This window comes from Cyclobacterium sp. L-R (genome assembly GCF_056859355.1).
In genome coordinates, this window is sequence record NZ_JBSXOH010000075.1 from 1 (window position 1) to 57,671 (window position 57,671).

General features: G+C 37.9%; 51 protein-coding genes and 1 tRNA gene (1 of these 52 running past the window's edge). 33 read left to right on the forward strand and 19 right to left on the reverse strand.

What is annotated here, in order from left to right:
- Positions 1-116: 116 nt before the first annotated feature.
- Positions 117-1,214: an AI-2E family transporter gene (locus AC13EX_RS13465; RefSeq protein ID WP_048640529.1), complete on the reverse strand. Its 1,098-nt coding sequence runs from the start codon at positions 1,212-1,214 to the stop codon at positions 117-119.
- Positions 1,215-1,760: 546 nt separating this feature from the next.
- On the opposite strand from AC13EX_RS13465, the gene AC13EX_RS13470 reads away from it, so the two are divergent.
- From AC13EX_RS13470 to AC13EX_RS13480, 3 genes are all read left to right on the forward strand, one after another.
- Positions 1,761-2,912 (forward strand): MBOAT family O-acyltransferase, encoded by a 1,152-nt coding sequence (locus tag AC13EX_RS13470; RefSeq protein WP_482893077.1) that lies wholly within the window; start codon positions 1,761-1,763, stop codon positions 2,910-2,912.
- Between the two features lie 4 nt (positions 2,913-2,916).
- Positions 2,917-3,876 carry a hypothetical protein gene (locus AC13EX_RS13475; RefSeq protein ID WP_482893078.1) on the forward strand — a complete coding sequence of 320 codons (960 nt, stop codon included), beginning with the start codon at positions 2,917-2,919 and terminating at the stop codon, positions 3,874-3,876.
- A 124-nt stretch (positions 3,877-4,000) separates the two neighbouring features.
- Positions 4,001-4,729, forward strand: coding sequence for a DUF4197 domain-containing protein (locus tag AC13EX_RS13480; RefSeq protein WP_482893079.1), 729 nt, complete (start codon positions 4,001-4,003; stop codon positions 4,727-4,729).
- Positions 4,730-4,864: 135 nt separating this feature from the next.
- Here AC13EX_RS13480 and AC13EX_RS13485 read toward each other — a convergent pair whose 3' ends face one another.
- Entirely contained in the window at positions 4,865-5,284 is a 420-nt protein-coding gene (locus tag AC13EX_RS13485) for a hypothetical protein (RefSeq protein WP_482893080.1), read from the reverse strand.
- A gap of 567 nt (positions 5,285-5,851) precedes the next feature.
- Here AC13EX_RS13485 and AC13EX_RS13490 point away from each other — a divergent pair.
- Positions 5,852-6,022 (forward strand): hypothetical protein, encoded by a 171-nt coding sequence (locus AC13EX_RS13490; protein WP_482893081.1) that lies wholly within the window; start codon positions 5,852-5,854, stop codon positions 6,020-6,022.
- A gap of 1 nt (position 6,023) precedes the next feature.
- A complete protein-coding gene (locus tag AC13EX_RS13495) occupies positions 6,024-6,311 on the forward strand; it encodes a hypothetical protein (RefSeq protein WP_482893082.1) in 288 nt (95 codons plus the stop codon).
- A 274-nt stretch (positions 6,312-6,585) separates the two neighbouring features.
- Here the strand turns inward: AC13EX_RS13495 and AC13EX_RS13500 are convergent.
- Together AC13EX_RS13500 and AC13EX_RS13505 are read right to left on the reverse strand one after the other, a co-directional pair.
- A tRNA-Leu gene (locus AC13EX_RS13500) sits at positions 6,586-6,667 on the reverse strand.
- 166 nt (positions 6,668-6,833) lie between these two features.
- On the reverse strand, positions 6,834-7,604 hold the full coding sequence (locus tag AC13EX_RS13505; RefSeq protein WP_048640524.1) for an SAM hydrolase/SAM-dependent halogenase family protein: 771 nt from the start codon (positions 7,602-7,604) through the stop codon (positions 6,834-6,836).
- A gap of 100 nt (positions 7,605-7,704) precedes the next feature.
- On the opposite strand from AC13EX_RS13505, the gene AC13EX_RS13510 reads away from it, so the two are divergent.
- The 16 genes from AC13EX_RS13510 to AC13EX_RS13585 all read left to right on the forward strand — a co-directional run bounded on the left by AC13EX_RS13510 (position 7,705) and on the right by AC13EX_RS13585 (position 25,196).
- Positions 7,705-8,667 (forward strand): PhoH family protein, encoded by a 963-nt coding sequence (locus AC13EX_RS13510; RefSeq protein ID WP_482893083.1) that lies wholly within the window; start codon positions 7,705-7,707, stop codon positions 8,665-8,667.
- Positions 8,664-9,104, forward strand: coding sequence for a GNAT family N-acetyltransferase (locus AC13EX_RS13515; RefSeq protein ID WP_482893084.1), 441 nt, complete (start codon positions 8,664-8,666; stop codon positions 9,102-9,104). The genes AC13EX_RS13510 and AC13EX_RS13515 overlap by 4 nt, the downstream gene beginning before the upstream one ends.
- 43 nt (positions 9,105-9,147) lie before the next feature.
- Positions 9,148-9,714 carry a DUF3575 domain-containing protein gene (locus AC13EX_RS13520; RefSeq protein WP_482893085.1) on the forward strand — a complete coding sequence of 189 codons (567 nt, stop codon included), beginning with the start codon at positions 9,148-9,150 and terminating at the stop codon, positions 9,712-9,714.
- A 348-nt stretch (positions 9,715-10,062) separates the two neighbouring features.
- Positions 10,063-12,039, forward strand: coding sequence for a ComEC/Rec2 family competence protein (locus AC13EX_RS13525; RefSeq protein ID WP_482893086.1), 1,977 nt, complete (start codon positions 10,063-10,065; stop codon positions 12,037-12,039).
- Between the two features lie 65 nt (positions 12,040-12,104).
- Positions 12,105-14,027, forward strand: a complete 1,923-nt coding sequence (locus AC13EX_RS13530; RefSeq protein WP_482893087.1) for a RecQ family ATP-dependent DNA helicase — start codon at positions 12,105-12,107, stop codon at positions 14,025-14,027.
- Positions 14,024-14,611 (forward strand): hypothetical protein, encoded by a 588-nt coding sequence (locus AC13EX_RS13535; protein ID WP_482893088.1) that lies wholly within the window; start codon positions 14,024-14,026, stop codon positions 14,609-14,611. The genes AC13EX_RS13530 and AC13EX_RS13535 overlap by 4 nt, the downstream gene beginning before the upstream one ends.
- 3 nt (positions 14,612-14,614) lie before the next feature.
- A complete protein-coding gene (locus AC13EX_RS13540; protein ID WP_482893089.1) occupies positions 14,615-15,166 on the forward strand; it encodes an NUDIX hydrolase in 552 nt (183 codons plus the stop codon).
- 83 nt (positions 15,167-15,249) lie between these two features.
- Entirely contained in the window at positions 15,250-15,963 is a 714-nt protein-coding gene (locus tag AC13EX_RS13545) for a tetratricopeptide repeat protein (RefSeq protein ID WP_482893090.1), read from the forward strand.
- Entirely contained in the window at positions 15,963-16,925 is a 963-nt protein-coding gene (locus tag AC13EX_RS13550; RefSeq protein WP_482893091.1) for an L-threonylcarbamoyladenylate synthase, read from the forward strand. The genes AC13EX_RS13545 and AC13EX_RS13550 overlap by 1 nt, the downstream gene beginning before the upstream one ends.
- A gap of 38 nt (positions 16,926-16,963) precedes the next feature.
- The gene (locus AC13EX_RS13555; RefSeq protein WP_482893092.1) at positions 16,964-18,163 is read left to right on the forward strand and encodes a phosphoglycerate kinase; all 1,200 of its coding nucleotides are present in this window, start codon (positions 16,964-16,966) and stop codon (positions 18,161-18,163) included.
- A 189-nt stretch (positions 18,164-18,352) separates the two neighbouring features.
- Positions 18,353-19,261 (forward strand): gliding motility-associated ABC transporter ATP-binding subunit GldA, encoded by a 909-nt coding sequence (gldA, locus tag AC13EX_RS13560; RefSeq protein ID WP_482893093.1) that lies wholly within the window; start codon positions 18,353-18,355, stop codon positions 19,259-19,261.
- A 4-nt stretch (positions 19,262-19,265) separates the two neighbouring features.
- Positions 19,266-19,988 carry a gliding motility-associated ABC transporter permease subunit GldF gene (gene gldF / locus AC13EX_RS13565; protein WP_048640513.1) on the forward strand — a complete coding sequence of 241 codons (723 nt, stop codon included), beginning with the start codon at positions 19,266-19,268 and terminating at the stop codon, positions 19,986-19,988.
- Entirely contained in the window at positions 19,981-21,663 is a 1,683-nt protein-coding gene (gene gldG, locus AC13EX_RS13570) for a gliding motility-associated ABC transporter substrate-binding protein GldG (RefSeq protein WP_482893094.1), read from the forward strand. The genes gldF and gldG overlap by 8 nt, the downstream gene beginning before the upstream one ends.
- Before the next feature lie 234 nt (positions 21,664-21,897).
- Positions 21,898-23,022 (forward strand): DNA polymerase III subunit beta, encoded by a 1,125-nt coding sequence (gene dnaN / locus AC13EX_RS13575; protein WP_048640511.1) that lies wholly within the window; start codon positions 21,898-21,900, stop codon positions 23,020-23,022.
- A 223-nt stretch (positions 23,023-23,245) separates the two neighbouring features.
- Positions 23,246-23,809 (forward strand): type 1 glutamine amidotransferase domain-containing protein, encoded by a 564-nt coding sequence (locus tag AC13EX_RS13580; protein ID WP_482893095.1) that lies wholly within the window; start codon positions 23,246-23,248, stop codon positions 23,807-23,809.
- Entirely contained in the window at positions 23,787-25,196 is a 1,410-nt protein-coding gene (locus AC13EX_RS13585) for a peptidoglycan DD-metalloendopeptidase family protein (protein ID WP_482893096.1), read from the forward strand. Before AC13EX_RS13580 ends, AC13EX_RS13585 begins: the two co-directional genes overlap by 23 nt.
- 68 nt (positions 25,197-25,264) lie before the next feature.
- On the opposite strand, the gene AC13EX_RS13590 is transcribed toward AC13EX_RS13585, so the two are convergent.
- The 4 genes from AC13EX_RS13590 to AC13EX_RS13605 form a co-directional block, all read right to left on the reverse strand.
- Positions 25,265-25,924 (reverse strand): hypothetical protein, encoded by a 660-nt coding sequence (locus AC13EX_RS13590; protein WP_482893097.1) that lies wholly within the window; start codon positions 25,922-25,924, stop codon positions 25,265-25,267.
- A 73-nt stretch (positions 25,925-25,997) separates the two neighbouring features.
- Complete coding sequence (gene dprA, locus AC13EX_RS13595; RefSeq protein WP_482893098.1) at positions 25,998-27,125, reverse strand: DNA-processing protein DprA; 1,128 nt, start codon at positions 27,123-27,125, stop codon at positions 25,998-26,000.
- Complete coding sequence (locus AC13EX_RS13600; protein ID WP_482893099.1) at positions 27,106-27,459, reverse strand: MerR family transcriptional regulator; 354 nt, start codon at positions 27,457-27,459, stop codon at positions 27,106-27,108. Before AC13EX_RS13600 ends, dprA begins: the two co-directional genes overlap by 20 nt.
- 330 nt (positions 27,460-27,789) lie before the next feature.
- Positions 27,790-28,767, reverse strand: coding sequence for a M23 family metallopeptidase (locus tag AC13EX_RS13605; protein WP_048640505.1), 978 nt, complete (start codon positions 28,765-28,767; stop codon positions 27,790-27,792).
- 155 nt (positions 28,768-28,922) lie between these two features.
- Between AC13EX_RS13605 and alaS the strand changes: the two genes are divergently transcribed.
- The 7 genes from alaS to AC13EX_RS13640 all read left to right on the forward strand — a co-directional run bounded on the left by alaS (position 28,923) and on the right by AC13EX_RS13640 (position 38,947).
- Positions 28,923-31,559 (forward strand): alanine--tRNA ligase, encoded by a 2,637-nt coding sequence (alaS, locus tag AC13EX_RS13610; RefSeq protein ID WP_482893100.1) that lies wholly within the window; start codon positions 28,923-28,925, stop codon positions 31,557-31,559.
- A gap of 71 nt (positions 31,560-31,630) precedes the next feature.
- Positions 31,631-33,115, forward strand: coding sequence for an Asp-tRNA(Asn)/Glu-tRNA(Gln) amidotransferase subunit GatB (gene gatB, locus AC13EX_RS13615; protein ID WP_482893101.1), 1,485 nt, complete (start codon positions 31,631-31,633; stop codon positions 33,113-33,115).
- Positions 33,116-33,119: 4 nt separating this feature from the next.
- Positions 33,120-34,238 (forward strand): redoxin domain-containing protein, encoded by a 1,119-nt coding sequence (locus AC13EX_RS13620; RefSeq protein WP_482893102.1) that lies wholly within the window; start codon positions 33,120-33,122, stop codon positions 34,236-34,238.
- 361 nt (positions 34,239-34,599) lie between these two features.
- Entirely contained in the window at positions 34,600-35,067 is a 468-nt protein-coding gene (locus AC13EX_RS13625) for a hypothetical protein (RefSeq protein ID WP_048640501.1), read from the forward strand.
- Between the two features lie 28 nt (positions 35,068-35,095).
- On the forward strand, positions 35,096-35,674 hold the full coding sequence (locus AC13EX_RS13630) for a hypothetical protein (protein WP_014018714.1): 579 nt from the start codon (positions 35,096-35,098) through the stop codon (positions 35,672-35,674).
- Positions 35,671-36,510 (forward strand): hypothetical protein, encoded by an 840-nt coding sequence (locus AC13EX_RS13635; RefSeq protein ID WP_482893103.1) that lies wholly within the window; start codon positions 35,671-35,673, stop codon positions 36,508-36,510. Before AC13EX_RS13630 ends, AC13EX_RS13635 begins: the two co-directional genes overlap by 4 nt.
- Positions 36,497-38,947: a leucine-rich repeat domain-containing protein gene (locus tag AC13EX_RS13640; protein ID WP_482893104.1), complete on the forward strand. Its 2,451-nt coding sequence runs from the start codon at positions 36,497-36,499 to the stop codon at positions 38,945-38,947. The genes AC13EX_RS13635 and AC13EX_RS13640 overlap by 14 nt, the downstream gene beginning before the upstream one ends.
- 143 nt (positions 38,948-39,090) lie before the next feature.
- Here the strand turns inward: AC13EX_RS13640 and AC13EX_RS13645 are convergent, their stop codons facing one another.
- The 6 genes from AC13EX_RS13645 to AC13EX_RS13670 all read right to left on the reverse strand — a co-directional run bounded on the left by AC13EX_RS13645 (position 39,091) and on the right by AC13EX_RS13670 (position 43,375).
- Positions 39,091-39,585, reverse strand: a complete 495-nt coding sequence (locus tag AC13EX_RS13645; RefSeq protein WP_339717885.1) for a Dps family protein — start codon at positions 39,583-39,585, stop codon at positions 39,091-39,093.
- Between the two features lie 612 nt (positions 39,586-40,197).
- On the reverse strand, positions 40,198-41,220 hold the full coding sequence (locus AC13EX_RS13650; RefSeq protein WP_482893105.1) for a hypothetical protein: 1,023 nt from the start codon (positions 41,218-41,220) through the stop codon (positions 40,198-40,200).
- Between the two features lie 25 nt (positions 41,221-41,245).
- On the reverse strand, positions 41,246-41,569 hold the full coding sequence (locus AC13EX_RS13655; RefSeq protein ID WP_048640495.1) for a DUF3817 domain-containing protein: 324 nt from the start codon (positions 41,567-41,569) through the stop codon (positions 41,246-41,248).
- Positions 41,570-41,573: 4 nt separating this feature from the next.
- Positions 41,574-42,128, reverse strand: coding sequence for a hypothetical protein (locus AC13EX_RS13660; protein WP_482893106.1), 555 nt, complete (start codon positions 42,126-42,128; stop codon positions 41,574-41,576).
- A 37-nt stretch (positions 42,129-42,165) separates the two neighbouring features.
- Positions 42,166-42,705, reverse strand: coding sequence for an acyl-CoA thioesterase (locus AC13EX_RS13665; protein WP_339717414.1), 540 nt, complete (start codon positions 42,703-42,705; stop codon positions 42,166-42,168).
- Positions 42,706-42,718: 13 nt separating this feature from the next.
- The gene (locus AC13EX_RS13670; RefSeq protein WP_482893107.1) at positions 42,719-43,375 is read right to left on the reverse strand and encodes a protein-L-isoaspartate(D-aspartate) O-methyltransferase; all 657 of its coding nucleotides are present in this window, start codon (positions 43,373-43,375) and stop codon (positions 42,719-42,721) included.
- 291 nt (positions 43,376-43,666) lie between these two features.
- On the opposite strand from AC13EX_RS13670, the gene AC13EX_RS13675 reads away from it, so the two are divergent.
- Entirely contained in the window at positions 43,667-44,254 is a 588-nt protein-coding gene (locus AC13EX_RS13675; RefSeq protein ID WP_482893108.1) for a riboflavin synthase, read from the forward strand.
- Between the two features lies 1 nt (position 44,255).
- On the opposite strand, the gene AC13EX_RS13680 is transcribed toward AC13EX_RS13675, so the two are convergent.
- Genes AC13EX_RS13680 through tamL form a run of 3 tightly spaced genes read right to left on the reverse strand, consistent with a single transcriptional unit; the run spans position 44,256 to position 48,151 of the window.
- Positions 44,256-44,834, reverse strand: coding sequence for a phosphatase PAP2 family protein (locus AC13EX_RS13680; RefSeq protein WP_482893109.1), 579 nt, complete (start codon positions 44,832-44,834; stop codon positions 44,256-44,258).
- Between the two features lie 3 nt (positions 44,835-44,837).
- On the reverse strand, positions 44,838-45,743 hold the full coding sequence (hemF, locus tag AC13EX_RS13685; protein WP_482893110.1) for an oxygen-dependent coproporphyrinogen oxidase: 906 nt from the start codon (positions 45,741-45,743) through the stop codon (positions 44,838-44,840).
- A gap of 23 nt (positions 45,744-45,766) precedes the next feature.
- The gene (tamL, locus tag AC13EX_RS13690; protein WP_482893111.1) at positions 45,767-48,151 is read right to left on the reverse strand and encodes a translocation and assembly module lipoprotein TamL; all 2,385 of its coding nucleotides are present in this window, start codon (positions 48,149-48,151) and stop codon (positions 45,767-45,769) included.
- Between the two features lie 50 nt (positions 48,152-48,201).
- Here tamL and AC13EX_RS13695 point away from each other — a divergent pair, with 50 nt between their 5' ends.
- The 3 genes from AC13EX_RS13695 (at position 48,202) to AC13EX_RS13705 (ending at position 52,543) form a co-directional block, all read left to right on the forward strand.
- Complete coding sequence (locus AC13EX_RS13695; RefSeq protein ID WP_482893112.1) at positions 48,202-48,948, forward strand: TrmH family RNA methyltransferase; 747 nt, start codon at positions 48,202-48,204, stop codon at positions 48,946-48,948.
- A 417-nt stretch (positions 48,949-49,365) separates the two neighbouring features.
- Positions 49,366-50,166: a DUF6503 family protein gene (locus AC13EX_RS13700; protein WP_482893113.1), complete on the forward strand. Its 801-nt coding sequence runs from the start codon at positions 49,366-49,368 to the stop codon at positions 50,164-50,166.
- A gap of 346 nt (positions 50,167-50,512) precedes the next feature.
- On the forward strand, positions 50,513-52,543 hold the full coding sequence (locus AC13EX_RS13705; RefSeq protein ID WP_482893114.1) for an LruC domain-containing protein: 2,031 nt from the start codon (positions 50,513-50,515) through the stop codon (positions 52,541-52,543).
- Positions 52,544-53,299: 756 nt separating this feature from the next.
- On the opposite strand, the gene AC13EX_RS13710 is transcribed toward AC13EX_RS13705, so the two are convergent.
- Both AC13EX_RS13710 and AC13EX_RS13715 read right to left on the reverse strand, forming a co-directional pair.
- Entirely contained in the window at positions 53,300-54,661 is a 1,362-nt protein-coding gene (locus AC13EX_RS13710) for a hypothetical protein (RefSeq protein WP_482893115.1), read from the reverse strand.
- Between the two features lie 6 nt (positions 54,662-54,667).
- Positions 54,668-55,711, reverse strand: a complete 1,044-nt coding sequence (locus AC13EX_RS13715) for a c-type cytochrome (RefSeq protein WP_482893116.1) — start codon at positions 55,709-55,711, stop codon at positions 54,668-54,670.
- 473 nt (positions 55,712-56,184) lie between these two features.
- On the opposite strand from AC13EX_RS13715, the gene AC13EX_RS13720 reads away from it, so the two are divergent.
- On the forward strand, positions 56,185-57,671 hold the 5' portion of the coding sequence (locus AC13EX_RS13720; protein WP_482893117.1) for a TonB-dependent receptor. The gene runs 964 nt beyond the window's last position; 1,487 of the gene's 2,451 nt are visible here — the first part of the coding sequence; its start codon is at positions 56,185-56,187; the stop codon falls past the right edge of the window.

Sequence of the window (57,671 nt, forward strand, 5' to 3'; positions counted from 1 at the left end):
CAGACTGTTTGGAGATTTTAGCATAGCACCGCTATGGTGAAATTGAAAACAGCAACGAAGTGGCTGATTTTAAAGCGATTTCAGCACGTAATAGAATGTCTACTGCATATTTCGGGTTAAAACTTGTCCTTTATTTTTGAGAACCAAGAGCGTGAATTGCTACTTTTATCATTGAATTGATCATCTCCCAATAGCATGCCTAGTGGTTGTAGTGGTTCGTAATGATCGCAAACAACCTTGAGCATGGCTGCAAAAGGCAGGAACAGTATCATTCCTGCTACACCCCATACTGAAGCACCTATAATTAAACTTAAAATGGCGGCCAGGGCATTTACATTAACACTATTTCCTACCACTTTTGGACTTAAGAAGTTACTTTCAATTACTTGAATAAGCCAAAACATAATCGCCACAGCTATGGGGACCCATAATTCATCCTTAGACATAAAGGCATAGAGTACCGGGATGCTTGCGCCAAGAGTGGTGCCTACATAAGGTATTATGGATAGAGAGGCTGCTAAAAAGCCAAATAGGAAAGGGTTGTCTAGACCTATAATCCAAAGACCTGTACTGTTGGCAAAACCAAGTATAATGATTAGTGTCAGCATGCCAGATAGATATTTTTGACCGACCAACTGGATTTTTTTAAGCATGTGGTGGTACTCTGATTTTTTATTTTCCGGGGCGAAACGTTTAAAGGCAGATACAAGTCCTTCTTTGTAAATCAGGAATAAAAAGGTATAAATAATTGTAGTGAAAAGTCCGGTGAAAAAACTGGTTGTGCTACTAAAAGTAGTGCCCAAAATTTCCGTTGCGCCGTCCTTGGCCCAGGTTTTGGCATCAGAAAGGACTTTATCTTTTTCTAGGTTGCCTAAAAAGCTGACGTTTTCATTCAAATAGACAATAGAATCAGAAAATAGATTCATCAACTTATCTCCGAAATTTGTTAATTCATCTGAGAGTGAAATTATCTCTGCTGAGAAAAAGGTGAAAACACCCAAAATTATCAGAAAGAAGGTCAAGAGGACCAGAATTGCAGCGAGAATAATAGGCACACCCTTGCGCATAAGTATATTATGTAAAGGGTGAAGAATAAAGGAAAGCAAAAGGGCAAAACATAAAGATATCAGTACACTTTTTGCCAAAACCATGGCAAATAAAAGCAGAAAGACAAAAGCAAGCGCATAAAAGGCTTTTTGAAAGGAGAGTTGCATAAGTATCTTTATTACAATTTATAGTTAAATAGTTTATATTTGTATTGAAATAGGTTGTAAAACTGAAAATTTATTTTTTCAGGTATAATATTTCATCAAATGAGCGCATTTACTTAGATTTACTTCTTGTGTTAAAAGTTTGTTTGGCTGTCAGTTAATAGTTGAGCAATAATATTTAAGGTGATCACTACGATGTAATCGAATTGTAAGTACCTGATTCTACTTCGTCTTTAGGTTGAAGTTTCTGATTGTTCACAAGCCACAGAAATAATCAACATTTATAATTATTTGTAACTTTTTAGCTGAACTTCAAATAAAATGTTATTTAATTCTTTTGAATTTCTTTTAGGGTTTTTACCTATAACTTTATTTGTATTTTATTTCTTTGGACCCAGGCTTAAGTCACCTTTCACGGGTCTTTGGTTACTAATTTGCTCCTTATTTTTTTACGGTTGGTGGAATCCTGCTTATTTGTTTTTGATCTTTTTTTCAATTGCATTCAATTATTTAATTTCAAAAAGAATCTATCCCGGACAGAAGAAAACGTTGATTTTTGGTATAACCATCAATTTACTTGGTATAGTATTTTTTAAATACACTGATTTTATAATTTACAACCTGAACTTTGTTCCTGACCTCTCTTTAGGTTACCTCAATTTGGTATTACCCCTTGGGATCTCATTTTATACTTTTCAACAAATCGCTTACCTGGTAGACAGTTATAAAGGAACCAAGAAAGAAAAAGACCTGTTTTCTTACGGTTTATTCGTGTCTTTTTTTCCACAGTTAATAGCCGGGCCCATAGTGCACCACACCGAAATGATGGGACAGTTCAGGAATCCCCTCCTGACAAAATTGAATTACGACAACCTCTCTCGGGGATTGTTTATTTTCATGATGGGCTTGGCCAAGAAAATCGTAATTGCTGATAGTTTTGCTCAAATAGCTAACAAAGGATATGCCAACGTTTCTACTTTGGGTTCAGGAGAAGCATGGGCCTCCTCTCTTGCCTATTCAATGCAGCTTTATTTTGACTTTAGTGGGTATTCAGCCATGGCAATTGGCTTGGGGCTATTGTTTAATATCAGACTTCCACAAAATTTTAATTCTCCCTACAAATCACTTAGCATTAAGGAGTTTTGGAGAAACTGGCACATGACATTAAGTAGGTTTCTCAGAGATTATGTATATATCCCTTTAGGAGGGAATAAGAAAGGAAATTTCAGAACAAGTGTTAACCTAATGACAACCTTCCTCTTAGGAGGGGTATGGCACGGTGCAGGCTGGACATTTATCTTCTGGGGTTTTTTGCATGGTATAGCATTGGTGATTCATAGGGAATGGTCTAAACTTGGGGTGGCTTTACCGAAGATCCCAGCTCTTTTGTTAACATTTTTGTTTGTAAACATTACTTGGGTGTTTTTTAGAGCTGATTCATGGAGTAGCTCCCTAGAAATGTTGTATAAAATGTTCAGTAAAGTGCCCGGTACGGAAGGGTTTTATCTGGTAAGTAACTACTATGACCTTCCAGTATGGATAGCAGGAGTGGTCTTGCTTTTTGTTCCAAATGCCATTGAAATGGGTAGGAGGCTTAAACCTACCCTTACTTATTTGCTACTTAATGTATTGTTGTTTTTGCTAAATGTGATTTACTTAAACTCCATTGTTAAAAATGACTTTTTATATTTTGACTTTTAGGCCAATGGAAAAACAGTTTAAAAAATACTTTCTTTTATTACTTTCTGCCTGCATTGGCATTGTGTTGCTATTTGGTGCGTTAAATGTTTTTCTTGATGTTTTTGGCCTATTTGATTTTAGGGATAAAGATAAAGTAAGGGTCTATGGAGAAGAGCGGTTTTCAAAATACTTGATGACTTTCAATCATATCCCTAAACATTTTGAAGGAATAATTCTTGGTCCTTCCCTTTCCGCCAACCTCAACCCTCAAGTCATCCCTGATAAAAACTATTACAATCTTAGCCTAATGGGAGCGAGGATGGATAATGTGTTGTCCTTGGCGAGCAATATATTGGAGAACAATGGCATTATTAAGGAAGCTATTGTGTGTATTCATCCCTATGTGACAGCTGATACTGGGGCTAAGGGTACAGGTTTTATGAATCCTGACACCTACTGGAAAGCTTTTGGGTCAGTAAACCTTTTGAGGGTTTATGGTTTGGGAGTTATTCGAAATCTTAATCTCTGGCCCAGTAAATACCCTAAAAATCAATACCAAGTAAATGGGAGCAATTCCTTTGAATCGCTTTTTAGAGTGGAGGATGTGTCAGGAAGAATTGCTAAAGAAGTGGACAATGTGAAAATCAATGAATTTGAAATCGGTAGTAGGTTTAGAAAAGATTTCAAGACCTTATTGACTTTACTTCATAAACATCATATTAAAACTTTCATTTATTATCATCCGGTACCTTATCCCATTTATCTTGAGCATAGAGATAAAATGGATGATTATTGGGAAGATATACTCTCTGGGACGAAAGTGAAAAAAGAGAAATTGTTCAGTTATTATAATTTCAATAAGCCCGATTTTTCCGGTTTTTCTGGTGATGTGTCCAACTATATAGATCATGGTCATTTAAGTATAAAAGGTCAGGAAACCCTGATAAAAGAGATAATGGTTAAGTGGAATCAGATTGACCATTAATTAATTTTTCTTAAAATTCAACTGATGATGAGCTGTTCTGTCACGTCAGTTCGGAATGTTGGACTTCTGGCATAATAATTGATTTTCTGATCTCTTGAAGATATTTTCAATTTAAAAAACAATAATGAAGCGTTTATCAAAGGTACTTTTTGTACTAGTAGTTTTTTCGATGGTTGGTTGTACTGCTGCTGAAGTTAATAAATTTTTGACAGCAGCCAGTGAATCGGCACTTACAGAAAATGAAGTTGGGAATGGGCTTAAAGAAGCCTTGATAAAAGGGGTGACAGAAGGAGTTGATTTGGCATCAACTACAGATGGATTTTTTAAGAACGATTTGATAAGAATAGCATTGCCTGAAGATGTGCGACGTGTAGAGGCTACTCTCAGGAATATTGGTCTTGGGTCTGAAGTTGATAAGGTGATTATGACCATTAATAGGGGAGCAGAAAATGCAGCCAAAGAGGCAAAGCCTATCTTTATAGCGGCGATCAAGCAGATGACCATTACAGATGCGTGGAATATTTTGAAAGGACAGGATGATGCTGCAACCCAATACTTGCAAAGAACCACTACAGAAAAATTAACGGCCCTATTTCAACCCCATGTTCAGGAATCATTGAATCAGGTGGGCGCTACTAAGTATTATGGAGACCTGGTAGGTAGGTACAATTCCTTCCCGACTACCTCTAGGAAGTTAGATCCGGATTTGAATGCTTATGTTACGCAGATGGCTATAAATGGTCTTTTTCAACTTGTAGCCCAAGAAGAAAAAGCCATACGTGAAAACCCTGCAGAAAGGACTACAGCCCTGTTGAAAAGGGTTTTTGCTGCACAGGATAGTGCTGGGGAATAAGTTTAGGTAGATTTACCAACAATCGTATTATGGAAAGCCAAGTAAGAAAAACCGAGAAACTGGTTTATTTTACTTGGCTTCTTTTTTTATATGTGAAGTCAAAGAGCTATGCCTTTGACTCCCATAAAGAGAAATTTATTTTTTTTCACTAAACCTGTCGTCTAGGAGTTTTAGCCTCGTCAATGTTTTGTCTCCATATTCATGGATTTTCGATGCAAAAGTAATTTTACCCCAGTTGTCATCAATATTTTTTACAATGGAAGCGTATTGTCTACCGCCTTCCCAAGCAATTTGTAATTCCCCACTGCTACTGTCAAAAGACCATTTTCCACTGATCTTAGAGTCCGCTTTTCCATTGATAAGGGCATTTACGATTCCGTCCGGCCTGAACTGAAAATCAATATAGCTTCCATACCTGCTTTGCCAGAAAAAATCTGTAGCTGTTAACTTGGTTTCAAAACTTTCCAATTGTTCAGAAGATATCCCGATAGGGCCATTGCAGCCCAATGTTACAACTAATAATAAAAGAAGTGAAAATTGAATTAATGGCTTCATGCTTCATTTTTATTTAATGGATAAGTAATCCGTTCCCCATGCAATATTGAAAGAAAATCACAAAACTTCGGTTTTTTCGGGGGTAAAAATTATCATGTCGTGTAAATCAAAACCTATTTGTAAAGGCCTAATAAACCATGCATTTACCATTGCCTTAAACAAAATCTTTCTCAAACCTATCCTTTATCAATACGAGATTGGTATTTTTTAATCTCACATAAGATTTTTCTCAAGAAAGCTGAAATCATCTAGGATCAATCGGGTAACCTATAGGCAATATATTTTATGCTGTTAATTAATAGATCATCCTAGATGCTATATGATAACCTCATTGGTTATCAGGTTTGATTATGAAATTTCGGTACAGTATTATTTACCGTTTATATGAATTTCAAATGAGATGGTATTGACAGTTAATCGGGTACAATAAAAACTTTATTCATTTTCAGTTGTTTAAATCATTCAAGCAACCCTTTCTGTATAGGGATAAATTTGGGAGTAAGTTTTTTGAACCTGCCCTCGACCTAAGCATGATTGTAATACAAGTGTTAAGCAATAATAAAATTCATGAAAAAGTTTAAAAAATCCGAAATCGTACTAATCGTATTGGTAGTCATTTTGATCGGAGTATCAGAATATTATTTTCTTATAGAAAATGAGCCACTAAAAGCCATTTTCATAGGATTGTGGTGCCCGACCATACTTGGCTTTTTGATTTTATTTAAAATGAAAAGGTAATATGGGAAATTTAGATGTAATTATTTTGACAATAGTGGTGGGAGTATCATTTGTGGTATTTATTATTTCTTCAGTACAAGAATTTATTCGAATGGAAGAAGAGTCTTGGGAATATGAAAAGGCAACAGGTCCAAGTAGAGCTGCTTTATTCAATGCATTGAGTGCTCTATTTGAGGAAGATAAAATCCCAGAAAAGGACAGAAAGGAGCTTAAAAAAGTTATAAAACGTAGTATTTCTGATATGGAAACGGATGGGGTTTACTTCGATAAGTCTAAAAGAAAAAAATAGCTGAAATAATAACCAACCGAAAATCAGTAGTTTATAGAAGGTGTAAGGTTTGTCTTTCAATTATACATGTATGTATCGGCTTGTGAATCGTATGTTTTAGTTTTTGTCATTCACCAAAAAAGAGAATAATAGAATTTTATTGAAGGAAAACTTTATTTTACCCCAATTCTGTTATTTCCTTTGAAAGCAAGAAATCAAAAACAGTCTACTTTATAAAACGCAAAAACATAAAACGCAAAAACCCCTCCAAATTCACATCTGAAGGGGTTTTGTGTACCCAGGGCCGGAATCGAACCGGCACGCCCGAAGGCATTGGTGTTTGAGACCAACGCGTCTACCAGTTCCGCCACCTGGGCAATTGTGGTAATTCCCATTCCTTGCTGAATGGGATGCAAATATGTGCAAAGAATTTTTTACAAACAAATATTTTATCTGCTTGAAGGCCTCTTTTTTTTATTTTTTTATAGCCTGTCAGGCCTTCTTTCTGACTATTAGTTGATTAATTAATTGGCAAATAAAAAATTAAACTTCAAAATTAACCAAAATAGGACTGTCATACCTCATGCCTAATAAATCTGCCCCATGACCATGGTTGATCCCGATTTCTAATAAGCCTAGACTATTGAAGAAGGCCCAGCAATCTCCTGGCTCTACCTCATCGTAATTGGTTTGAAGTTGATGTACAGACTCTCTTCCAAAGACAATCTCAAATTTACCTGGATTTAATTTATCAAAAACGTCCTTAGGGATATTGGTGATCAAATTGCCATAGATGTCTACCCGAAGTACATAACCTACAATTTGCTTCTTGCTCGCTTTGAAGTGCCGGCCCATCATTTTTTTTATGCTCTGCAGTGGACCTCCAAAATCATGTATGGCTGCCCCACTAGCTACCTTAGCTGCTATTGGAGCCAGAATGTCCTTCGCAGGGAAGGAACTGTTTTTAATATGTATGTCAGAAAATTTAACAATTATTCCTGGATCATGGTCCGCAAGCATACTCAATACACCATTGTTTGGACCTATGAAAATATGTTCGTTTAATTTTATTCCTATATAGCCGTCGGTAATGCTGCTTGTGGTATTTAAGGCTACCAAATGAACAGTTCCCTTTGGGAAATCGTTAAAGGTAGAGCGTAGTAAAAAAGCAGCATGGGCAATATCATATAGGGCAATATCATGGCTAATGTCTACAATAGACAATTGGGGATTGATGGACAGCATTTTGGCTTTGACTACTGGTACATAGTAGTCTGAGTTTCCAAAATCCGAAATGAATGTTACCAAAGCCATATAAGTAAGTCAATTAAAAATTCGTACTTTTGCGTTAAGGATGCACAAAAATAGGTATTTTTAATTTGTTTTTAGAATTAGCTAAACAGAAGAAAATATATTGGTAGAAAAAGTCATAACATTGGAAAATATTTCCCTCCTAGACTTCCTAGGATCGGAGAACGAAAATATCAGGCAGATTTCTGCGGCCTTTCCGCAAAGCAAAATTGTTTCCAGAGGCAATGAAATAAGAATCAAAGGACAAGCACCAGAGATTCTGAAAATTAATGATATCTTAAATATGCTTCTTGAGCATTTTAACCGGTACGGTCAGATGACTCCGGAGAATGTGAAAGAGTACATTGAGTTGGAAGGTACGACAAAGGTGAAGGCTGAGAGCAACAATTCCATTATTCTTTACGGGAATAAGGGAGTGATCGTCAGGCCAAAATCACCCAATCAGAAAAAACTTGTAGACTCCTCATTTAAAAATGACCTTGTCTTTGCTTTAGGTCCCGCAGGTACGGGGAAAACATACATTGCTGTAGCGCTTGCTGTTAGGGCACTTAAAAACAGGGAAGTAAAAAGAATAATAATTACCAGACCTGCAGTAGAGGCTGGTGAAAACTTAGGTTTTTTACCTGGTGATTTGCAGGAAAAACTGGATCCTTACTTGAGACCTATATATGATGCTTTGGGGGATATGGTACCTACTGAAAAATTAAGGTTTTATCAGGAAAATAGGGTGATTGAAATAGCACCTTTGGCTTATATGAGAGGAAGAACCTTGCATGATGCCTTTGTCTTGTTGGATGAAGCCCAGAACACTACGTCTGAACAAATCAAAATGTTTCTGACTCGAATGGGGCCTAACTCAAAAGTAATCATCACTGGTGATCAATCTCAGGTAGATCTTCCTTCCCGTCAAAAATCCGGCCTTAGTGAGTCGCTACGGATTCTCAAAGGTGTCAAGGGGATTGGTGTGGTGAAGCTTTCTGGAAGCGATGTGGTAAGGCATAAACTTGTGAAGTCTATAATAGAAGCTTACGAGAAAAATGAAGTTGAAGCCCATCCAACCAAATGAATTTAGCAGTTAGAAAAATTACAGATAAGCACTTATTGGAGAAAGCTTTTCAAGTCAGGAATCTTGTGTTTGTCAAAGAACAAAAAGTAGAAGCCGACGAAGAGTTTGACGAGCATGAAAATGCAGCCATCCATTTCATAGTGCAAGATGGTGATTTGGCTGTAGGAACAGCTAGGTGGCGCTTTACAGAAAATGGCGTTAAACTTGAAAGGTTTGCCGTATTAAAGGAATATAGAGGGCATGGTGTTGGGGGAATGTTGGTAAAAGCAGTCCTTGATGATGTCATGGCCAATCCGTTAAGTAAGAATAAAACGATATATTTGCATGGTCAAGTGACCGCCTCAGGTTTGTATGAAAAATTTGGATTTGTGAAAAAGGGTGACCTTTTTGTGGAATGCAATATCGATCATTACCTGATGCAGTACATGCCAGGATAAAAATTTTAAACAGAAGTATTTACGTTAAGGCTAACAGTTTTTTATGAGAAATTTTATAGGTGCGTTGGTATTGATAGTGGTTGTGATTTCAGGTAGTTTTCAGGCAAATGCACAGTCCTTTGATGATCCCCAACTTCCGGGAAATGAAATCAAATTGAATATTTTTAATACTATTTTTATTGGCTCGTTGGAATTGGGTTATGAGCATTTCTTGGATCGCAACCAATCCATTGGTTTTGGAATGACCTTTATGGATCGATTTGCCTATGTGTCAGACAGTGGTGAAGGACAAGATTTTAAATCAACTAGTGTTACCCTGGCTTACAATTATTATTTTGTAACTGAATCTAATCCGTCAGGGATTTATGTGTTCCCTTTTTTGAAATACAGAGGAGGATCCTTTACTGAAAAATTTGATAACAATGATATTGTAGAAACTTCACTCAATAGCTTTATTATTGGATTTGGTGGAGGTTACAAGTGGGTGCATAACGACAAATTTGCTTTGGGGCCTTATGTTAGCATTGCAAGAGGTTTCAACAGTGAAGTTTCCGATCGTTTCGATCCAGTAGAATTCAATGCCGGGTTTTCTGTAGGGTTCAGGTTTTAATTGACTGATTTACAGTGCTGAAATACTTGGGTTTATTTTTATTTTATTGATTTTAAGATTAAAGTTGGTTAAATTCTTCCCTGGAACATTAGTTTGTGTAATGGTCCTGGGAAAGAATAAGTGACAGGCGCAATCGTTTAATGTCACTTTTATCGTTTATAACAGTGAAATTTCACCGTTATAATTTGCTGCCCAGAGGGCTTTGTTCATGCTTTTTGTTTTGTCATGCCTCTCGGGTTGATGCTTAAGCGGGCTTTGTCTACAGTCATGTAGATAGGCAGGGCTTCTGAATGGTTTGTTCAGAGGGTAATGTTTGCGGTAGATTTTTGCCAATTTTCTTTTCAAATCATGAAATTCAATGAATTTCCTTTTATTAGGTATACTGTTTTTTTTATTTGTGGAGTTCTATTGTATCCCCAAACTCGGGAGTTTTTAGGGCCTTATTTACTACCAGGTTTGTCGCTTTTTTTTGGGGCTTACCTTGTACTAACCTTTGCCTATAAACCTGAAAGAAAGCTTTATTTTCAAATTTCCCTACCTATTCTTGCCTATTTGTGTTTGATTTTTTTAGGGATGTTTGTGGCTTCAACCAAAGATGTGGATTTGATGCAGGAGCATCTGATTCACTTTCCTGAGGTGAAAAATTACATTGCAGAGGTGCAGGAGGCGGATCAAGTCAAACCTAATAGTTTTGGGAATATGCTTGTAGTTTATGCAGTAGAAACAAGCGATGGTTGGCATCCTGCAAGTGGGAAAATTCAAATTTACCACCAATCTCCAGAACCATTGCTTCCTGAGACTACCTTATTGGTAAGTGGCCAACCACAAATAATTACTGCTCCCTCCAATCCTTCCATGTTTGATTATTCTGCTTACATGGCAAGGAAAGACGTTTATTTCAGTCAATTTATAGGGACAAGTTTCAAGGTGTTATCAGTGCCTGAAAAGGCTTCATGGTCCTCAAGGGTCATTGCTTGGCGACAATACCTAGGGGATAAAGTAGTGTCCTACATTAAAGATCCTTACGCTGTTCAAATTGCTACGGCCTTATTAATAGGGCAAAAGCAAGACTTGGATGACAATTTGAGAGAAGCTTATGCTACGGCTGGAGCCATGCATATATTAGCTGTTTCGGGATTGCATGTTGGGATTATCTATGGTTTCTTTTTTTTAATGTTCAAGCCAGGGAAGAAAAAAGGACTAAAAAGAGCGCTCTATTTGGCTGTCATTGTGGTGATCATTTGGTTTTATGCAATTCTTACCGGGCTTTCTCCTTCAGTACTTAGGTCTGCTACCATGTTCACCTTTATTTGTTTGGCCCAAATGAACTCCCGAAACCCCTCTATATTTAATCCTCTGGCACTTTCTGCATTGGTATTGTTGGTTTACGATCCCTTTTTGATTTATGCCGTAGGGTTTCAATTGAGTTATGTTGCCTTGCTGGGAATTCTATTGTTTCAACCATTGATAAGGAAACTATGGCATCCTGGAAAGAAATGGCAGAGGTATCTTTGGGACATTACAAGTGTAAGCCTTGCTGCCCAGTTGACTACCTTTCCTCTTGCTATTTATTATTTTCATGTATTTCCTACCTATTTTATCTTTACCAACCTTTTGGCCATACCTTCAGCCTTTATTATCATGTCGTTGGGCGTTCCCTTTCTAATCTTTTCAAGCATACCTTTCGTGGCTTCTGTCTTAGGCTGGTTGATGGAGATGGCAATTCGGTTACTTAATTATGGGATTTTCGGGTTGCAAGGGCTCCCTTTTGCCAAAATGGATAGGTTGTACATGTCTTTAACCGAAATGTTACTGTTATGGAGCATACTTTTTTTTCTTTTTCATTGGATAGAGGGTAGGAGAAAAACCCAAGTGCTAACCGTGCTTTGTTTGGTTTTTGTGCTGGGGGGATTTAGGCTTTATTTGACGATTGATAGGGTTTCAAACGACCAAGTGGTGATATATGATCTCAAGAATGGAGCGGTTTTGGACTATCTTTACAATGGTCAACTGTATTCAATAAATTGGGAAGCAGACTCGACTGAAATAAAGTACAATGTGATTCCCCACAGAATTAAGAAAATGGGTATGCCTGTAAGTAAACTTGCTATGCTGAAAGAAGCTGATAATTATATAGTTGCCTTACCAGGTGGAAATACCCTTTGTCTGGATAAAGATACATTTCAACCAAAAGATTTGAGCCATGGACAATTATATTTCTGGAAAAATGGAAAATGGAGGAGTCATGATGAATACGATCAAAAAGATCTTTTTTCTGAGGGAGCCATTAAAATAACTTTCAACAATAAGGGTTCCTCCTTGTGATTGGGATTGATGAAGCGTAATTTGGATAAAAATTATTTACATGCCAAAGGACTTATAGCCACAATATGGATAAGGTAGATACTTCAGCATTAGCCATCCTGAAAAAATATTTTGGGTACCAGGATTTCCGACCGCTTCAGAGGGAGATAGTTGCTGCCATAGCAGAAGGGAAAGATGCCTTGGTGTTGTTGCCTACAGGTGGAGGAAAATCAATTTGTTTTCAAGTACCTGCATTGATGCAAGAAGGATTGTGTCTCGTGATAAGTCCTCTAATTGCCCTAATGAAAGATCAAGTAGATCAATTGAAGAGTAGGGGGATTAAAGCCATGGCTATCCATTCAGGTTTGCATAAGAGAGAAATTGACACCCTTTTAGACAATTGCATATACGGTGACTATAAGTTTCTATACGTGTCTCCGGAAAGGCTTAAAACGGAGCTTTTCATAGAGCGATTTAAAAAAATGAATGTAAACCTCATCGCGGTGGATGAAGCTCACTGTATCTCTCAATGGGGTTATGATTTTAGACCTTCCTATCTGGAAATAGTCGATATTAGGGCTTTAGTTCCAAAAGTACCGATGGTCGCGCTTACTGCATCGGCTACCCTGAAGGTAAGGGAGGACATCATTGACAAATTAGCGCTTAAAGAGCCATCTATTTTCGTCAAATCTTTCAAGAGAGATAATTTGTCTTACTCCGTTCGTTGGGCGGAAAATAAATTGGAGAAAGCAGTAGAAATTCTTCAAAAGGTGCCCGGCACTGCCATTATCTATACAAGAAGCAGGAAAGGGACCAAGGAAACTGCTCAGCACTTACAGCAGCTTGGGATTTCTGCAACCTATTACCATGCTGGTTTGAATCAGGGGATTAGAAATGAAAGGCAAATCAACTGGATCAAGGGAGAAGTACGCGTCATGGTGGCCACCAATGCCTTTGGTATGGGGATAGATAAGGCGAATGTACGTCTGGTTATTCATTTGGATCTCCCTGAAAACCTGGAAAACTATTACCAAGAAGCAGGAAGGGCAGGAAGAGATGGGATAAAGGCATTTGCTGTTCTTCTGGTTCGGGAAATGGACTGCATCTCTTTGGCCGAAATGGCAGATATTGCATACCCTCCTGAGGATTTGCTAAAAAGAGTGTATCAATGCCTGGCAAATTACTACAGGTTGGCTGTAGGTAGTGCTCAAATGACAAGTTTTGACTTTGATTTTCTGGATTTTACCCGAGCCTATAATTTGGATGTTCCTCTTACATACAATGCCATAAAAGTTCTTCAAGAAGAAGCCTTTTTGCTTTTTTCAGAAAGTGTGTTCCTTCCCTCAACCTTGCATTTTCTGGTCTCCCAAAGCAAGTTGTATGAGGCGCAGATTGCTTATGCAAAGTTGGACCCTTTGATAAAGCTTTTGTTGAGGTTATATGGTGGAGAATTGTTTGTTAATTATATCCGAATCAAAGAAAGCAAAATAGCCCAATTGTTGAATACTACCGAGAAAGAGGTGGTTGGGATGTTGAAAAAAATGGATGAGCTTGGTTTGGTGGATTTTTCCGGAAAAAAAGATCAGCCTCAAATAACCTTTATTACACCAAGGCTTGACGCGGGATCTTTGCCTTTAAACAAAAAGCGAATAGGGGAAAGAAGAGCTCAGGCTATAGAGAAAGCCCAGAAAATCATAGAATATGCTAAAAACAATAAAATTTGTCGTACGCTACAGATTGTAAACTATTTTGGAGAGAAAGGGGATTTTTCCTGTGGTATTTGTGACAATTGTGTTCAAAATAAAAAAGAAAATAATAAGGCAATTGTCAGAAAAAAATTGATTGATAAAATACTTAAAACTTTAGCAGCAGGAGAGGCGTTTTCACTAAAGGAATTGTTTTCTGAGATCGGAGAAAATTTAGATGAATTTTCTGTAGGTTTGATTAGAGAATTGGAGGATGAGGGGTTGATTTCCACCGAAAAAAATGGTAAAATCAAAAAGAAATGAAATTTATTGAAGACTTAATAGGTAAACTATTTACTGGTAATGCCAATCGGGCAGTTATTAGGGAGAATTTTACTCGCTCTGAAAATGAGGAGCAGGAAGTAATCTCCTGGTTGGCGGCGGAAGAAGGTGAGCAGGTGCTGAAAATGGTTTATGACAATTACCATTTGAAAAAAGCCGGGATTGTAAAGGAGCCAGAAGTTCACCTATTTCATACTTCTTATGCCAATGGTTTTGCAGTTAGTTACGATTCACCATTCAATCCTGAAAATTTCCCTAAATTGTTTTTCGGTCTTGGTTTGAGAACATTGGGTTTGGGGTACAGGATGGTAAGTATGGATCGAAAAATTGACGAGGTCAATGAGCAGGTGCGTACTACTGAAAAGCTGTATTATAAGCCTTTGGTTTCCTTGGATACCAGTTCGGATAAAATAGATCAACGCTATGGTAATGTAAGTATAGAAAAAATTTACCTTGACAATAAACCCAACTACCTGAAAGTTTTGGTGACCTTGTATTCCGATAGGCAATACCACGATGCCAAACCTTTTGACCAGTTTATGGATAAGTTATTCAAAGCAAATTAGTATATGGACAGAGAAAATCTAAAGTGCTTGATTGAAAATTACAGGACACCTTTTGAGGAGGAAAAAGCCATGGTGCCTGCTTTTCTGGATCTTTTAAACGACCCAGACGCATTTAAAAGAGAAAGGAAAAAGGGGCATTTTACTGCCTCTGCCTGGATAGTCAATAAAAGGCGTACCCATACCTTGTTAACACTACATAGGAAACTTCAACGATGGCTTCAATTGGGAGGGCATGCAGATGGAGATGAGAACCTGGTGGAGGTGGCTCTCAAAGAAGCAAAAGAGGAAAGTGGCTTGCATTCTATTCAACTGGTAGACAAGTCAATTTTTGATCTTGATCGACATGTGATTCCTGAAAACAATAAAGAGGAAAGGCATTTTCATTATGATGTTAGATTTCTTATTGAGGCTGAAATGGATGAACCACTTGTAATTAGTCCAGAAAGTAAAGACCTCGCTTGGATAGGTTTTGACATGACGGCCGAATTGGTTGGGTTTAACGACTCGATATTGAGAATGCTAGAAAAAACCAGTAAATCTGAAATCCTGCTATAGGATCTAATCATGTCCTAGCTTTTTGTTCTAACCTTTTGTGGATTGTGCCCTAAGGAATCCTTATCTTTGCAAAAAAAAGTGTAATGCATAAAAATATATGGAGTAGCATCATAGCCCTATTTCTTCTTGTTTCCTGTCAACCAACTTCTGAGGAATTATTCGAAGCTGGCATTGGAGCCTTGGAAAAACAGGATTTTGATACCGCAATTGAGCACCTAAATAGATTGGTTGAAAACGATACGACACATGCTCCTGCATGGAATGCCAGAGGTGTGATCTTCTTCCAAACGGGTAAATGGGACGATGCAATAACATCCTTTTCCCGCTCGATTGAATTGGATGAAAATAATTACAAGCCCTTTTTTAATAGAGGGAATGTATACATGGAAAAAGAGGAGTATAAAAATGCTTTGATTGATTATAACAGGGCCAACGGTCTTGATTTTAATCAGGTGGATATTTATTACAATCGTGGATTGGCACTTTTGGGCCTAGAGATGTACGATGATGCCCTGATAGACTTCGACAAAGCCTTGCATGCTGATCCTCAGCAACCACAGGTATTGTTCAATAAAGCCAAAGCACTTCTGGGGAATAACGATCCTCTGAATGCCATTGCTACACTTGAAGAGTTGACGAAGATTGATACTAGAAATGGAGCTGCATTTTATTTATTGGGAGTGACTGAGATGAGCGCTTTGGGTAAAAAAGAGGAAGGTTGTGAGCATTTGCAGACAGCCTTTACCCTAGGTTATACTCAGGCTAAAGATTGGTTAGACGAATTCTGTAAAGAATAATGGCTGAGATTGGAAAAGACATTGAAAAATCGGCAGCTTTATTGGCATCGGGAGAACTCGTAGCCATTCCTACCGAAACGGTTTACGGTCTGGCAGGCAATGCCCTTGATGAAAAAGCCGTTGTACAAATTTTTAAGTCTAAAAACAGACCTAGATTTGATCCTTTAATTGTACATGTGGCCGGAATAGATCAGGTGTATAATTATGTGGAATCTATTCCAGAGGAGCTTAAAGCTTTGGCTGAAGCTTTTTGGCCAGGACCCCTTACTTTATTGCTGACCAAGAAAAGTATAATTCCTGACTTGGTGACTAGCGGGTTGGGGAAAGTAGGGGTTAGGGTGCCTAATCATGCCCTTACCTTAAGCTTATTAGAGCGCTTAGACTTTCCTTTGGCTGCTCCAAGTGCAAACCCTTTTGGTTATATTAGCCCGACTAGTGCAAGCCATGTTCAGGATCACCTTGGAGATAAGCTGGCCTATATTTTGGATGGAGGTCATTGTGAAGTCGGTCTTGAAAGTACCATTGTAGGTATGGAGGAGGGACAGGTTATCATTTACCGTCTTGGCGGAATTTCAGTGGGTGCCATTGAAGAAATTGTAGGTAAGGTGCTTATTTTACCTCAATCAAGCAGTAATCCACAATCTCCCGGTATGCTAAAAAGTCACTATGCGCCAAGAAAACGCATGATTTTAGGTGATCTTGATGAGCTAATGCTACAGCATCAGTCTGAAAAGGGAGATTTTGCAATTCTTTCCTTTAAACGTTCCTTTTCCGATGTCCCAGCGTCCAATCAAGTGGCATTAAGTAGTTCTGGAGATTTTGATGAGGCAGCCAGGAATTTGTTTTCTGCAATGCGTCGCCTTGACGAAACAGATACAAGCTTGATTCTAGCTGAAGAATTGCCCGAAATACACTTAGGGAAAGCGATAAATGACCGGTTAAGGCGGGCTGCTGCCAAATAAAATGTTTATTTTTGAAGATAATATTAAACCTATAACGCATGAACAATCGAATTAAAACAGTTGATAATGTTGATTTTAGTGGTAAAAAAGCACTTGTAAGAGTGGATTTTAATGTTCCTCTTGATGATCAATATACCGTCACAGACAACACTAGAATCGCTGCAGCTTTGCCAACGATCAAGAAAATCCTTAAAGATGGTGGATCGGTTATTTTAATGTCCCATCTTGGAAGGCCAAAATCCGGACCAGAAGATAAATTTTCTTTAAGACATATCGTTACCGAGTTGAATAAGGAACTAGGCTTGTCTGTAAAATTTGCTAAGGACTGCATTGGTAATGAGGCTACTCAATTAGCCACTAGCCTGAATGCTGGAGAGGTTTTGCTTTTGGAAAACTTACGTTTCCATAAAGAAGAAGAAAAAGGAGACAAGGATTTTGCAGGTAAATTGGCCAGTCTTGGTGATATTTATGTGAATGATGCATTTGGAACTGCCCATAGGGCCCATGCTTCTACAGCGATTGTAGCTGAGTTTTTTAACGATAAAGTGGCAGGTTATTTAATGCAAGCTGAATTAGAAAACGCCGAAAAAGTATTAGGAGCACCTGAAAGACCTTTCACTGCCATCATGGGTGGAGCTAAGATTTCGGACAAGATCCTACTTATCGATAAATTACTTGACAAGGTTGACAATTTAATCATTGGTGGAGGTATGTCTTATACTTTTGCTAAAGCCCAGGGAGGAACCATTGGAGATTCTTTGTTGGAAGAAGATAAAATGGCCCTTGCGCTGGAGCTTTTAGAAAAAGCCAAGCAAAAAAATGTAAATCTAATCTTGCCGGATGACACTGTTATATCTACTGACTTTGCCAATGACGCTGAGCAAAGCACAGCTAAAAAAGGACAAATTCCTGACGGTTGGATGGGATTAGATATTGGGCCTGAAACACAAGCTAAATTTGCCAACATTATTAAAGACTCTAAGACTATTCTTTGGAATGGCCCAATGGGAGTTTTTGAAATGAGTAGCTTTGAAAAAGGTACAAAGGCAATTGCCGAAGCAGTTGTTGCGGCTACTGAAAATGGTTCCTTTACGCTTATTGGCGGTGGTGATTCCGCAGCAGCAGTTAATAAGTTTGGCTATGGTGAAAAAGTGTCTTTTGTGTCTACAGGTGGTGGCGCTTTGCTTGAACTGATGGAAGGTAAAGTATTGCCAGGAGTAAAAGCCTTAGAACCCTAAGTTTTAATCCGAACTATGCAATTGGATTCCTGTTAATTAAGGATGGCTACTGCATAGTTCGGTTATAATTTTATCTTTTATTTGAGCGTTCCTTTTATAAGAATAAGGGAGAAACGACGTTAGAATTACAAACAATAGCTCCTTATTAAAAGTGTTAATGCCTTTGCTAGGTTGATTAGCATTTGAATTATGTCCATAGAAATTCAACAACTTTCAAAAAGTTTTGGGGACCAATTGGTTCTCGATAATGTTAGTTTTCAAGCGAATCCTGGACAGGTGTTGGGTTTTTTAGGACCAAATGGTGCTGGTAAGTCTACCACTATGAAAATCATTACAGGTTTTCTTCAGGCTGACTCCGGTGAAGCATTGGTCAACGGCATTTCGGTAAAAAAGCATTCCCGAATAATTAGCAAATTGATAGGGTATTTGCCTGAACATAATCCTTTGTATGAGGAAATGTACATCCCCGAATTTTTATCCTTTATAGGTGGACTTTATCAGATGAAGAGAAATGTTCGCAATGAAAGGGTGAAGATTGTGATGGAGCAGTGTGGGCTCAGTCATGAGCTGCACAAAAGAATAGGTAACTTGTCTAAAGGTTACAAACAAAGGGTTGGCTTGGCAAAGAGTCTGGTACATGATCCTGAAATAATTATTTTAGATGAGCCAACTACCGGTTTGGATCCCAACCAATTGGTAGAAATCAGGCATCTAATTAAAGAAATTAGCAAAAACAAAACGCTTATTTTAAGTACCCATATTATGCAGGAGGTTGAAATCCTATGTGATAAGGTAGTCATTATCAACAAAGGCAAACTGGTGGCGCAAGATTCACTTCAAAACCTGAAAGCCAGTGCTGGAAAATCCATAGTTTTACTGGAAACAGAGGAAACCATAACGGACAATTGGTTAACAGGGCTTTCTTTTAGTGCCCTGGATAGAAAAAGGCCAGGCTTGCTGGCCCTAACTTGCAAGGATCCTAAGAAATTAAGAATTGAGCTTTTCGAGATGATACAAAAACATAACCTGAACTTGGTGAGTATTAGCCAGGAAGAAATAAACTTGGAATCTGTCTTTCATAGCTTAACCAAAAGTTAGAGAGATGTGGAGCCTGTTTATAAAGGAAGTCAATGCTTTTTTTAGTAACCTTTCAGCCTACCTGATTACCTCTGTATTTTTAATTTCATTGGGTTTGATAGTGTGGGTGTTTCCAGGCACAAGTGTGCTGGAATATGGTTATGCAGATCTTGAACCCTTGTTTAGTTATACCCCCTTTGTTTTCATTTTCTTACTGCCAGCCATTACCATGAGGATGGTTGCTGAGGAAAGAAAAACGGGTACTTGGGAGCTGCTTAAAACTTCCCCATTAAACAGTTCTCAGATAGTTATCGCCAAGTACTTTGCTGCCTTGGCGCTTTTATTTTTCTCTTTAATCCCAACATTGATTTATTATTTCAGTATCGTCCAACTTGGAGATACTATAGGGAATATTGACAGTGCTGGGTTCTTTGGTGCCTATATTGGTTTGTTTTTGGTAGGCGCACTATTTGCATCTGTTGGGCTTTTTAGTTCCTGCATTACTTCCAATCAGATCGTTTCTTTCGTAATAGCAGTGTTCATTTCCTTCTTGTTGTATGGTGGGATAGGAGCGATGGCATCGCTTACTTCAGGTGATTTGGCTGTTTTGTTGGAAGGTTTGGGTACCGATTTTCATTATGAACAAATGGGGCGAGGTGTTATTGTCTCCGAAAATATTTATTACTTTTTGGGAATGATACTTACCTTTTTGGTGTGTTCTTGGGTTTTGATCAATAGGGATGAATAGAAATTACAAGTCCCTTTTGTATGGGGCAACCGCTTTAATGCTGATATGGTTTTCAGTTGCTAATCTGGAAAGATGGTGGTCTTTCAGGTTGGACATGACTGAGGAGGGTAAATACAGTATAGGGCAGGCTACTCTGGACGTACTGGAGGAGATGGACGGACCATTGGAAATAGATATTTTATTGGTTGGGGATGATCTTCCTCCTGGGATGAAACGCTTCCAGAGAAATATAGAGCAGACATTGAAGACTTTTCGCTCTTATAGTAGAGAAGATATATCAATCAACTATTTGGATCCATTGCAAATGGTCGCAGAGAAAAGTGAGGCCTATATTTTAAAAATTTCAGATTATGGAATTAACCCTACCAATTTGCATAGCAACCAAAATGGCACCCAGTCTACTCAACTTATATTTCCAGGGATTGTTCTTCGTTCTGCATCTAAAGAAACGGGTGTGCTATTGCTGAAAGGGGAACTTGGAATGGGGCCTGAAGAAACCCTTAATCTCTCTATTGAAAACCTTGAATTCGAAATCAGCCAAGCGATTAAACGTTTGTACACCAGAGACAAGCGTGCCATTGGAATAGTTATTGGGCAAGGTGAAATGGTTGAGGATGAGGGGTATGGAATGGTGGAGGCGCTAAATGAAGATTTTGAGGTATATAAAGTTCCTTTTGATCAAGCTAAAAGTGTGGAGGATCTACTGACTTTTGAGGTGTTGATTGTGGCAGGTCCCAAGTCTGCTTATGGGGAGAGGGAAAAGTACCTGCTCGATCAATTTTTAATGTACGGAGGTAATATTCTGTTTATGCTTGATCAGATGGCGGTAAACATGGAAGAAGCAGGAGGTAAGGGAACAGTGTCTATGCCTTTAGATACCGGTCTGGATGATCTATTATTCCGCTATGGTGTACGCATAAATAAAGATCTTGTTCAGGATTTGAATTTCGGTTATTTCCCGGTGGTTTCAGGTGAGTTTGGCAACCAGCCTCAAATTGTACCACTTCCTTGGCCATTTTATGTGCAGGCAGGAAAAATGGCAAGTCACCCTATTACCAAAGGCTTGGATGTGGTTCAGTTTCGGTTCGTGAGTACGATTGATACAGTAAAAGCAGAACTTGTAAAAAAGACTCCTTTGATTTTCTCCAGCAATTATAGCAAAAGGCAAAGCGCTCCTGTTCGTGTAGCTTTTGTAGACATGGCAATCGAACCTGATGTCAAATCCTTCAATAGTGGAAGTCTTCCATTGGCATATTTACTAGAAGGACAATTCACTTCATTCTTCAAAAATCGTTTTGTACCGGAAGAATTTGATAAAAATAAGTTTTTACCAGAAAGCAAAGGAGGGAGAATTCTTGTTTCCGGAGATGCAGATGTGATAAAAAGTTGGATACAGCCCCAGGAAGAACAACCGCTTCCACTTGGTGTCAATCCCTTTTCCGAAAGTAACACTGCAAACAGAACTTTTTTACAAAACACAGTTAATTATATGGTGGCCCCAACAGGCATAATCGCTAGTAAGACCAAAAGTTTTGAGATTAGACCATTAAATAAAGTTAAAATTAAACAGCAGAAATCCATGTGGCAGTTAATCAATATTGTGATTCCTGTATTGGTAGTTGTGCTTATAGGCTGGATTAGACAGGTTTTCAGGAAAAGGAAATACGCTAAATGAAAAGAATTAAAACCATTATTGGAAAATCATATTAATTTTATCCTATCAAATCAAAACCTAATGAGGGCATTTATAATTTTATTTATAACTTTACCCTGTTAAATCCATCGAAATTAAAATTTGTGTCTCATTTGGTTAAAAGCAATGACTAAAAACGCTAAATTTGGCTTTACGGAATTGTATCGTGGATTCTACGATAATTTTTAATGTGACTGAATTAAAAAAACCATACATATGAAATTTATTGTTTCTTCTTCCTCACTTTTGAAGCATCTCTCCGCAATAAATGGGGTGGTAACAACCAATCCTGTTGTGCCTATCTTAGAGAACTTTCTTTTTGAAATATTGGACAGCAAGCTTACGGTTACAGCTTCTGATTTGCAAACATCCATGATGACAGAAATTGAGGTGGAGGCAAAAGAAGACGGCAATATTGCAGTCCCTGCAAAAATATTGATCGAAACACTTAAAAACCTTCCTGAACAACCAGTAACCTTTAGTATTGACAAGGAAACCTATAGTGTGGAAATCAGTTCCGACAATGGACGTTATAAATTGGCAGGAGAAAATGCAACGGACTTTCCTCGAATTCCTAGTGTTACCAATGCCTCTACAGTAGAAATGTCAACAGATGTTTTGAGTAGTGCGATTGCTAATACCATTTTTGCTACAAGTAATGATGAGTTAAGACCTGCTATGACAGGGGTGTTTATCAATCTAAGTAGTACCAATACTACATTTGTTGCCACTGACGGACATCGATTGATTCGATATAGAAGAGTGGATATAGCCTCCCCTGAAGCTACAAGCATTATCGTGCCAAGGAAAGCTCTCAACCTATTGAAATCAACACTACCTACTGAAAATGTACCAGTAAGTGTTGAATTTAACACCAGTAACGCCTACTTTAAGTTCAATAATATCAAGATGATCTGTAGGTTAATCGATGAGCGTTTCCCAGATTATGAAAATGTAATTCCTGCGGACAATAACAACGATATGGTGATCAACAGACAGGAGTTTTTAGGCTCCCTAAAGAGGATTGCTATCTACGCCAATAAAACCACACACCAGGTTAGATTGAAGCTTACAGGTAGTGAATTACAGATATCAGCTGAAGATTTGGACTTCTCAAACGAGGCCAATGAAAGATTGTCATGTGAACACGAAGGTGAAGACATCGAAATCGGATTCAACGCTAAATTTCTGGTAGAAATGCTAAATAATATTTCAGCTAAAGAGGTGACATTGAAGTTTAGTGCACCAAACAGAGCGGGTTTGATTCTTCCTTCAGATTTAAATGAGAACGAAGATATTCTGATGCTAGTTATGCCAGTGATGCTAAGCAATTACGTATAAGAATTTCATCGCTAAAGTTATAGTAAGCCCGGTTTTAACCGGGCTTTTTTTTTTTGCCATTTTTTTTTAATCACTACAAAATAGGGGGATTTCCAAGCAATAAACTTGAATTTCGAATTCTTGGTCAATACTAATAAGTAAAATTTTTACCACTTTGTGGAGTTTAGCATGGAATTTGAACTTTTTCATTAAAATTTAGTGTAAAATCAAACCAACTATTATTATGAGTAACTTATCAGGTAAAAAAATAGCTTTAATTACAGAGAATGGATTTGAAGAAGTAGAGTTTACCTCTCCTAAAAAAGCTTTGGAAGATCAAGGCGCCACAGTGGAAGTGATTTCTCCAAATTCAGGGAGCGTCAAATCCTGGAATGATGGTGACTGGGGAAGTGATTTTAAAGTAGACAAAACAGTTAATGAAGCCAATTCGGATGATTACCACGCCGTTTTAATTCCTGGTGGAGTAATTAATCCAGACAAATTACGCAGGAATAAAGAAGCTGTTCAGTTTATTAAGGATTTTTTTGCCAAAGGTAAACCAGTCGCTTCAATTTGTCATGGACCACAGGTGTTGATAGAGACAGGTGCATTGGCTGGAAGAAAAATGACTTCTTTTCCGTCGATTAAACAAGACCTAATCAATGCAGGTGCAGAATGGTACGATCAAGAATGTGTTTGCGATCAAGCATTGGTTACTTCCAGATCCCCAGAAGATCTTGAGGCTTTCAATAAGAAAATAATTGAAGAAATAAGGGAAGGTAAGCATGAAGGTCAAAAAACACTTTAATTCATTATTTACCTTAATAAAGTCAATAACAGGTTGGAACTTATCTTCCAACTTGTTATTGACTTTTTTTTATTTTGAGGATGTGAGAATTATTAAAATATTTTGTTTCACACTTTTTATTTTCAGCCTCAGTTCTTGTCATACTGAGAAACTTTTTAATAATCAGAATCCATATGAATCCTATGTAAATGCTTTGGATAAGGCTGGTCTGCAAGATTATTCATTGGCCAAGACTTGGATTAAAAATGGTAAAGTACCTATAGATTTTAAATTAAGCACTCAAGAAATCCCTCATTCTGAGATGACCTATTTTGATCCTGGGAAAGCTGAGGCTTTATTTTGGCAGTACAAAGTAGAAGAAGGTAGTCAGGTAAATATCAATGCCCAAATGCTCAGTGATACTACATCCATATACTTTCTAGATGTGTTCAGGAAGACGAGTAATGGTTATACTCAAATTCATTTTTCTAATGATCACCGAAGTTTGGCTTATACCGTAAAGGAAGATGGTGAGCATCTTCTCAGAGTGCAGCCTGAGTTGCTAGAAGGAGGAATGGTTGTTGTAAATATTGATGTCTCCGGTTCCATTGCTTTTCCGATTTCGGAAATGCATTCAGGTCAAATTGCTAGTTTTTGGGGAGATGCCAGAGCTGGCGGATCAAGGCGACATGAAGGTGTAGATGTATTTGCCAAAAGAGGAATACCAGTATTAGCAGTAGCACCAGGAAGAGTAAGTAAAGCAGGCCAAAACCGACTTGGAGGAAATGTGGTCTGGCTTAATACTGGACGCTATAATTATTATTATGCCCATCTTGATAGTCAGCTTGTTCAGTCCGGTCAAAGAGTTAAACTGGGAGATACTTTGGGTACTGTGGGAAATACAGGCAACGCCAGAACCACCTCTCCACATTTGCATTTTGGAGTCTACTCGCGAGGAAGAGGTGCGAAAAATCCTTTACCTTTCTTACAGTCTCTAGAAAAAAGTAATCCAATTGTAGCCTCTGACAGTGTGTTATTGAAAGAACAAGGTGTGTTTTTAGCTAAGAGCGGGAATTTACGTGCCTCTCCAAACCTTAGTTCTAAGGTTATTTCTAGTTATCCCAATGAAACCTTATTTGATGTTTTAGGTAAAAGTGGGGATTGGTTTAGAATTAAGTTGCCAGATCATACCATTGGTTATGGCCATAGATCAATTCTCAACCTTTCTGAAAATAACCTCGGGGAAATTGAAGTGAAATCTTCTGACTTGGTGTTCGATAGTTGGAATAGATCAGTTTCACTTCCAACCACCTATTTTGTGGGCAATGCAGAAGTACTAGGTTACTTTAAAAACATGTTGCATGTCCGGTTAAAAACTGGGCCTGAAATATGGTTACTAGCAAGGTAATTTAAAATTACCTGTATTTTCACCGCTATTTCAGGCCTGTGAGTTTAATATTAATCAATGGAAATGCTCTATTTCTTTACTACTTTAACATTTGTAAACCAAATGATCTTTTCTCCATTTTGCATTCGGTGATCAAGGGCTATTTTGATTCCACCGAAATCTTTTTCATTCTCCCAAGTAAATGCCCTACCTTCCGCGGCATTTCCTTTTCTGAAAACCCATTCTTTGATAATTTTATTTTCGTCTACATAAACATCATAGGCATCACCCGGAGTATAACCATCTTCATTATTGTACAACACAGTGAGTTTAGTGCTAGGAGTGCCGTTGATTGGCGAGGTTTGGTCTTCCGTTATTTCAGTTGTGAACCCCTTGTCCCAAGCCAATTGAAATGGATACAATAGCCAATACTTGTCATTTATGAACTTATGGTCAATGTCTTTAATTTGATCCGTTTTTTCAGAAAGAAGATAAGTGGCACTAGTGTCAGCATCGGAATAAGAGACTTCACCTTTAACAAGGTCCCACTTCCAATCTCTAACCATTACTGTTACGCTGTCTCTCCTTACATTCCAAGTGTAGGAGATAGATTGGACATCTTCCAATTGATCGAAGCCATAAGCATGCGCGATTTGCATAGGTAGATCATCGGTAGCTGCTTTTTTTTCAGTTTCACAACTTAGGAGTAAAAGCAAAGAGAACAATATTGGGGAAAGGGTCCTTTTCATTTTTTTAAGTTTTGGTTGGTTTATTCTAATATAATCAAAAAACACCATTTACTGTAATAGGACATTCTTTTTATTATTTTTTCTGAAGCCATTGGTACTTTTTCCCTGGATAAGCCTTGATAAAGCCAAGAAATTCCAAGTTGAGCAATTTGACAGCAAGAGTGCTGATAGGTAATTTTAAATCGTGACTAAGCCAATTTACTTCTACTTCCTTTTTGTCAAATATTCTTTCCATGATTTTGGCCTCAAGTGGATCGAGTAAAGATAGGTCGGGTAAAACTTGCTTGGTTGAAGACTGCGCAGCATCCATGTCCCATGATAGAGAATCAACAATTTCTCTGGAGTTCATATAAATACCGGCTTTCATGTTTCTAATCAGGTCATTACACCCTTCGCTGAATTTTGACTGCAGGTTCCCAGGGACCGCAAATACTTCACGGTTATAGCTATATGCGATCTCTGCTGTAATTAAAGCACCTCCTTTTTTTGCAGCTTCGACCACTACAAGGGCATCCGACATTCCTGCAATAATGCGATTTCTTTGCGGGAAATTACCGGGGTTCATCTCAGTTCCAAGCTTATACTCACTAAGTAAGCCACCGTTCTCCATCATTTGTTCAGCCGTTTTTTTGTGGGTGGAGGGGTAGATGGTGTTTAGGTCGGAGCCCAAAACACCTATGGTAGGCAGTTCTCTGGAAATAGCTGCCCTATGCGCTTCTACATCAATTCCATAGGCCAAACCACTGATAATTGTAGGTTGGAACCTTGACAACTCCTCTATTATTTGTTGGGTGATGTTTTTACCATAATCTGTAGCCTTCCTTGTGCCTACTATCCCGATAGTTCTTTTGGGGTTGAGGGTTAATTCCCCCTTGCTATAAAGTACCGGTGGGCCGTCTGGAAGTGATTTTAATCGAGTTGGGTAATTCTCCTCCATAAAACAATGAATTTGAATTTTATGTTGGACTGCTGTATCGATCAGCGCTTCTGCTTCAGATAGGTACTTTGCTTTTTGATTTCTGTATGCAAGTAATTTTGGCCCGACTCCCTGAATCCTTTCCAGTTTACCTCGGGGCATATTAAAAAAAGCTTCTGCGGAACCGCAGTTTCTGATGATTTTTTTGTAAATATTAGGTCCTAGCTTAGGGATCAGGCCTAATGCTACTTTGTATAGGAGTTCATTATTCGGCTGCTTGTTCATTCAGATTATTTTTGATTTCTGTCAAAAAACCTCTGATTTCATGTAGTCGTTGGATCATTGCTGCTTTATCCTGGACCTTATGCATGTCCCTTTTGATGATTTCTTGGGCACCTGTGAGCGTATAACCTTTCTCTTTCACCAAATGAAAAATTAACCGAATCTTCTCAATATCGTCTATGGTAAATCTACGGTTTCCTTTTTTGTCTTTTTTGGGCTTAATGATATCGAATTCTCCTTCCCAATACCTAATTAGTGAAGTGGCCACCTTAAATTTTTCAGCTACTTCCCCGATGGAATAATACTTTTTTTCGATATCTTTTTCTTTGTATGGCAATTTTCAGGTATTTTTTAATCAAAAATATAAAAATTATCCCTTATATAGAAAACAAATGTTGCTATTAATTGATAAAACCGATCAAATTGGATTTTATTCAATAAAAAGCCCTTTCCTGCAATTATAGAGGAAAGGGCTTTTGTTATTTTTAACCCGAAATATGCAATAGACATTCTATTACGTACTGAAATTGCTTTAAAATCAGCCACTTCGTTGCTGTTTTCAATTTCACCATAGCGGTGCTATGCTAAAATCTCCAAACAGTCTGATTTTCTTGCGATTGCAACACTCATTACATATTCTATTACATAACTCGGGTTTAAATTTCGCTTAAGAAAGAGATTGATTTTCTCTTGAAGCCAGTTCCAAAATTTTATCAAATTCGGTAGGTTCTAGATCTTTAAAGAAGTAATTGACCGGATTTACATATTTACCATCTTTGTGCACTTCATAATGTACGTGGGGAGCTGTGGATGAACCTGTGTTACCTACAGTACCTATCTTATCCCCCCTTTTAACTTTGTCTCCGGTCTTGACATTGAAATCATTCATATGTGCATACCTTGTTTTAAAGCCAAATCCATGGTCTATTTGTATAGATTTTCCATAGCCTCCAAACTCCGTCCTGACACTTTCTACCACACCATCACCTGTAGAATAGATAGGCGTACCTTTTGGGGCTGAGAAATCAATTCCCGTATGCATTTTTTTCACCTTAAGAATAGGGTGTAATCGAATGCCGTAACCAGAAGCAAGCCTCTTTAATTCTTCATTGTGTATAGGTTGAATGGCAGGGATGGAAGCCCAATATTCCTCTTTGTTAAGTGCTGTTTCAGACAATTCATTGTAGGATTCCCACTGAATAAAAAGTTGTTTTTTAAGGGTTTCTACTTTATTGGCAACAGATATAATCATTTTGCCTTGGTTGAGACCTTTTTCTTTTATGTCTTTAAATCTATCAGAGCCACCATAGCCGGCATTTCTGACTGAACTCGGAATGGGCTCGGATTCGAAAATAACACGATAAAGGTTGTCATCTCTTTCCTGAAGATCCGCCATCATGGTGTTCAGTTGAGCTACTTCCTTCTCAAGAAGTTCATAATAGAGATTAAGCTCCCTGTTTTCTCTTTTCAAGATCAATTCTTTTGGACTGTCAAAATAATAGTGGAAAACAATAAGTATACCGACTGCCAGAATTGAAGAAAGGGATAGAAATCCTAAAACATTCAATGTTACATCCCATTTGCTCTTAACATACCTTTCGTATTTACAGGTTTTGGGATCGTAATAATATTTTATTCTACTCATTTAACAAATAGTACGTTAAAACTTCTAATTTTGTAATCCGAAAAAACCCAGGAGATTAAGCTACTTTGTAGGGAAGTAGATAGTTGGGAGTTTGGTTACAAAGATAATTCAAAAACTTTAAATATTCCAAGTAATTCATTCTAAGGTAAATAAACATGAATTCCAAACAAATAAGAAGCCATTTCATTGATTTTTTTCAATCTAAAGCGCATCAGTTTGTTCCATCTGCACCAATAGTTGTGAAAAATGATCCCACATTGATGTTTACCAATGCTGGAATGAACCAATTTAAGGATTATTTTTTAGGCAATGAAACCCCGGATCATATTCGGGTTACTAACAGTCAAAAGTGCCTAAGAGTTTCAGGGAAGCACAATGACTTGGAAGAAGTAGGTGTGGATACCTACCATCATACCATGTTTGAAATGATGGGCAATTGGTCGTTTGGAGATTATTTTAAAAAGGAAGCGATCAACTGGGCATGGGAGTTACTTACAGAAGTTTATCAATTGCCAAAAGATAGATTGTACATCACTGTTTTTGGTGGCGATAAAGAGGACCAATTAGATAAAGATACAGAAGCTTTTGATTATTGGACAGAGTTGGTAGATAAGGAAAGTATTCTTTTTTGTTCAAAAAAAGACAATTTCTGGGAAATGGGCGAAACAGGACCATGTGGGCCCTGCTCTGAGATACATTTCGATATGCGTTCTCTTGAGGAAATCCAAAAAATCCCAGGTAGAGAATTGGTCAATGAGGACCATCCTCAAGTAATAGAAATATGGAATTTGGTTTTTATGCAATACAACCGGTTTGCAGATGGCCATTTAAAAGAACTACCTGCAAAGCATGTAGATACTGGATTGGGATTGGAAAGGCTGGTGAGGGTAATCCAACAGAAGTCTTCCAATTATGATACGGATCTATTTGAGCCATTTATTGCTAAAATGGAAAGTATATCTGGTTACAAATATGGAGCAGCGGAAAAAACCGATATAGCATTTCGTGTAATTGTTGATCATATCAGGGCTATTTCATTTACCATTGCCGATGGGCAATTGCCTTCCAATAATAAGGCTGGCTATGTCATTAGGCGAATACTTAGAAGAGCGGTTCGTTATGGATACACCTTTTTGGATCTCAAAACACCATTCTTATACCAATTGGTACCGGTATTGTCAGAGAAATTCGGTGAGTTTTTCCCAGAAGTAAAAATGCAGGAAGACTTTATTGTAAAAGTGATTCAGGAAGAGGAGTTGGCCTTTTTGAGGACTTTGGATAAAGGATTGAAGAACCTTGAGAGCATTCAGAAATCTCTTGAAAGCAAAAATGAAAACACCATTCCTGGTGAAGTTGCTTTTGAATTGTATGATACCTATGGTTTTCCTTTAGACCTTACCTCTCTAATCGCAAGAGAGAATGGGCTTAGCGTAGACGAAAATGGCTTTACATTGGCCATGAAAGCGCAAAAAGACAGGTCTAGGTCTGCCTCCAAACTTGAAACAGGTGACTGGATTACAGTCAATGATGAAGAGAGTTCAGTATTCATAGGCTATGATGCTTTAAATGCAACTGCTCAAATCATTAAATACAGGAAAATTAAAGATAAAAATAAAGATAGATTCCAGTTGGTCTTGACTCAAACACCTTTTTACGCCGAAAGTGGCGGGCAGGTAGGTGATACTGGAATCCTTTCGAACGATGAAGAAAGCATTGTGGTCGTTGATACCACAAAAGAGAATGACCTAATTGTTCATTGGGTGGAGGCATTGCCTGAAAATCCTGAGGCAGATTTTACCTGCCTCGTAGATGCCAAAAAGCGTGGTTTGATTAAAAGTAATCATACAGCCACTCACCTTTTACAGTCCGCTTTGAAGCAGGTACTGGGAACGCATGTGCAACAAAAAGGATCCTTGGTTAATGAGAAAATATTAAGATTTGATTTCTCTCATTTTGCAAAATTGACAGCAGAGGAAATCCTTCAGGTAGAAGACATCGTAAATGCCAAAATCAGAGAAAATATCTCACTGGATGAGAAAAGAAATGTCCCAATAGATATGGCTAAAGCAATGGGAGCAACAGCTCTTTTTGGGGAGAAGTACGGAGAGCAAGTTCGGGTGATTACTTTTGATCCTAGCTATAGTGTGGAATTGTGTGGAGGAACGCACGTGAATGCCACAGGGGAAATAGGAATGTTCAAAATTATTTCTGAAAGTTCTATCTCAGCAGGTGTTCGGAGAATAGAGGCGGTAACAGCTTCGGGAGCTCAGGAGTATGTCAGACGGCAGTTTGAATTATTGGAAAATGTTCAGGAAACACTCAAACATCCTAGAGATCTCGTTGGTGCAATTGAAGGATTAATACATGAAAGAGCTGCTTTAAGGAAAGAAATTGAGACTTTGAACCTAAAAGCCACCGAAGAAATTAAAGAAATGTTAAAAAGTGAGGTAAAATCCTTCAACGGTTACCACTTAATATTAGGATTGATTAAATTGCCTAATGCTGAGGCCCTCAAAAAGCTTTCTTTTGAATTGAAAAATGAAATTGATAACCTGGTGGCAGTATTAGCAGCAGATATAAATGGTAAACCACAATTAGCAATTGTGGTAAGCGATTTGCTTGTAAAAGAGAAAGGTCTCCATGCTGGTAAAATGGTAAAAGAATTAGCCAGGGAGATCAAAGGTGGAGGCGGAGGTCAGCCTTTTTATGCGACAGCAGGAGGTAAAGATTCCTCAGGACTGCCTGTGGCTTTAGAAAAAGCTGAAATATTGCTTGAACAAGCCTTGAAATAATTTAGCGTATTTCAATTTTTGTCTAAGACTAAGTCTGGACAATTTGGAACGATAACTGTAATAATTTAAAGATGATTGAAGAGAAGTCCACTACCTTAATGGCAGAAAACCTCAAAGATAAGTACGAGATGGTGATAGGATTGGAAGTCCACGCACAATTGCTTACTAAAAGTAAGATGTACACCTCTGATGCCAATAGCTATGGGAAAATGCCTAACACCAATATATCGGTGATTACATTGGGGCACCCAGGCACCTTACCAAAAGTAAATAGAAAAGCAGTGGAGTATGCTGTGAAAATGGGACTGGCTTGTAATTCTTCCATTACAAGGAGGAATGTATTTGCCCGTAAGAATTATTTTTACCCAGATTTGCCAAAAGGATATCAACTGACACAGGATAAAAATCCTATTTGTGTAGGTGGCTTTGTTCCTATTACTTTAAGTAGTGGGGAGAAAAAAAATGTAGCATTAACCAGAATCCATATGGAAGAAGATGCAGGTAAATCCATGCACCTTGCTGGGGAGGTGGATACACTTGTAGACTTCAATAGGGCTGGTGTGCCATTGATCGAGATTGTTACAGAACCTGACATGCGCTCTTCTGAAGAAGCTTATAACCTTTTGTCAGAAATAAAGAAATTGGTTGTCTATCTTGATGTTTGTGATGGAAACATGGAAGAAGGTTCTTTAAGATGTGACGCCAATGTGTCTGTTAGACTTAATGGTGAAACCGAGTTGGGGAAAAAAGTGGAAGTGAAAAACATGAACTCCTTTAGAAACGTTGCAAGGGCCATTGAGCATGAATATAACAGGCAAATAGGGCTACTTGAAAAAGGAGTGGAGATCATTTCAGAAACAAGAACATTTGATGCGACGACCGGATTAACGGCAAGCATGAGGACTAAGGAAGACCTTAATGATTATAGGTACTTTCCTGAGCCTGATTTAAGCCCTGTGGTGATCTCTGAAGAATGGTTGTCTTCCATTAAAGCCGAACTTCCGGTTCTTCCACGCGAATTGTTTGATAAATTCGTTAATACTTACGGACTTCCTGAATACGATGCTGGCGTGTTAACGGATCAAAAGGAAATAGCCCTGTGGTTTGAATCTTTATGTAGCCATACAAATAATTTTAAAGCGGCATCCAACTGGATGATGGGCCCGATTAAATCTTATTTGAATGAATTGACGTTAAAGATTGAGGACTTCCCTTTAAAGGAATCACAAATCGCTGCATTAATAGCCTTGATTGATGATGGGAAAGTAAGCTTTACAGTGGCTACCCAAAAAATATACCCTCAGTTAATCAGTAATCCTGAGAAAACCCCACTTGAGATCGCTCAAGAATTGAATTTAATTCAGGACAGTGATGAGGATTCTATTAAGTCCGTGATACAAGAGGTATTGATTCAAAACGCGGCTAAAGTACAGGAATACAAGTCTGGTAAAAAAGGACTTATGGGTATGTTTATGGGGCAAGTTATGAAAAAGTCCCAAGGTAAGGCAGACCCAAAAGTTGCTAATAAAATTTTAACAGAGTTATTGGATAATTAATTTTATGAGATTCTTAACCAAAAGTATATTTTCAGTAGGATTGGCGGGCATTTTGCTTGCGGCATGTGGAGAAGAAAAGAAAGAAGTCTTTGATGGAAAAGTGACCATCTCTGGTAAATTGGAAAATGTACCGGAGGGAGATGTGATCTTATCCAAGTACGATGTAGACAAGATTTCAGTCCTTGACACAATTGTCATAGGCAAAGGAGGTTCTTTTGATTATGAGATCAACGTAGATCAGCCAAATTTTTATGATTTGGATTTATTCGGAGAAAGAACAATCCGTTTGGCTTTATTTGATGAAGATGTAAAAGTTAAATATAATTTCGAAACGGAAAAACTTGATGTTTCTGGTTCTAAGGACAGTCAGTTGCTTTTTGAAATAGACGAGTTAGCCCTCAAATATCAGGAAGAAACAAACGCCATGAATTCCGCTTTTTACGAAGCCATGTCTGAGAAAAATCAGGATAAAGTTCAGGAAATTCGTGAGCAGTATACTGATATGGGAATAAACCATGCCGACAAAGTGAAGTCTGTTATTCAGGAGTCTAAAGGAAGTTTTGCTGCCTTGGCAGGAATAGGAATGTTGGACCCTGGAACAGATTTTAATTTTATAGACAGCGTTGTGCTTGCATTGGGAGACAAATATCCGGAAATGAAATTAATCAGTACCTGGAAGCAGGAACTAAATGAAATGAGAGCGCTTTCTGTAGGGCAGCCAGCTCCTGAAATTTCACTTCCTAATCCTGATGGAAAGGTGGTAAACCTTTCTGATTTAAGAGGGAAATATGTGATGATAGATTTTTGGGCAGGATGGTGTAAACCTTGTAGGGATGAAAATCCAAATGTGGTAAGACTTTATAATAAATACAAAGACCATGGCTTTGAGGTATATGGTGTTTCTCTAGATAGAACCCGAGATATGTGGACAAAAGCCATAGCTGAGGACGGTTTGACCTGGACCCAGGTTTCTGATCTCAAGTATTTTAATTCAGAGGCCGCAGCCAAGTATCAGATCAATGCCATACCAGCTACTTACATGGTAGATCCTGAAGGAAATATCATGGCAAAGGATTTAAGAGGCAAATCTTTGGAAAGAAAGCTGGCTGAAATATTCGATTAAATAGAGAAATTACCGTTAAAAAAAACTTTCTTAAAATTCGATATATAATGATATATTAGCATTTTATATGATTATGCGGTCAATTTCCCAACAATTGTGCGTTTTAAAAAAATATTACCTATAATTGAGAAGGTTTAATTGTAATAATCGAGATCGTTAATTTTAACTAATTTAAATACAAATCAACTTTAGTGCCGTTCATTGCTTAAATTGTGCAGATTAAAAAAATCTAATTATTTTTAAAAAACACTTAAAACAATCATCTACAACAACGTAAAAGCTTAGGGGTTATGAGATGATGTAATATTAATTTCAACCTCGGATAAGGTCTTTACACTTAACTAAAAACCATTCAATTCTTATGAAAAAAAGGAACCTAAAATTTCCCTTGACACGGTCATTGACTGTTATGCTATTTGTTTTGTTAGCTATGGGAGCTTGTAAGAGCAAGAAAAAAGTGGTCGAGGCTCCACCAGCACCAGTGCCAGTGGAAGAGCCAGCCCCTCAACCAAAACCAGCCCCTCAACCTTCTGCTGAAGAAGTTGCTGTTGGTAAATTGGAAAATTACTTCAATGCAGTTGCGAATGCTTCTAATGTACAAAGTGCCAATAATACAATAAGAGAAGCGTTGGGAATGTTTTCTAACCAAAACACACCAGTTTTAATTGTAATTCATGAAGAATCTGGAAGAAAAGATTACGATGAACCAACGACCATCGAAAGGTACCTTAACTATCTTAAAGACACCAAGAAAAATCTGAACTTTATCAGCGATATCAGAATGGATGGATCCGGAAAAGTTACCGAATTAGAATTAAGAAGAAGATAATTTAAAAAACTATAGAAAGTAAGTTATTATGAAAAAATATATTCCATCCCTGCTTATCTTTTTCCTGGCTACAAGCATTTCTGTTTTCGCTCAGGATGAAAGCATCAGTCCTCAAAGAAAGCAAGCCATTGATTCCCTTGCCTTAGAGAAAGTTAAAGATTTAAGTAAATACATCAGCATCATTGGAAGTAAAGAAACACAGTTTTCTGAAGCTACTAGAGTAATGGATAGAGCTGAAGAGCTTTTTGCTCCTGATGCTGAAATGGGTGTATCATCAGTCAATACCAATGAAGTTGCTTATTACAAAATCAGAAGGTATTTCGAAAGATTGATGGCCTTGAATTATGATAGGGTGAACATCAGCTGGTATGATATTCATTATATCTCTGATCTTGAAAGACAACCTGATGGCAGATATGTAGGTGTAATTACCATCTATCAAAGGTTTGAAGGAACTTCACAAGAAGCAGGATTGAACTATAGAGATACCACAAAGAAAGATATTACAATCTACGTGGAGAAAAAACAAACCCAAATTTCTGGTAGAACCATTGAATTCTGGGATGTGTTGTTGGGAGATGTGAGAGTGACTGAAACATCAGCATGAGAATAGTATTTGTTACGTTAATTACCATAATCTTATCAAATATTTCCGCGCCGGGGCAAACATTTAATAGCTCCGGCCGGATTATTGATGATGGCAGGTTTGCTGCCGCCACCAAACAAGTCAACCAATTTTTCAGAAGATTTAATGCAGAGGAAAGCAAAGAAGGAGATGTAAGATATCACCCTGGGGATGATAAATACCATGATCTAGCCCTTAGGAAATCTTTTATTAATATCCTCTTCGATAACGAAACCTCTGGGATAAGCAACGACCTTAAAAGAGAGTTTATAGGTCATGTGACATCCGAAGTTTACCCTCAATACATCAACTTTCATGGAGGTGATTGGTTCGCAGAACTCAATACTGTTTTTACTTATAATGGAAAAAGACAAGATGTGGTACTGTTTTTGAAGTTACAGCCGCAAGGATTGGGTTACGAGTGGGTCATTGATAATGTAAACTTCCCTCCATTTACAGCAGTATTTGATAAACCCAAAGGCGACGAGAAAAAATTTCTTCACCCTTTAAGTCATGAATTGGGTTTTATGAACTTAAGGAAAGCTATCGTAGATAATCCGAAACCGGAGTCTTATACACCGGATGGTTTTCAACCTGATTACCTAACTTTATTTCTTTTCGAAATAAAAAACAAAAGATTGAAATTTGAAACAGTGAAAGATACTAAATTCCACTTTTTTCAAATAGATAAATGGTATTTTGAATTGGGTCAATTCAATAGACCCGGATTTAATACAGGTTGGTTGATTGCCAATTTAATGAAGTTGGAGGAAGGTGACAAAGAAATTATATTGAACTACATCTATGACAGGGATTAAAGTAAATGCATTTCTCCTGATTCTATTTTTTTGTTATGCCCCAACCATTCTGGCTCAGGATATCGGGGGATATACCAAACAGGAGATCAAAGATTTTAGCCAACAGGCAGAAGATCAAGTTCGTTTCTTACAATATTTTTTGAATACCGTAGGCAGTGGCGAAACCTCTGCCAGGGATAAAGATGTAATTATAAGAGAAAGTTATAAGAAAATCTTTAGAGATGAAAATGTTCAGATTGAAGACGATCTGCTTTTGGATAGGCAAGTTATCACCAACAAAAGTGTCGTTTCCTATTTAAAAGACATTGAGTTCTTCTTTAAAGATGCCGCCTTTGAATTTAAAATCAAAGAGGTAAAACCAAAAGAAAATGACAATGGAGATCTGTTTTTCGAAATCTCTCTCGATAGAACATTAACAGGCCTTGGGCTTGAGAATGAAAAGATAGAAAACACCAAGCTCCGTTTTGTTGAGATCAACTTGGATAGAAATTCCAATGAACTTAAAATTGCCAGTATTTATACGACAAAATTAAGTAGGGACGAAGAGCTATTGGAATGGTGGAGTACACTCTCGCTCGAATGGGAAACATTATTGAGAGAGAAGTTTGACATAACAGAGGATTCTGTACAACTCGATATGTTGTATAAAATCTCTGCATTGGATACACTCGACCTTTCAGGCAATAAATTGTTGGTAGACATAGACCCTATTCATGTATTTAGGGATTTGAAATATGTTGATATTAGCCGTACTCAGATCAAAGAACTTAGTCCGATTAGTAATATTACCTTTCTTTCCTACTTGGATATTTCTTATACCCCAACTGAGGATATTCAGTTCATTAAGTATTCAGACAAGCTTAAATTCCTAAATATTTCAGGAACCAAAGTGACAAATATTGATGAACTAACGAGTTTAAAGAATCTTCAAACCTTTAAAGCAGCCAAAGCACCTCTCAGAGGTTTCGGCGTATTGGAGAACTTTAATCAGCTTGAAGTCCTTGACTTGGAAGAAAGTGGTTTCAACAATATTGAAAATTTAAAAAACTTAACTAAACTTAAAAAACTCGATATTCAGGGTAACTACTTGATCAATTTTGGTTTTTTATCTGAGTTAAAACAATTGGAAGAGATTAATCTCGAAGAGACCAATATTCTTGACTTGTCTCCTTTGGCATCTTTACCTTCTCTGTGGAGGGTAAATATCAACGGAACAGAAGTCAGTCAGCTTGACCCTATAAATGGATCAAAATCTATAAAAAGGATATATGCTGACAGGACAAGTATTTCTGAAAATGCTGCTGAAATATTTGTAAGAAGCAATAGAGGTATTTTGTTAATTCATAATGTAGAAAACCTTCAAACTTGGTGGCAAACATTACCTGATGGATGGAATCAGGTTTTTGTAGAAGAATTGCCAACATTGGGTAAAGGTAACCCTACCATTGAAGCACTTTCTACTTTGGTAAATATGGATTCACTGAATCTAGACAATAGTAAGGTAGTGAACCTAAGACCAGCGCTTAAATTTAAAAGCATCACCTATTTGTCCTTTGAAAATACAATGGTAGAAGATCTTTCACCGTTGGCTGAAATGAAGAATTTGTTGCATATTCGTGGAGATTATAGCGCTGTAACCAACCTAAAAGCCCTACAGGAACTTACTGGTCTGAAAGGCCTTTCTTTCCAAGGAACCAATATAGAATCAGTTGAACCACTGAAAAATCTGCCTTCATTGGATTTTATTAATCTTGACAACACGAAGGTGCCTGAATGGGATGTACAAGAACTTGCTAGTTTATTGCCGCAGACCAATGTGATATTTAGGACGGAGGCATTATTGTCTTGGTGGGAGAACCTGAGTCAGGATTGGAAGAGCTTGTTTTCTCGGTATTATAAGCTACAAGAAAATCCAGATGGTTGGGCATTGCACCAAGCTACTTCACGTTCTAAGTTGGAAATCACTGGCGACAATATTTTAAATTTAGAACCACTTCTAGTCTTCTTTAATTTAAAAGAATTATACATCAAAAATGTACCTTTTCAGGATCCATCAGCAATTGCCAGATTGGAAAAACTTGAAGTGCTTCAAGTTACTGAATCACCATTCAGGGATTTGTCAGTTATTTCTCCTTTATCCATGTTGGAAACACTTGATGTTTCAAATACGGCTGTAAGCGAATTGGAATATTTAAGTGAGCTAACAAGACTTAAGCATTTGAACTTGGCTGGTACCAATATCTCAAACCTCAAAGGGCTGGAAATGCTTTATGATTTGAGGTCTTTGGATATTGCAAGTACAAGTGTTAAAAGCCTTAAGCAAATAACACATCTCTTGAATTTAGAAAAGCTGGTTTGTTTTAATACCAGATTGAGTTCTAGAAATGTAGAGAAATTTCAAGCTGAATTACCCAATTGTGAGGTAAGGTTTTATTGAAAAAAAGATTTAAACAAATCAAAAAGACCTTTTTGTTATTCGTGAAGATGTAACTCAACGCGCTAAATTGATTATGCTATCAATGGTTTGAAGTAGATAAAAAAATAGGAAAAAAAAATCCCCGAATTAATCGGGGATTTTTTTTATTCCTTCATAAAGGATGTCAGCATCCAGTGATGAAGTTCTACACTTTTTATAAAGGCAATCAACATGTCCTCAGTGGCACTGTCACCCAAGTCGGCAACCTTTATCGCACAATCGTTCATGTTATCTACTAAAATCTGAAAATCTTTGAGTACCTCATTGACCATTTCTTTTGAACTTAGGTCTGTCCCAACTTCTTTGATATCAGCCTTTTGAAGATAGTCTTTCATTAAACTGTATGGTGTCATTCCAAACACCCTTATACGCTCAGCGATAAGGTCAATGTTTGCAAATGATTCTGTGTATAATTCTTCAAATTTCTCGTGTAGATCAAAAAAATCACCTCCAGTTACATTCCAGTGAAAATTCCTTAATTTTTGATAGTGTACATGATAATTGGCTAAAAGTTGATTCAATGAAGCCACTATTTTCTCGGATTCATCCTTATTGTATCCTAGTTTCTTAAAAACTCTTTTTTCTGATTTAGTGCTCATAATATCCAATTTTTACTTTAAATTTAAATTCAATGTCATTGGTCAATAGATATTCATAAACTATGCCAATCCATGTAATTTGAGCAGGTAAATATCAATATCTTTTAAAATTAGCAGGTTCTTTTAACCCAGGGACAGGTCTTTTTGAGGTGGAGTCCGAGCAAGTTAAGCTAGCCTGTTTTTTTGGTTGTCAGTCATGTAATTAAACCCGGATTATGTAATAGGATTTCTCCGTCCTGACAATAGTCAGGGGTGAAGCCTGTCCCGTGTTTACAGGAAGTGTTGCAATCGCAAGAAAATCAGGCTGTTTTGAGATTTTAGCATAGCAGCGCTATGGTGAAATTGAAAACAGCAACGAAGAGGCTGATTTTAGAGCGATTTCAGCACGTAATAGATTGTCTATTGCATATTTTCGGGTTAAACTTACAGCTTCCCTTTAATTACAAGCTTGAAAAAGATCAGTTAAGCGCCATAAGAAGGGGGCTAATCATAATTTATTTTGCGTATAAATTTATTCAAATTTAAAAACAGAAGTAATGGTCAAATAGGGATTGGGACCAATAAATTACAAACTAGATTTTTACTAAGGGGGTAAAAATATACAATTTTTTATTACTTGTGGATCAATTGATTTAAACTCATTCTCAAAATCGCACCCATGTTTTTGCAGCGAAGGAATGCAGGGTTATTATAATGCCTGGCCAATTCATTTTTAAGGGATTCTATATTGGAATCTTTGGAAAGAACATCTTTCTCCATACTATTCAGAATATCGGTAATTTCTTTAGGAGAACTGGTCAATCTTGTCGCTATCAGTGCACGCTCTTCCTTTTGGTATTGGGCCATGGATTCCTTAGTGATATGCTTTATACCCAGTTGAATAAGTGCGTTGTTTTGTTTGAAAAACTGAGGAAGGTAAATGGACTTCTTACCTTCATAGGATTGTTGGTCAAAATCTATTGAACGAATCCTATAATGAGTTTCTTCAAAGTCTGGGGTTACATCAATCACAAAATTGGAAGAGTGCATGTCCCCCAATAAACGAACAAAACATCGCTCATTGAACTTTACAAATTCTTTGGATAATCGGATAGGGTTCAACATAGGATCATGAAGATGTTGCTTCATAAATTGTTCGCCCGGTATACCTGCGATATGTTCTTCAATAAGGGTGTCCCTGTAAACGAGATAACCTATTCTGTTTGGTGACAATAAATGCTCCAACCCCAGCCCATAGACCCTTGACGCATCTGCATTTTTGATGTAAAAATAATCGAAATTATCATTGATTCGATTGACAATCCTCACCCTGAAGGGTTGTGTATTGCCATAGGTACACAGGTCTATCCGGTCCACATACAGGTGTTTCATGACTGTCATGTCTCCATCAGCTTTTAGCAGGGCATATATTTTCTTTACCTTATAATGAATCTCATTTCGGTCAGATTCATCATAAAAAACCGTTTCCCATAAGGTGTCGTTGTCTTTATAATCATAAAGAGCAATCGAGTTAGTGTACCTGAGCAATTCTTTATAGTGAATGGGTATATCCACCTCCCTGCCATATTTGACGAGGTATTTTCTTAGGTTTTCACTAATGGGGTATACGATCTTTTTTTTGCTGATGACAGCCATATTGTACCTATTAGGTGGCCACTGATTAGATTTTATCTTCTAATATATGCTCTTGTTTTCTTAATTTCCTATCAAATAAAAAGGGACCAAAGGGTAGGATTGAAGCTATCAAGCCCATCAATGCAATTCGGAAATGCCATCTTAATTTTCTAGAAGTGGGGAACATGACCAATATGTAAACCATAAAAAGAACTCCATGTATCCAACCTACATAGGTCACCATTGTAGGCAAATCAAATATATATTTTAATGGCATTGCGATGAATACCAAAACAAGCATGGAAATACCTTCCGTTATACTTACTATTCTAAATCGCTTTAAAATGTTTAATCGCTCTTCATTCGTCATTTTACTATTGTTTAATACTGAAAAATACTTGTAGGGTGTCCCAAAGTTTCCTCTTTAAGGAAACGTTGTTTTCTAGTCCATCTAAATCATCGGCAAAGAAATAGGCCATTGATTCTTCAACGATGTGGTAACTGTCTTTCTTTAGACTCATTAGTGGATGGTAGATCGTTCCAAAAATGATCATTTTATCTGGATCTAATTGCTCTATAGGATCTTCATTGCTTCCTTTTAAGGAATGTTCGGAAACCAAGGCAATGTCTTTGAGCGATAGGTTTACTGCACCAAATACTTTGAAAAGGAATGTTCGGTTGCTTTCTTTTAGCTCTTCTCCTTGATAGATGACAAGAATAGATTTTTTGAATTCTCCTTCGTAAGGAATAGGCTCAGGGTCATGCTCTTTTGCCAATGAAGACTCCGGTTCACTAACTTGATTTGATTCAGTAGAGGTGCTCAAATCCAATCTAGAGGCCATATTATTGACAGCAAGCTTTTCTTTGACTTCATCTTCCATCACAAAGAGTTCATCTGTCAGGAATAACGACAATTCTGTTAAATTCATATAAGTAGCAGTAGGCGTATTTATCAAATTACGAAAATTATTCCTTTTGACCGATCTCGTCCAAGTCAAAAAGAGATTTTAATTCCGTGGCGTCTTGAGGATTCATTCTTTTTGCCAAAACCAGGCGCAATTGCCTTCTTCTCAATGCTCCTTTATAAAACTCCATTTCTTGCTCGCTGATAGGTTTTAACTCTGGCACTTTTACCGGTAGACCTTCTTCGTCTACTGCCACAAAGGTGAAAAATGCTTTGTGTGAAGAGTACTTTTTATTGGCAGGAATATCTTCAGCGAATACCTCGATATAAACTTCCATTGAAGTATTAAAAGCCCTTGTCACTTGCGCTTTTAAAGTGACCACATTGCCAAGGGCTATGGGGTTTTTGAAAGAAATATTATCAACAGAAGCTGTGACTACAACGGAATTAGAATGCCTTTGGGCAGAGATAGCTGCTACCACATCCATCCAATGCATAAGTTTACCACCCATTAGGTTGTTTAATGTATTGGTGTCATTCGGAAGTACCATCTCTGTCATGATGACCTCCGAGTCTTTTACGTGTTTGTATGCTTCTTTCATGGGCCTTGTATTTTTATTCCCAACCTTCATCTCCCAATAATGGGACAAATGAAAAATTGTCAAAGGTCTCTTTTAAAATCTTCTTACTGGTTTGTTTCGTTAATTTAAGCATTTGCTGTTGCTTTCTGTCTCCCACAGGGATAACCAAAACTCCGCCGATTTTCAATTGAAGAAGCAAGGTTTTAGGAACAACAGGAGCTCCGGCAGTCACTATGATTTTATCAAAGGGCGCTTGTTCAGGCAATCCCAGACTTCCATCTCCATGGTAATGCTTTACCCTTACACCTATTTTAGGTAAAAATCTTTTTGTTCTTTCGTACAATGTCTTATTGAATTCGATGGTGTGAACCTTCGCCCCTAAGCAATACAAAATTCCTGCCTGATATCCCGATCCGGTACCTATTTCAAGTACTTTTTCTCCCGGATTAACGTTTAGCAGTTCACTTTGGAATGCAACAGTGTAGGGTTGAGAAATTGTTTGGCCTTCACCTATAGGGAATGCCTTGTCTTCGTAGGCATGGCTAAGTAGGGCGGAGTCAAAAAAGAAATGTCTAGGTACATTATTAATAGCCTCCAATATTGCTTCATTGCTAATGCCCTTGTTACGCAATGTTCTAATTAACTCTCTTCTTTTTCCCTTATGTAAGTAGCTGTCTTCCAGTTTTAACATGATCTTGAGCGTGTCATATACAGTTTGGTTTGCTAAGTTAATGCTAAAAATGCCTTACTTTGTCATTGAAACAGGAATATATCAGAAGGTATTTGAGTTTGAGGCAGATTTTAAGCTTGCTTGAAATAGAGAAGCCGACAATACAAATAGTCACTTGCCCTCGAAGCAAAAGCAAAATGTAATTCTGGTGTAGAGATAGAATTTAATTAAAAAGAATTTCTGAAATTAATTTAAAATTATTAGGTTAAGGATGACCTATTCTTGCTGAAGGGTCATTAAAGCAATAGGAATATGTTTACAGGTATTATCGAGTCCATAGGTAAAGTCAAAGGCATAACCAAAGAAGGTAGCAATATCCATTTTGATATGGAAAGTACTCTCGCTTCAGAACTGAAAATAGACCAATCTCTTAGTCACAATGGAGTATGTTTAACAGTAGTAGCTGTAAACACCAATGAGTATAGAGTGACGGCAATAGATGAAACCCTTCAAAAAACCAACCTTGGGAGATTAAAGGAAGGGGATCTGGTAAACCTGGAAAGGTGTATGCCTGCAGATGGTAGGTTTGATGGACATATAGTTCAAGGACATGTGGATCAGACAGGCGAATTGCTTTCCGTTGAGTCCATAGATGGAAGTTGGGTTTTTACCTTTTCCTATGAACCAGGTAAGGGGAATGTCACAGTAGAAAAAGGATCCATATGTGTAAATGGTACCAGCTTGACCTGCTTCAATTCTAAAGAGGGACTTTTTAGTGTAGCCATTATTCCATATACCTATGAAAACACTAATTTTCATTTGCTAAAGCAGGGAGATACTGTGAATTTGGAATTCGATGTGATAGGGAAGTACATTCACAGGATTCTAAAGGGATATTAACCTAACCCATGGATTCTCTTTTTTTCCATAGTATTCTTACTTCTGTAATAAGCCCAAAGACTAGCCAACCTATAAATATGCCTACCAAGGCACCAACGAAAATATCTAAAGGGTAGTGAACGCCAAGGTAAATCCTTGAATAGGAAACAACAAACGCCCATAGAAATAACCATCGAAACCCTGGAATGCTCTTTTTTCCTACTTTTTGTAGAAAAGCAGCCAGAGCAAAAGTGTTTGCAGCATGGGAGGAGGCAAAACCATATAGGCCTCCACAACCTGAATAATTGATTACAATGTCCTGCCAACGTGGGTCGTGACAAGGACGTAACCTTTCAAAATAGGGTTTCATAAAACCAGAGGTAAACTGGTCTGCCATCACTATTACCAATATCAACCCTACAATATACCAAACACTACTGCCTTTGTATTCTTTAATAATTAAGAACAGTAGAAATAAATACAAGGGAACCCAGATAAACTTACCCGTAATCGCCAACATTACCGGATCCAGCCAGGAAGCTTGAAGGTGGTTTAAGAAAAGAAAAAATTGCTCATCCCAATGAATAATACTTTCAATCATTTGCTATGCTTTAACCCAGTTAATGTCTTTTTTCAATAGTTGTAGCGTTTCTGATTCTTTAGTCCCAGCGGCTGGTGGCTGATTGTATACCCAATTTGCCATTGGAGGCATACTCATCAATATACTTTCAGTTCTGCCATTCGTGTCCAATCCAAATTTAGTTCCAGCATCCCACACCAGATTAAACTCAACATACCTGCCACGCCTCAAAGCTTGCCAACTGAGTTCTTTTTCTCCATAGGGAAGATTTGCATTTTTCTCCATGTAATGACAATAGATTTTAGGAAATAAAAAACCCAGACCTTCAACAAAAGAGAGCAATTTCGGAAAAGGCATTTCTTCGCTGGCAGTTAACCTATCAAAGAAGATTCCTCCTATACCCCTGGTTTCCTTCCTATGAGGAATGTAAAAATAGTCATCTGCCCACTTTTTGAATTTATCATAGTAGTTAGGGTCAAAAGCATCACAATGTTCTTTGAGTTGCTGGTGGAAATATTTGGCATCCTCCTGATCTATATAATGAGGTGTTAAGTCTATTCCTCCTCCGAACCAATAAGTGCCATCGCTCATTTCAAAGTACCTGATATTCATGTGAATTATAGGTACCATTGGGCTCTTGGGATGGATGACAATAGAAACGCCTGTGGCAAAAAAATCTGCTTTTTCTAGTGCCAGTTTTTTTAAAATCTTTTCCGGAGTAGGTCCGTGTACAGCAGAGAAGGCCACACCACCCTTTGCGATAACCTGTCCTTCGGTCAGCACTTTTGTGGTTCCCCCTCCACCTTGTTCTCTTTCCCAGTTATCCGTTTCAAACCTACCTGGGCCATCGCCTTTTTCTAAAGCTTCACAAATATGTTTCTGTATCTTACGGAATTTTTCCGCAATAATCTCTTTGTTTTCTTTTTCCATGTTAACTGGGTAATTGATAAGTGTCAAAAAGGATAACCAATACCTATATTGAATACTTGCTGTCCAGGCTCTCCCAAAGGGTTTTTTAAGGAAAGCTTATCTAGAATAAAACGTTCATTTTCAGGTCTGGCAGGGTCATATGCTTTTATTCCCATGTCCAATCTTAAAACCAGAAATTCAAAATCCATTCTTAAGCCAATGCCTGTTCCTACTGCGATTTCTTTATAAAATCGGTTGGCCTTAAATTCAGCTCCTTCTCGTGAGGGATCTACTGCAAAGGTCCAGGTATTGCCGGCATCTACAAAGATAGCGCCGTCAAAATAGCCAAACAATTTCCTTCTGTATTCGAACATTGCTTCAAATAATATTTCTCCAGGTTGTTCAAATCGATAATCGAAAGTGCCATCTTCATTTGTTTCAGGTGTGAAACTTCCTGGCCCAAGCCTACGGGGTTGCCAAGCTCGAATGCTTGTGCTACCACCTGCAAAGAAGTATTTCTCATAAGGCAAAACACCACCACTTATGCCATATGGCTTTGCCAATCCGAGATTCAAACGGTAAGCAAAGGTGCTCCTATTGTTTAAGGGGATGTATTTTCTAAAATCAGATTGAAATTTTAGAAATTGGAAATAGTTTAAATCCTTGTCCCCAAAGCGTTTTGGATCTATCCAATTGAAGGTAGTCCCCCCACTCTCTGCGAAGAGCCGCCACAGTGAAGCTTCCTTTTTCTGGAATAGTCCGTATTGGTTAAAATTGATGATGACCTGTCCTGAAATACTACTTACATAGGAGGGGAGAAAAGAATTGATCAGGTTATTGCCTTGGTCTTGGATTTCTTCCAAGCGGTCCTGAAACAAAGAATCCAGGCTGGAACGAATAAGGTTCGCATCAAGCAGGCTGACAGAAAATTGTTGCTTTAGGTTTCTGGTCGCCCAGGTATAAGCGAGAATTGTATTTAATGCTTCTCTTACATATTCAGGTCGATTGACGAAACTGTAACCCAGTAGTGTTCTAGTTCGAGGATTGTATTGCCCGAATTTCTCCAAAGTACCAAAATTAAAAGGTACCAGAAACTGCGGGAAGATAATAGATGCTGAGGTTGATAGTTCACGACTTCTGTACACCCCTCCCTCTGTAGTAGCAGAAGCAACTCCTTCCAAGCCAGCACGAAAGTTAAATTCAAATATTTCCAGGCCTTTAAAAATATTCCTGTTTCGAAGGGAATGACTGAAAAAGGGCCCAGGGAGTTGTTCCGTTACACTGGCTCCCAATTGATTGGTTATTTGAAATTTCTGGTTGGGTCTGGTGAAGATTTTTGTAGTGATACTATTACCTAAAGTGTCAAAGGAAATGTTGACAAACCTAAACATGTCCAGGTTAGCCAATTGCCGTTGGGTTTCTATGACTGCATTTTTATTGTACAAATCACCCTTCTCCTGAAAAATCCTCGAGCTGATTATTTTTTCAGAATATTTATCTTGATACATGGAAAACCTGATGTCTTTCCAAGTGGTTAGCACCTGATTGTCCTGAATCAACTCATTGGGACGAGCAATCGTAAAAGTGATTGAGTCTATTGTGTATACCTGATGATTTTCTCCTTCCTTTGAATTTTGGATGATTTGTTCGATCACCACATGCTTTTCAAGGGTGTCCTTGTAAACATTGTATTCAATATAGGACTTGGAAAAAGTATAGTAGCCATAGGCTTTTAATAAATCCTCTATTCTTTGCCGCTCTTTTGTAACATTGGTTTGGCTGTACCGTGCTCCCTTTTTTAAGAAGGAATATTTTTGATGTTCTTGCAGCAAACCTTGCAAACTTGTGTCTGCAGTGGTATTAATTAAGCTGTCAATACTGTATAGGCTGTTTTCATTTATCAGGTAGTTAACTTTTGCCTTTTTTGCTTTTTTGTCAATTTCTGTAGCTACTGAGGCATCAAAAAAGCCGTTGTTCTGTAAATAAATTGAGATTTGCTGCCGAGAGGTGGCTGTCTTGCTACTGTCCAAAATCACCTTGGGATTTCCTGTTCGCATAAACCAATTGCCATATTCCAGTTTTTTTTCAAGGTTACTAATTTTACTGTTTAGTTTATTGTACTTCTTTTCAACTTTTCCTAAAGTACTGCCTTGGCGAATTTTTTCTGAAGTTTTTTGGAGTTCCTGTTTGGTTTGGTATTGTTTTTCAGCAAGCTTGCTGCTGTCATAAAACGCATGGCCCAGATTGTATAGCATTACACCTGGTGAAATGTTTAATAGGGGAATTTTGGTATTTGGCTTTTGTTGGATAAGCGCTTTAATTGCCTCAGCATTACTTTTATTAATGCCTTGGGTGTTTACATCTGTTAGCAATAGCTCATTTTCCTCAAGGCCTTTGGTCAATGAACAACTCCATAACAAATGGATCAAAAAAAGAAAATTTATATATTTGGTCTTCTTCACAACAACACTCGCGACTAATGCTAAGCAAAAATACAGTTAAGTTTATTAAATCCTTGCACCAGAAAAAATTCCGTAAACAAGAACGTGCATTTTTTGTGGAAGGAGCTAAAAATGTAACGGAATTGTTGCTTTCAAATTTCACGATTAGTCATTTGCTTTGTACAGAAAAATTCCAAGAAGAAAACGCATCACTGCTCAGTACTTTTGCAGGAATCAAAATTATGGTCAAGCCCAAAGAGTTGGCTTCGTTGGGTACTTTTTCTTCTAATGATCAGGCACTTGCTGTTGCTGAAGTGAAAGGAAATAAGCCCCTGGTTTTAGAGAAAGGGCAATTGATCCTTGCTCTGGACGACATTAGAGATCCAGGAAACTTAGGGACAATCATTCGAATTGCTGATTGGTATGGGATAAATAAATTGTTGATGTCAGAAAATACAGCAGATATTTACAATCCAAAAGTATTGAATGCAAGCATGGGTTCTTTTACTAGAATGAATTTTGAATATGTTGATTTGTTCAATAAGCTCAAGGGATCAGGTATTCCAATTTATGGTGCTTTTTTGGAGGGAATGAACGTGCATCAACTTACTGATGCAGCAGAAGGAGTATTACTTATGGGGAATGAGTCCAATGGGATTTCTAAGCAGATGGAAAATATTGTTACCCAAAAATTGACCATTCCCGCCTTTGGAAAGGCTGAATCATTAAATGTTGCCATCGCAACGGCTGTCCTTTGTGACAATTTAAAAAGAAACATGCAATAGATGATATTTTTCATTTTTAGGGATTAATTATTCCTGCTGGTTCAAGACTAAGTTTTACCAATTCAAAAAAAGTAAACTTAAATTTCATACTTTTCGTAAAAAAACTATTCCCAATTTGATCTGAATATTATTCCTTAAGTTTTTCATTTTTCCCCAGAATTTAGGGATACAGGACGAGTCATGAATCAATGCCTTTTTATAGACAATTGAAAATAAGCACCAAGGCCCAGAATATATTTTATTTGTTACAAGATTCTGCTGTACTAAGGGGATATGTTGATTTAAATAAGCGGAATAATTCACCAAAAACAAAACCCAATAACATTGTGTCGTCGCGTCCTTATTGACAAAACTATAAACGATAATTTTAGATTTAATTCTAAACATATAGATTAAATAAAAACCAACCTTTAAGTTATGAACAAGTTGATTATAGTGGTTTTTCTGTCAGCCTTTACTGCCTGTCAGGAAAATTCCCAAAACCAAAAGGGGCAATCCTCTGAGGCTACAAAACAAGAAATGACGATCAACGATTATCCATCTGATTTTGCCAAAGTACTTCAAGCGCACGGCGGTATCGATCAATGGAAAAAGGAAAAGACATTAATGTATGAGATTGGTGATCCCGGCGAGGGCCAACAACAAATTATCGATTTGCACCGCCGTATGGACAAGACAATCACCTCTGATTATGATATTGGTTTTGATGGAGAAAAAGCATGGTCCCTGAACAAAGAAGGAGAATATAAAAGTAATCCTCTGTTTAGGCACAACCTCATGTTCTATTTTTACGCCATGCCATTTGTACTTGCAGATCCTGGTTTGAATTATAAGAAAACAGAGGACAAGGAGATACTGGGTAAAAACTATAGTGGTATTAAAGTCACTTTTAATTCTGGGGTAGGTGACTCCTCTAGCGATGAATATTATCTGTATTATGATACTGAAACATCCAAGATGGCCTGGCTTGCCTATAAGGCAACTTTTGGAACTGATAAAAAGCCAGAATCAGCCAATTTTATCAGATATGATAAATGGGCAGAAGTAGATGGAGTCCTATTGCCTACTTCCATTGCTTGGTATAACATTGAAGAAGGAGTTGTAGTAGAGGAAAGGAGCAGGGTTGATTTTAAAAATATTAGCTTATCCAAAGAAGCCAAACCAGAAGGTTTTTATTCCATACCAGCCAATGCGATTGTAGCAGAAGATAATAAATAACAATCATTAATTGCTTTAAATCTGTTTAGATTTTAAGATATAAACTAGCTTGGGAAGAATTCCGGGCTGGTTTTTTTATGCATACAGCCCTATTTTTCCATCAGCCCTATTGACTGATGGAGATCACCAAACTAGGATCATAAGTATTATCCTTTGACCCAATCTCGAAATAGACTGCACCTACCTATATTCGGATTAAATTTAAGGCTAGTGGTAATTCAATTCACCTTCTGAAATATTGATTTTACCTATTGAAAACCCCTGTCTAACGAGTTTATTCCTATTCGGCTCTCTTTCTATATACATTTGTATCATACGAAAAGAGAAATTTTTAAAACTTATAGATATGAAAAATAATAGCTTATTTCTGATCTTTGGAATTGTGGCAACATTATTTGCCTGCGATCCTATCAATGAAATCTCTGAAACAGTAATTCCAGAAGATAACCTTGGACTGAATATCCCGGTAAATTTTGATTTTTCTACTACTACTTCAGTTGACTTCAATCTTTCTGCTGTTAGCAGGGATAAGACACCAATATCAAATGTGGTCTATAAAATATACAATGGCAACCCACAGAAAGAAGGTAAGTTATTGCAGACTGTTCGTTTAGATGAGCAGGGTAGTGCTGCCACCACATTAGACCTTCCAAGCTATGTAAAACAGGTATTTGTGACTTCTGATTACATAGGTGTAGAACCAATGGCCATTGTGCCAGTTTCAGGAGGACGTGTCAACTATAATTATGATGCTGCCAATCCAAGTATTTTACCTGATGAATATTTCTCAACGGATGAGGTAAAAGCAAATTTAAGAACGGCTTCTATCAATGAAGATTTTCTTACCCTTGGATCATGGAAGAGCAATGGCAAACCTGAATATTTGATAGAAGCAGATATAATTTCTGACCAGCTGTTGAAGAATATCAATGCAAGCCTTCCGGAACAAAAGGATGTTAGAATTTCAAACCCAGAAACTTTAAGCGAAAAGTACAAAAGAGAATTGTTTGTAAGTGAAGATGCTGAAGTATGGGTTACCTATGTGCATACAGGAGGAAGTTATAGAAATGCCATTGGTTATTATTATTACAAAGAGGGGGAAGCACCTAAAACCGCTGCAGATATCAAGAACAAAACCATAATTTTTCCAAATGCTCAAGCAGGTGTATTAAGCCCTGGAGACAAAGTCAAATTAGTAGGCCCAAAAGATGGAGCCTTTGAAAAAGATACTTATATCGGTTGGTTTTTGATTTCAAACGGCTGGCAAGGTGGCCTAGGTTATGGTAATGGTGTTTTTTATGCAGATAAAGACTTAAATACAGCTAACAATAAGGAGGACTTAAGGGATCAAATGGTGTTTTTATACGATGCCACAGAGCAAATACTCCTAATGGGTTGGGAAGACATTCGCAGGGATTTTAACGGTTGTGACCATGACTTCAATGATGTGATGTTTTATGCTTCTTGGAACCCTATTACAAGTGTGGATTTATCTGACTACGTTCCTATTGATTCTGATGAGAAGGACAAAGACGGTGATGGCGTTGCAGATAGCCAGGATGAATATCCTGAAGATGCTGAAAGGGCTTTTAATAACTATTCTCTAGGAGAAAATACCTTTGGGACCCTGTTGTTTGAAGACTTATGGCCAAGCTTTGGTGACTATGACTTGAATGATTTGGTGATAGATTACAATATCAACGAAATATCAAACGGTAATAACCGTATCAAAGAGATTAATTTGATTACAGTAGTGCGGGCCACAGGTGCTGGCTACCGCAATGGCTTTGGAATTCAGTTGGGAGTGTCTTCTGATCAGGTCCTGAGTGTAGAAGGTACTAGGTTGAAAACAGGGACAATCAAAACTTTGTCAAGTGGCGTAGAGCAAGGGCAGAAATTGGCGACCGTGATTATTATGGATGATGTAAATGATAAATTACCGATCATGGCCAATGTCAACCCTGAAAATGCGCAACATGAAGCCGACACCCTAGTTGTAAAAATCGTTTTCAAAGAGTCAATAAGAAAAGCTGATTTGGGTGCTGCACCTTATAATCCATTTATGATCATCAATCAGGACAGAGGTAGAGAAGTTCACCTTATGAACAAACAACCAACAGACCTGATGGATACAGAGTGGTTCAATACAGCAGATGATATCAGTGCTATCGGTGAAGGTAAATATTACACAAGCAATAAAGGGTTCAATTGGGCACTTCACATTCCTCAAAGTATTTCTTATACACAGGAAAAAGTGGATTTCACAAAAGCATACAATAGGTTTGCTGAATGGGCAAAATCTGGTGGAATGTCTTATCTAGACTGGTACCTGGATACTGATGGCCAAGTGAATTCGGACGCCATTTATAAAAAATAAGAACGAATAAGAAATAATAAAAAGGCCTTTCCATTATATGGGAAGGCTTTTTTTGATTTGTAGCGGGTTAATTCATGAAATAGGAAGCAATGGTCTGTAATAGTATAGGATGTGTATTGATTCCGGAGGGATTTCGGGAAGTAAAATAAATGTTTTGCTTGTGCTAACCTTAATTACCCTTAAACCCGAAATATGCAATAGACCTTCTATTGCCCGATGAAATCACTTCAAAATCAGCCATTTCATTGCTGTTTTCGACTTTACCATAGCGATGCTATGACTCAGTCTTCAAATAGCCTGATTATCTTGTAATTACACCACTTTCCGTAAACACGGAACAGGCTATTACGCATCCTATTGCATAATCCTAGTTATAAAGGATGTGTATCGATGATTTACTCCGTTGTAAGGATTACCTGATTTTATGTCAGAGTAATAGAGGGATAAGGCCGCTAGCTTTGGTCTAGATTTTTTTTTAAGCCACTAGTCGTAGGTACAATATCATTGCGATAATAAAATGACACAGGAGAATTTAACCCGAAATATGCAATAGACATTCTATTACGTGCTTAAATCGCTTTAAAATCAGCCACTTCGTTGCTGTTTTCAATTTCACCATAGTGGTGCTATGCTAAAATTTCCAAACAGCCTGATTTTCTTGCGATTGCAACACTCCCTGAGAAAGTTCAGGACAGGCATCACCCCTGACTATTGTCAGGACGGAGAAATTCTATTACATAATCCGAGTTTAATGGATTAATTACCAGGAAACGTATAATTAAGGATCAGGTTGGTGTGGAAAAGATTGACCTTATTGTACACCCAAGCAGGGCGGAGGTCCTGCTGGTTCAAAGCCGTTTTGCCCATTAATATCAAATGTAGGCTTAAGCCTTCCATCCATTTTTTAGGATTGTACCGAAGGCCAAGATTAGCCTGTGCATAGCTTGGCATGGCATATTTGTTTTTTGTTGCATCTGCAGGATCAGGTAAAAAATACACTCCCATATAGCTGTACAATTGTAAGGACTTTTTAGGAAAAGCATGCTGGAAATAGGTGCTGAGCGCATCTACCTGCCCGAGTCCCTCATTTCTTTCCCTAGGTATAAAGGTATAGAATGGATCCTTTCCCCATTCCCTAGGACTTAAATAGCGTCCCTCACCTTGCATTTTGGTGTAATTGATATGCCATAAGCTCTTTTCTGATTTTATCCCGATTCTTCCACTAAGTATCCAGTGGAAATCTTCAGGATTCTTATACCTCAGGGCTATATCTTCATTCCCGCCATTTCCTATTCCATGTTGAACAGTCGTTTGAAGGCCTGTGATTCCCTGCAAGGAACTGTTTGGCAATTCCCATTTTTTGTCCCATTGAGCCAAGTAAGCACTGTAAATATTATTGACCAATGTATGGTTTAACATAAGGCTAGAGGCCGAATTAAGTCTGAATTTTAAGTTCAGTATATTGATATAATCCGATCTGGTATTTCCGGAATAATCGGAACCTTGCCCGTTTTCATCGCGCCCTACTGGGTACATACCTATGCTTTCTCCCAGATCGAACCAATTTCCTGTAGATCGTGGAGATATTCCTGTAATCAAATGCTGGGCAATAGAAATCCGCGGATTTACCCTAAGGTTCCAGTTGAGCCCTTCCACATATGTGGGACTCAGCCTCCCATCCTGGGCATTGATAAAAGGGCTGTTTATTTCCATCCTACCCAAGCTTGCCTGAAAGTTGTCCCGCAAGTAATCAAGGTAAAGGTTACCGATTTTGCCAAAAACAGTTTTATCCAAATGGTTTACATCAAATAACCCCACTTCATAGCGGTTCAAATTTGAAACCCTGGAATCAAGGGCACTAAGATCTGAACTCAATATGTTGAGAAATCCCAGGTATTCAGCTTGTACTTGAAAGTGATGGGGCAATTTGGAAGTAAAAGCTATTCTAGCCATTTGTCCCCAAGCGTAGTCATTTTTGTAATCCTCCCAATAGGAAGTACGCATAAAATAAGAGCGAAGTCCTACATTTAAGGTTGGTTTCCACAGCGTGGAATCTTGCTGTGCATAAACCGATACCCAAAAGAATAAACCTATAAGGAGTGTTAATATTTTTTTCATGAACAGCTATTTTTGTAAAGCTAAAATGGGTTGGAAAGGGCCGTATTTATGCTGTGTTTCCGAAAAATCATCCGAATAGGGTCCGAAAGGATGGTCCATAGGTTTTTTGCTTATGTCAGGCCAATCGCCTGATAGATCTTTGGAAGGCCTGCTCATGGAATTGACATAGGCGGCCAGATCCCAAGCCTCTACATCACTGAGCAATGGTCTTTCGTAGGTAGCTCCCAATGGCATATTGGCCTTTACATATCCAGAAAACTTAGACAAGCGGTACAAACCTGCTCCATTATTATAACTGTCCGGTCCCCAAAGTGGGGGATAAAGGTAGGCTGTTCCAGAAGGATTTTTTAAACCCTGTCCTTCGGTTCCATGACAACTATAACATTGATTGTCATAAACGGTCTTGCCCCGAATTGGGTCTGCTGCCCGTTCCAGAAAAGGTACTTTATAAAGTCCCACTCCCAAAGGCCTATCCCCTTTTTGAACATCCTTGCCAAGCCACTCCATATAAGCAACCATGGCCTTCATCTCTTTGCTTTCAGGATCAAGCCCTTCTCCGTTTAAGCTTCTTTGAAAACAATCATTGATTCTTTTAGGTATGCCCTCCGAAAGCCCAGATCGCGACCTTATTTTTGGATAGTTGGCGGCAACACCGCTGAAATTATTGCCCAATGGGGCTGTTCCAGCTTCTAAATGGCAATTTTGGCAGTTCATCCCATTTGAGATTTGGAGTACCTTTCCTTTGGGACCCAGGTATTCCGAAGTATGTGTGACCAGCTCCTTGCCGTACCGAATTTGTTCCGCATTGGGTGCTAGTTCTACGCTAGCCCAATCAGGGGCTTGCCAAATTCCATCTTCTTTTATTAGCCGGAAATCTGCTTTTGGAGTTTCTACCTGAGCCATCTGTTCTTTCTCCTGAGGAGGGGATGGAATATCCAATTGGCTAACAACTAGAAGCGCAGCAATAAATGAGATCAGAATAAATACGACCAATGACAAGCCAAAGATGCTACGCAGTAATTCAATAATGGGGTTAGAAGCGTTTTTCACATTTTATTTTTTAATCATTTACAAAGTTATCCTTTAACCTTGTCGAGAATGGTGACCTGTATCACACAGACAGCAGCTTCTTTTACCTTATTTTCACTTGAAGTCGTTTTAAAGTGTTCTTTTCTTAAGTAGTAACAGCAGTGCCTTATTGGTTCTCAATAGCTTGTTTTGGGCTTTTCTTAGAAAGAGAAAGTACCAAGTAAAAACCTTACAAGCAGGCCTTATGATTGTCTTCTTTGCACCTGGGTCTCAAGTTCAAATTAAAGTAATAAAGGAATTGAATTTGAAGCACTAATCTTTCTTATTAAAAATTAATCTAAATAAGTATTGATTAAAAAAATCGCTTTTTGTACTTTTGAGACAAATTAGACTTAGTCTAAATAATGTCAGTGTTTTTTGTGTCATTTGAAACATAATAATCACCAAAAACAATGGCAATTTCCATTTGGCTTTTAAGTAATTAAGCACAGCACATGAGTAGATCTTTATTTTTCTTGAGAAGACAATTCTGGATGGTCTCCCTTCTGTTTATGGGGAGTATCGCTGCTTTTGGTCAGTCCCTTCAAGCAGCAACAATAAAAGGAAAAATCATTGATTCAGGCTCAAACCCTGTCCCTGGAGTAATTGTCAGAATTAAAGACAGTTCTTTTACCGCAATTTCATCTTTGGATGGAAGTTATGAAATCAAGAATGTGCCTAAAGGTAATTTTGAGCTTTTGCTCTCAAGCATTGGATACGAGAACCAAAGCAAGAATGTAAATATTGATAGAGAAGAAATAATTTTAAAACTTGATTTTTCATTGATAGAATCTACAACTGACCTTGAAGGGGTTGTGGTAGAAGGACAGTCGGTGAAGACCGAAATCGAAACGGCAGGTTTTGCTGTGGAAGTTGTAGAAACCAAGCAGGCAGCACTTCAATCTATACAAACCAATGACCTGCTTAATCGAACTGCAGGGATCAGGGTTAGACAGAATGGAGGGATTGGTTCTCGTGTGGATTATAATTTGAATGGAATGTCCGGTAATTCTGTTAAAATATTTATTGACGGACTTTCTATTTCTACCTATGGTTCTTCCTTTAGCTTAAACAGTATTCCTCCGGCATTAATTGATCGAATTGAAGTTTACAAAGGGGTGATACCAGCTCACCTGGCAGATGATGCCCTGGGTGGTGCCATCAATGTGATCTTAAAAAAGGGAGTAGTCAACAATCTTTCAGCCTCAGTATCCTACGGATCTTTCAATACGCTACAGAGTAACCTAAATGCAGCTTACAGGGATGAAAAAACAGGTTTTACCACCAAGGTGTCAGCCTTCTACAATTATTCAGACAACGATTATGAGGTATGGGGTAAATTTGTAAGAAATATTCTTGCTAATGGAAGGTATGATTATGTACGGGCGAAGCGATTTAACGATGCCTACCGCTCAGTAGGTGGGAAACTTGATATTGGATATACCAATGTTAAATGGGCTGATCAGTTTTTTATCAGCTATACCGGATCTGACGATTACAATGAAATCCAGCACGGTACATATATGTCAATACCTTACAAAGGACGTTTCGGTACTTCTCAGTCTCATGTTTTTGGCCTGACTTATTTGAAAGAGGATCTAGGAATAAAAGGTTTCGATGTGAATTTCAATGGCTCTTTGAGTAAAAGAAGTGAGGTTGTTTCGGATACCGTCAAATGGAATTACAATTGGTTTGGTGAAATGAGTTTGGGGCTGGATGGTGAACCGATTTTACGTCCTGGTGGCGCTCAGCAGGGTGCACCCACCTTGAATCATATTGATAGAAATGTGGCCACTTTTCGCGCAGGGGCCTCTTATGAAATTAACCCAAATCATAGACTCTTTTTGGGTCAGTCCTTTTATTCTATTGATAGAACCCAACAGGACTTTATGAAAAGTGCTGTTGAAAGAGAATTTATAGGTACACGTGATCTTCAGAAATC

Bases quoted from the DNA above. Each gene is read 5' to 3' on its own strand.
- AC13EX_RS13485 (WP_482893080.1), bottom strand. From the start codon at position 5,284: ATGAAGCCATTAATTCAATTTTCACTTCTTTTATTATTAGTTGTAACA.
- AC13EX_RS13475 (WP_482893078.1), top strand. From the start codon at position 2,917: ATGGAAAAACAGTTTAAAAAATACTTTCTTTTATTACTTTCTGCCTGC.
- AC13EX_RS13545 (WP_482893090.1), top strand. From the start codon at position 15,250: ATGCATAAAAATATATGGAGTAGCATCATAGCCCTATTTCTTCTTGTT.
- AC13EX_RS13590 (WP_482893097.1), bottom strand. From the start codon at position 25,924: ATGAAAAGGACCCTTTCCCCAATATTGTTCTCTTTGCTTTTACTCCTA.
- AC13EX_RS13520 (WP_482893085.1), top strand. From the start codon at position 9,148: ATGAGAAATTTTATAGGTGCGTTGGTATTGATAGTGGTTGTGATTTCA.
- AC13EX_RS13585 (WP_482893096.1), top strand. From the start codon at position 23,787: ATGAAGGTCAAAAAACACTTTAATTCATTATTTACCTTAATAAAGTCA.
- AC13EX_RS13620 (WP_482893102.1), top strand. From the start codon at position 33,120: ATGAGATTCTTAACCAAAAGTATATTTTCAGTAGGATTGGCGGGCATT.
- AC13EX_RS13465 (WP_048640529.1), bottom strand. From the start codon at position 1,214: ATGCAACTCTCCTTTCAAAAAGCCTTTTATGCGCTTGCTTTTGTCTTT.
- gldA (WP_482893093.1), top strand. From the start codon at position 18,353: ATGTCCATAGAAATTCAACAACTTTCAAAAAGTTTTGGGGACCAATTG.
- AC13EX_RS13525 (WP_482893086.1), top strand. From the start codon at position 10,063: ATGAAATTCAATGAATTTCCTTTTATTAGGTATACTGTTTTTTTTATT.
- AC13EX_RS13535 (WP_482893088.1), top strand. From the start codon at position 14,024: ATGAAATTTATTGAAGACTTAATAGGTAAACTATTTACTGGTAATGCC.
- AC13EX_RS13530 (WP_482893087.1), top strand. From the start codon at position 12,105: ATGGATAAGGTAGATACTTCAGCATTAGCCATCCTGAAAAAATATTTT.
- dprA (WP_482893098.1), bottom strand. From the start codon at position 27,125: ATGAACAAGCAGCCGAATAATGAACTCCTATACAAAGTAGCATTAGGC.
- AC13EX_RS13635 (WP_482893103.1), top strand. From the start codon at position 35,671: ATGAGAATAGTATTTGTTACGTTAATTACCATAATCTTATCAAATATT.
- AC13EX_RS13605 (WP_048640505.1), bottom strand. From the start codon at position 28,767: ATGAGTAGAATAAAATATTATTACGATCCCAAAACCTGTAAATACGAA.
- AC13EX_RS13490 (WP_482893081.1), top strand. From the start codon at position 5,852: ATGAAAAAGTTTAAAAAATCCGAAATCGTACTAATCGTATTGGTAGTC.
- AC13EX_RS13580 (WP_482893095.1), top strand. From the start codon at position 23,246: ATGAGTAACTTATCAGGTAAAAAAATAGCTTTAATTACAGAGAATGGA.
- dnaN (WP_048640511.1), top strand. From the start codon at position 21,898: ATGAAATTTATTGTTTCTTCTTCCTCACTTTTGAAGCATCTCTCCGCA.
- AC13EX_RS13625 (WP_048640501.1), top strand. From the start codon at position 34,600: ATGAAAAAAAGGAACCTAAAATTTCCCTTGACACGGTCATTGACTGTT.
- gldF (WP_048640513.1), top strand. From the start codon at position 19,266: ATGTGGAGCCTGTTTATAAAGGAAGTCAATGCTTTTTTTAGTAACCTT.
- AC13EX_RS13645 (WP_339717885.1), bottom strand. From the start codon at position 39,585: ATGAGCACTAAATCAGAAAAAAGAGTTTTTAAGAAACTAGGATACAAT.
- AC13EX_RS13665 (WP_339717414.1), bottom strand. From the start codon at position 42,705: ATGAAAGAAGCATACAAACACGTAAAAGACTCGGAGGTCATCATGACA.
- AC13EX_RS13515 (WP_482893084.1), top strand. From the start codon at position 8,664: ATGAATTTAGCAGTTAGAAAAATTACAGATAAGCACTTATTGGAGAAA.
- gatB (WP_482893101.1), top strand. From the start codon at position 31,631: ATGATTGAAGAGAAGTCCACTACCTTAATGGCAGAAAACCTCAAAGAT.
- AC13EX_RS13550 (WP_482893091.1), top strand. From the start codon at position 15,963: ATGGCTGAGATTGGAAAAGACATTGAAAAATCGGCAGCTTTATTGGCA.
- AC13EX_RS13630 (WP_014018714.1), top strand. From the start codon at position 35,096: ATGAAAAAATATATTCCATCCCTGCTTATCTTTTTCCTGGCTACAAGC.
- AC13EX_RS13650 (WP_482893105.1), bottom strand. From the start codon at position 41,220: ATGGCTGTCATCAGCAAAAAAAAGATCGTATACCCCATTAGTGAAAAC.
- AC13EX_RS13660 (WP_482893106.1), bottom strand. From the start codon at position 42,128: ATGAATTTAACAGAATTGTCGTTATTCCTGACAGATGAACTCTTTGTG.
- AC13EX_RS13670 (WP_482893107.1), bottom strand. From the start codon at position 43,375: ATGTTAAAACTGGAAGACAGCTACTTACATAAGGGAAAAAGAAGAGAG.
- AC13EX_RS13505 (WP_048640524.1), bottom strand. From the start codon at position 7,604: ATGGCTTTGGTAACATTCATTTCGGATTTTGGAAACTCAGACTACTAT.
- AC13EX_RS13705 (WP_482893114.1), top strand. From the start codon at position 50,513: ATGAAAAATAATAGCTTATTTCTGATCTTTGGAATTGTGGCAACATTA.
- hemF (WP_482893110.1), bottom strand. From the start codon at position 45,743: ATGGAAAAAGAAAACAAAGAGATTATTGCGGAAAAATTCCGTAAGATA.
- AC13EX_RS13640 (WP_482893104.1), top strand. From the start codon at position 36,497: ATGACAGGGATTAAAGTAAATGCATTTCTCCTGATTCTATTTTTTTGT.
- AC13EX_RS13680 (WP_482893109.1), bottom strand. From the start codon at position 44,834: ATGATTGAAAGTATTATTCATTGGGATGAGCAATTTTTTCTTTTCTTA.
- AC13EX_RS13700 (WP_482893113.1), top strand. From the start codon at position 49,366: ATGAACAAGTTGATTATAGTGGTTTTTCTGTCAGCCTTTACTGCCTGT.
- AC13EX_RS13495 (WP_482893082.1), top strand. From the start codon at position 6,024: ATGGGAAATTTAGATGTAATTATTTTGACAATAGTGGTGGGAGTATCA.
- AC13EX_RS13710 (WP_482893115.1), bottom strand. From the start codon at position 54,661: ATGAAAAAAATATTAACACTCCTTATAGGTTTATTCTTTTGGGTATCG.
- AC13EX_RS13655 (WP_048640495.1), bottom strand. From the start codon at position 41,569: ATGACGAATGAAGAGCGATTAAACATTTTAAAGCGATTTAGAATAGTA.
- AC13EX_RS13555 (WP_482893092.1), top strand. From the start codon at position 16,964: ATGAACAATCGAATTAAAACAGTTGATAATGTTGATTTTAGTGGTAAA.
- gldG (WP_482893094.1), top strand. From the start codon at position 19,981: ATGAATAGAAATTACAAGTCCCTTTTGTATGGGGCAACCGCTTTAATG.
- AC13EX_RS13675 (WP_482893108.1), top strand. From the start codon at position 43,667: ATGTTTACAGGTATTATCGAGTCCATAGGTAAAGTCAAAGGCATAACC.
- AC13EX_RS13695 (WP_482893112.1), top strand. From the start codon at position 48,202: ATGCTAAGCAAAAATACAGTTAAGTTTATTAAATCCTTGCACCAGAAA.
- AC13EX_RS13480 (WP_482893079.1), top strand. From the start codon at position 4,001: ATGAAGCGTTTATCAAAGGTACTTTTTGTACTAGTAGTTTTTTCGATG.
- alaS (WP_482893100.1), top strand. From the start codon at position 28,923: ATGAATTCCAAACAAATAAGAAGCCATTTCATTGATTTTTTTCAATCT.
- AC13EX_RS13540 (WP_482893089.1), top strand. From the start codon at position 14,615: ATGGACAGAGAAAATCTAAAGTGCTTGATTGAAAATTACAGGACACCT.